Raw genomic sequence first — 57,671 nt, forward strand, 5'->3', positions numbered from 1 at the left:
ATTTGGAGGAATACTTTATGCCAAACCGTTTATCTTGGCAAGATTATTTTATGGCTAATGCAGAGCTGATTTCTAAGCGTTCTACGTGTGATCGTGCCTTTGTTGGAGCTGTTTTAGTCAAGGACAAGCGTATTATCGCTACAGGTTATAACGGCGGAGTTTCTGAGACTGATAACTGTAACGAAGTAGGCCACTATATGGAAGATGGTCATTGTATTCGTACGGTACACGCAGAGATGAATGCCCTTATCCAATGTGCCAAAGAGGGGATTTCTACCAAAAATACAGAGATTTATGTGACTCATTTTCCTTGTATCAACTGCACCAAAGCTCTCTTGCAAGCTGGTATTGTTAAGATTACATACAAGGCCAATTATAGGCCCCATCCCTTTGCGATTGAATTGATGGAACAAAAAGGCGTTTCTTATTTGCAACATGATGTTCCAGAGGTTCACTTAGGAATGGATGACTAGCTTGTTCTTTGAAAAAAGCCTGAGGATTGGGCTTGAATCTATAAAACATTTGAGCCATGCTATCATTTATGGTAAAATAAACTGATAATAATTTTTTACAAAGAGGTATTTAATAATGATTGAAGCAAGTAAACTCCGTGCGGGTATGACTTTCGTAACTAACGATGGCAAATTGATCAAAGTTCTTGAAGCTAGCCACCACAAACCTGGTAAAGGTAACACAATCATGCGTATGAAATTGCGTGATGTTCGTTCAGGTTCAACTTTTGATACTAGCTATCGTCCAGAAGAAAAATTTGAACAAGCAATCATCGAAACAGTACCAGCACAATACTTGTACCAAATGGATGATACTGCATACTTCATGAACACTGAAACATATGACCAATATGAAATCCCAGTAGCCAACGTTCAAGAAGAATTGAAATTTATCCTTGAAAACTCAGACGTAAAAATCCAATTCTACGGAACAGAAGTTATTGGTGTTCAAGTGCCAACAACTGTTGAATTGACTGTTACTGAAACACAACCATCAATCAAAGGTGCAACAGTTACAGGTTCAGGTAAACCTGCAACACTTGAAACTGGTCTTGTGGTTAACGTTCCAGACTTTATCGAAGCTGGTCAAAAATTGGTTATCAACACAGCTGAAGGTACTTACGTATCACGTGCCTAAGCCCAACTAAGTCTTTCAAACCACTGGTTTGAAGGCTTTATTTTCCAAACTAACGGAAAGGAAACATGCGATGACTACAGAAAATATCGGTGAAATTGTAATTGCCCCTCGCGTGCTCGAAGTGATTACAGGTATCGCTGCAACTAAAGTGGAAGGTGTTTACGCCCTTCAAAATAAAAATGTTACGGATAGTCTCAGCAAAACAAGCTTGGGACGTGGTGTTTACCTCCGAACAGAAGAAGATGGTACTGTAAATGCTGATATCTACGTCTCACTTCAGTATGGGGTTAACGTACCAGCGGTTTCAATTGAAATTCAAAAGGCTGTTAAAGCAGCTGTCTATGATATGGCAGAAGTGGCAATTTCAGAAGTCAATGTTCACGTTGAATCTATTGTTACTGAAAAGTCACAAAAACCAGACTTGGCTGAATTGTTTAACGAGGATTTTTTGAATGACTAATATCTTTAAAGATTCACGTCGTGACCTTCGTGAGCGTGCTTTTCAAACGCTTTTTGCCCTTGAATTTGGTGGAGAAGCTCTGGAACAAGCACATTTCGCTTACACTTATGACAAGCCAATTGACGAAGAAACTGAAGTTGATGTACCAGCCTTTCTTCTTAGCCTAGTAACAGGTGTCCGTGAAGAGTTGGCCCAACTTGATAGTCAAATTGAAGAAAAGTTGAAAGAGGGTTGGAGCCTCTCACGTTTGATTGTGACAGATCGTACTCTCCTTCGTTTGGGACTTTATGAAATCACGTCATTTGAAGAAACACCAGGACGTGTAGCTATTAACGAAATCATTGAAATCGCTAAAAAATATTCTGATGAAACATCTGCTAAGTTCATTAATGGTGTACTTAGTCAGTTTGTGACAGATGAAGCATAAGCAAAAGAAGTTGAACGTTGTTTCAACTTCTTTTTTTCTACAAATGTAACAAGAAAAAGTCGCAAGCGGAGATTTCTTGCGACTTTCATTTATATACTGCCACCAGCAATCAGACTCACTGGAAGTACATAATCACGATTAACTGTTTTGCCTTTAATTTTCTTGAGAAGAATTTCGACACAAAGCTTAGCAATTTCATCCAAAGGTTGTTGGATAGTTGCTAACTCTGGGTAGAAGTGACGGATAAAGGCGGTACCGTCATAACCGATGATTTTTAGGTCATCTGGGATAGAAAGCCCCAATTGTCTAGCTATCTTCATAACCAAGATAGCTGTTAAATCGTCCGAAACAAAGATGCCATCTGGTTTTTCACGAGAGATAATAGATTTGATGTCTAATTCTCGTCGCATGAGAGACAAATCGTTTGGAACAGGACAAATAATGCCTTCTTTGTCCAATTCATAATTAAAACCTAGTTGACGAAGTCCTGTTGGAGAATCCGAATTATCATAGCCTGTAATCATGACAATGCGTTGACAGCCAGCCTTGACCATAGCTCTTGCGGCTAACTTGCCACCTTCAAAGTTGTCAGACGAAACAATAGGAATCTTTGGGGCGAGATTACGGTCGAAGGCAACGATGGGAGCTTCAACCTTCTCATAATCCTCAATACCAAGATTGTGACTAGACGAGATGATGCCGTCACATTGGTTGGCGGCAAGCATCTCCAAATAGTCCCTCTCCTTGTTAGGATCATGTTCACTATTACAAATAATGGTTTTATAGCCTTGCTTAAAGAGTTCATCCTCAAGACGTTCAATAAGTTCGGCATAAAATATATTGGAAATATTTGGGAAAATCAAGCCAACGAGTTTGGCCGACTTTCCTTGAAGACCTCGAGCTAAATTATTAGGTTTATAGTTGAGTTCTTGCATAGCAGCGTGAACTTTGTCAATGGTCTTCTGTGAGAGGTAGCCCTTTTTGTTTATGACGCGAGAAACTGTGGTTGGGCTCACACCAGCCAGTTCGGCAACGTCAGTAAGCTTTGCGACCATAAATCACCTTAGTATTTCAAGTCGAAGTAGTGCCCAGAAACGTTTCCTGATGTTACTTTGATACCAGTTTGTTCTGCACTTGGGAAAACACGACTAGTGAAGACTTTCTCACCTTTGTTGAAGTAAATTTCAACGATTGAGTTATCTACAAAGATGTTTGCTGTTGCAGCTTGACCGGCATCAAGTGTACATTCACGACTTGTTCCAAAGTCAGTAGCATATTGTTCACCAGCTTTAGAACGGTCAAGGATAACTTTTCCGTTCTCAGTATCAACAGTAAGTGACAAGCCATTTCCTTCTTGGTCTGCGAAGAGGACAAGTTCTGTTTGAGTGTTAGCTTCAAAGTTAAGTTCAAGCTCGTAAGTGTTAGTTGTTGCCGTTTTTTCAGAGAAATCTTCTTGACTAGCACGTAAGCTTGTAATAGCTTCTACCGGGTATTGGTAAAGTTTACCATCTTTGATAGATAATTCTTTAACCAAGCTCATAGCACCTTGGTAGTCGTATTTGTCAGTTGGATAGTCCACGTCTGGGAGACCAATCCAGCTAACAATAAGGGCACGACCATCAGGAGTGTTAAATCCTTGAGTAGCATAAGCTTCGAACCCGTAGTCCAAGTTAATAATTGGTGTGCCATCAACAAGGGCAGATTTCTCAGGGTCGAAATCTTGGAAAATCTTATAAGTATTAGGATAAATATTGCCATAGTCAAGTTCAGCTTTATCAAGACCTTGTGGGCTATAAAGAAGAACAGGTTTGGTATCTACAAAGACAAGGTTAGGACACTCAATCATGTATTCTGAGCCAGTACCACCAAAGTCTAGGTCTCCAACTTCAACCCAGTTTTCTACATCATTATCAACAGCTTTGTAAAGTTTGATATAACCTTGTTTATCGTGGTTTTGAGCACCTACGATAGCGTAGAATTGTCCCTTGTAATCGAAGATTTGAGGGTCACGGAAGTGTTCAGTAGCATCAGCAGGTTGCTTGATAAGAACCTTGTCGAATTTTTCGATTTTGCCGTCTTTATCCATCCAGGCACCGATTTGACGTGGGTCACGAACCCAATTTTCATCACGAACGTTACCTGTGTAGAAGATAAAGAGTTTATCACCAATTTGATAAGCAGAACCTGAGTAGGCACCGTGGCTATCATTTTCATGGTCTGGCAAGAGTTTGACACCAGTTTCTGTAAAGTGAACCAAGTCTTCAGATTCAGTATGCACCCATTGTTTCAAACCATGAGCAGCTCCAAAGGGCCAACTTTGGTAGAAGAGTTGGAACTTACCATTAAAGTAAGAAAAACCGTTTGGGTCATTAAGTAGACCTGTTTCTGGTTCAATATGGTAGCTTGCACGCCAAGGTGATTTAGCAACATTTTCTTTAATTTTTGTTTTTTCTTCGTTTGTCCAATCTGCGTATGGACGGTAACGAACTTCTGTTGGTAGATTCATATAAAGTGATCTCCTAATCTATTTGTTAGTAATATAGTAAACGTTTTACCTAGAAAAATCAACGATTTATCATAAAAAAATAAAAAATTATGCTAAACGGTTGACATATGATATAAAGATGCTAAAATAGTTATCGTAAAGAAAAGCTAAACGCTTTCATACCAAATTTTATTAAGGAGATTTTTGCAAATGGATAACAAACAAATTGCAAAAGAAGTCATCGATGCCCTCGGTGGACGTGAAAACGTCAACAGTGTTGCTCACTGTGCGACTCGTCTACGTGTGATGGTTAAAGATGAAAACAAAATCAATAAAGAAAAGGCTGAGAACATTGAAAAAGTTCAAGGTGCTTTCTTCAACTCAGGTCAATACCAAATGATTTTTGGTACAGGTACTGTTAACAAGATTTACGACGAAGTCGTTGCTCAAGGTCTTCCAACAGCATCTAAAGACGAACAAAAAGCAGAAGCTGCTAAACAAGGGAACTGGTTCCAACGTGCTATCCGTTCATTCGGTGACGTTTTCGTTCCATTGCTTCCAGCAATCGTAGCGACTGGTCTTTTCATGGGTATCCGTGGAGCAATCAATAACGATACAGTTCTTGGTTTGTTCGGTACAACATCAAAAGCTTTTGCTGCTACAGATTTCTACACTTACACAGTTGTATTGACAGATACAGCCTTCGCCTTCTTCCCAGCCTTGATTTGTTGGTCAGCCTTTAACGTATTTGGTGGTTCACCACTTCTTGGTTTGGTTCTTGGTTTGATGATGGTTAACAACGCCCTTCCTAACGCTTGGGATGTTGCATCAGGTGCTGCTAAACCAATCTACTTCTTTGATTTTATTCCAGTAGTAGGTTACCAAAACTCAGTGCTTCCAGCCTTCTTCGTAGGTTTGCTTGGTGCTAAGTTCGAGCAATGGGTTCGTAAATGGGTTCCAGATGTTCTTGACCTTCTCTTACGTCCACTTATCGTCTTTGCAGTAATGTCAGCTTTGGCCCTCTTTATCATTGGTCCTGTCTTCCATACTGTTGAAAGCTATGTTCTTGCTGCTACAGAATGGATTCTTAACTTGCCATTTGGTCTTGCTGGTCTTGTTCTTGGTGGAGTTCACCAAGTTATCGTCGTTACAGGGGTTCACCACGTCTTTAACTTGCTTGAAGCTAACCTCATTGCTAATACTGGTAAAGATCCACTTAACGCTATCATCACAGCTGCTATGACTGCCCAAGCTGGTGCGACACTTGCAGTGGGTGTTAAAACTAAAGATGCTAAATTGAAAGCACTTGCTTTCCCTGCAACTCTTTCAGCGGTACTTGGTATCACTGAACCAGCTATCTTTGGGGTTAACCTTCGTTTCGGTAAGCCATTTATCATGGGTCTTATCGCTGGTGCTGCCGGTGGTTGGTTGGCATCAATCCTTAACCTTGCTGGTACAGGATTTGGTGTAACAATCGTTCCTGGTACTCTTCTATACCTTAACGGTCAAGTACTTAAGTATGTGATTATGGTACTTGTAACACTTGCTCTTGGTTTCGCTCTTACTTGGATCTTCGGTTACAAAGAGGAAGAAGTTGAAGCTCAAAAAGAAGTTGTTGCTGAAGATATTGCATCTGCAGAATCAGCTCCAGTTGCATTGCAAGCTGAAACAATCGCTGCACCACTTAAAGGTGAAGTTGTAGCTTTGGAAAATGTTAATGACCCAGTCTTCTCATCAGGAGCTATGGGTAAAGGTGCTGCTATCAAACCTTCAGGTAACCAAGTAGTTGCACCATTTGATGGTGAAGTGCAAATCGCCTTCCCAACAGGTCACGCTTACGGTCTTAAATCTGATAAAGGTGCTGAAGTGCTTATCCACATCGGTATCGACACTGTCTCACTTGAAGGTAAAGGATTTGATGCTAAAGTTCAAGCAAATCAACGTATTAAAAAAGGTGATGTCTTGGCTACCTTCGATAGCTCAGTAATCACTGAAGCAGGTCTTGACGATACAACTATGGTTATCGTTACAAACACTGCAGACTTCGAAGATGTTTCATCAGTAGCGACTGGTTCAGTTGCTGAAGGTGCAGACTTCATCGCAGTTAAATAATAAGCTAGAAAAGTCGAAGTCAATTCGGCTTTTTTAGTTAAAAGTCTCATAAAGAAAAGTATGAAGCAGAGTAGTCTGTACCTTGTCAAATAAGGCCTCATTTAGATTGTCTTTTATCCTGCTTTTATTTATAATAGTATAAATAGTTATTATTGATCATAAAAGGAGATAGCTTTACCTATGGCTAAACTTTACGGAAGCTTGGAAGCTGGTGGTACAAAATTTGTTTGTGCTGTCGGTGATGAGAAATTCCAAGTCGTTGAAAAAACTCAATTCCCAACAACTACACCTTACGAAACAATTGACCGTACTATTGAATTTTTCAAACGTTATGAAGATCAATTGGCTGGAATTGCAATTGGTTCATTTGGACCAATTGATGTTGATCCAAACTCTGAAACATATGGTTTTGTGACTTCAACACCAAAACCACATTGGTCAAATGTCGACCTTCTTGGTTTGATTGCTAAAGAGTTTAATATTCCTTTCTACTTTACGACTGATGTTAACTCATCTGCTTATGGTGAGACACTTGTTCGTAAAGGTGTTAAGAGCCTTGTTTACTACACTATCGGAACAGGTATCGGAGCTGGAGCTATTCAAAATGGTGAATTCATTGGTGGTATGGGTCATACTGAAGCTGGTCACGTATATGTACCGCTTCACCCAAATGATGTTTCCAATGAATTTAACGGAACTTGTCCATTCCACCGTGGCTGTTTGGAAGGTTTGGCTGCTGGACCATCGCTCGAAGCTCGTACAGGTATTCGTGGTGAATTGATTGATCAGCATTCTGAAGTTTGGGATGTCCAAGCTTACTATATTGCTCAAGCTGCTGTCCAAGCAACAGTCCTTTACCGTCCAGAAGTTATCGTCTTTGGTGGCGGTGTTATGGGGCAAGAACACATGCTTCGTCGTGTTCGTGAAAAATTCACAGCTCTTTTGAATGGTTACCTTCCAGTACCAGATGTAAATGAATATATTGTGACACCTGCTGTTTCAGGTAATGGTTCTGCGACGCTTGGTAACTTCGCACTTGCTAAAGACGTAGCTGACAAACACTCACGCAAATAAGCAAAATATGTAAAATCGCTTTAAGACATGATCTTAAGGCGTTTTGCTCTATACAGGAGGATGTAATGGAACCTTTATTTTTAGATTCGCCAATGCATGAAAAAATCTGGGGAGGTAATCGCCTTAAGACAGAGTTTGGTTATGATACTCCCAGTGAACACACTGGCGAATACTGGGCAATTTCTGCCCATCCTAATGGTGTATCCTATGTCAAAAACGGAAAGTATGCTGGTTTCCACCTGGCAGAGCTTTACAAGGATAAACCAGAACTTTTTGGAAATCCCAAGACTAGTGTTTTTCCTTTGTTGACAAAGATTTTGGACGCTAATGACTGGCTCTCAGTACAAGTACACCCTGATGATGCCTATGGGCTAGAGCACGAAGGTGAGCTAGGAAAGACAGAATGTTGGTATATTATTGATGCTGAAGAGGGTGCAGAAATTATTTATGGTCACAAGGCTAAGACAAAGGAAGAGCTGGCATCCTTGATTGAAGCAGGTGATTGGGATGGACTTTTATCGAAAACTCCTGTTAAGAAAGGTGACTTTTTCTTTGTACCAAGCGGTACCATGCATGCTATTGGTCCAGGTATCCTTATCTTAGAAACTCAACAATCTAGCGATACCACTTACCGTGTCTATGATTTTGATCGTAGGGATGATCAGGGCAATAAACGTGAGCTTCATATTCAACAGTCTCTTGATGTCTTGAATTTAGGGGACCCAGAAAATAGCGTCCCAGCAACTGTTAAGACCTTGCAATTAGAGTCGACTTGTTTGACATCAAACTCCTTCTTCGCCGTATATAAATGGAAACTCAATGGCTTGGTTGACTTCAAACAATCAGCTCCTTATTTGCTTTGTTCAGTACTTTCTGGCAATGGGACTATGACTATCGATTCACGCATTTATTGTCTAAAAAAAGGTGATCACTTCATTCTTCCAAATGATGTGACAGATTGGGAAATTGATGGACAATTGGAGATGATTGTCAGTCACCCTAACGAGGCTTAGGTATGAGTAATGAAAAAGTTTTAGCTGCACTATTTGAGCGTATTGAGATCGGCAAATCCTATTATTTTGAGGGAGCTTACTATCGTCTAAAAGACTATGGAGATCACATTTATGGCTTACAACGGGCCATTCCTGGGATGTGCGGTGAAAAAACGGCTTCCCCTAGCATCAAATTTTACTGGAAAAATGGTGTCTTGGACTATCAATTCTACGTTGATTTTGAAGCTAGCCCTATGATAATGAAGGCCTATAGTAGCACCGACCATGCCTTCTTTGAGCAGGCTTTTGAAAATCTCTTGCATGATTTTGAGGATATCCTAGAGAGCCAAGAGAACTCTAAGAAGTAGTTTTAAAGCATTATTGTCGATATTTTCAGTGAATCTAATAAAAAAGTTTTCGTTTATTTGCAAATCCATTGTGAAAGCCCTTAAACTAGGGCTTTTTTCTTTGTCAATCCTTGAGTGATTTCTTGTTTAAAGGGGGCTTTTGTGGTAAAATATGGAGATAAAGACTGTCGAAAGGAAAAAAGATGGCAAATATATTACGCAAAATCATTGAAAATGATAAAGGCGAAATTAAGAAACTAGAAAAAACTGCCAAGAAAGTCGAGAGCTATGCTGATGCAATGGCAGCTCTTTCAGATAAAGAACTTCAGGCAAAAACAGAAGAATTTAAAAAACGATATCAAAACGGAGAAAGCCTAGATCAACTCTTGCCAGAGGCATTTGCAGTTGTTCGTGAAGGGGCAAAACGTGTCCTTGGACTTTTCCCATATCGTGTGCAAATCATGGGTGGTATCGTTCTTCACCATGGTGACGTCCCAGAGATGCGTACAGGGGAAGGGAAAACCCTGACTGCGACAATGCCTGTTTACCTAAATGCTATTTCAGGTGAAGGTGTGCACGTTATCACCGTTAACGAATACCTTTCAGAGCGTGATGCGACTGAAATGGGTGAGCTTTATAGTTGGCTTGGTTTGTCAGTAGGGATTAACCTTTCAGCCAAATCGCCAGCTGAAAAACGTGAAGCTTATAACTGTGACATCACTTACTCAACCAACTCAGAGGTAGGTTTCGACTATCTTCGTGATAACATGGTTGTTCGTAAGGAAAACATGGTACAACGTCCATTGAACTATGCCTTGGTCGATGAGGTTGACTCGGTTCTTATTGATGAAGCCCGTACACCATTGATCGTATCAGGACCTGTAAGTTCAGAAACTAACCAATTGTATCATCGTGCAGATGCCTTTGTTAAAACATTAACAGAAGACGATTATGCCATTGATATTCCAACAAAAACAATTGGTTTGAATGACTCAGGTATTGACAAGGCTGAAGAATTCTTCAATTTGGACAACTTGTACGATATTGATAATGTTGCCTTGACTCACTATATTGACAATGCCCTTCGTGCCAACTACATCATGTTGCATGATATTGACTATGTGGTCAGTCCTGAGCAAGAAATTCTTATCGTTGACCAATTTACAGGTCGTACCATGGAAGGTCGTCGTTTCTCAGATGGACTCCACCAAGCCATTGAGGCAAAAGAAGGTGTGCCAGTTCAAGAAGAAACGAAGACATCTGCCTCAATCACTTACCAAAATATGTTCCGTATGTACAAGAAATTGTCAGGGATGACTGGTACTGGTAAGACTGAGGAAGATGAATTCCGTGAAATCTATAACATGCGAATCATTCCGATTCCAACTAACCGTCCAATTCAACGTATTGACCACGACGACCTTCTTTACCCAACCTTGGATGCTAAATTCCGTGCTGTGGTACAAGATGTTAAACGTCGTTATGAAAAGGGACAGCCAGTCCTTGTTGGTACGGTTGCCGTTGAAACATCTGACTTGATTTCTAAGATGTTGGTTGAAGCAGGCATTCCTCATGAAGTGCTTAATGCTAAAAACCACGAAAAAGAAGCGCATATTATCATGAATGCGGGTCAACGTGGTGCCGTTACGATTGCGACCAACATGGCCGGTCGTGGTACCGATATCAAACTTGGTGAAGGTGTTCTTGAACTTGGTGGACTTTGTGTTATTGGTACAGAACGTCACGAAAGCCGTCGTATTGATAACCAGTTGCGTGGTCGTGCGGGACGTCAAGGGGACCCAGGGGAATCTCAATTCTACCTTTCACTTGAAGACGAATTGATGCGTCGTTTCGGTTCTGATCGTATCAAGCAAGTCTTGGAACGTTTGAATGCTGATGATGAAGATATCGTTATCAAATCACGTATGTTGACACGCCAAGTGGAAGCGGCTCAAAAACGTGTCGAAGGAAATAACTACGATACTCGTAAACAAGTCCTTCAGTACGATGACGTTATGCGTGAACAACGTGAAATCATCTATGCTGAGCGTTATGATGTTATCACAGCAGAACGTGACCTTGAACCTGAGATTAAGGCTATGATTAAGCGTACGATTAACCGTACGGTAGATGGTCACAGCCGCAATGATCAAGAGGAAGCTCTTAAAGGTATCTTGAACTTTGCTCGTCAGGCCTTGGTTCCTGAGAATGCCATCTCACTTGAAGATTTACGAGAAGTGGGAGAGGTAACGAAACGTAGTGTTAATTATGACGCTATTAAAGTTTACTTGAATGAGTTAGCAGATGATGTTTATGATCGTCAAATCAAGAAATTGCGTTCAGAGGAAGCTATCCGTGAATTCCAAAAAGTCTTGATTTTGATGGTTGTTGATAACAAGTGGACGGACCACATCGATGCCCTTGATCAATTACGTAATGCCGTTGGTTTGCGTGGTTATGCCCAAAACAATCCAATCGTTGAGTATCAATCTGAAGGGTTCAAGATGTTCCAAGATATGATTGGGGCAATTGAATATGATGTGACACGTACAATGATGAAAGCACAAATTCATGAACAATCTCGTGAAAATGTGAATGAACGTGTTTCAACAACAGCAACAGGCAATATCCAGGCTCACCAAGCAGATGCTAATGGTCAAGAAATTGACTTTAGTAAGGTTGGTCGTAATGACTTCTGTCCATGTGGCTCTGGTAAGAAATTTAAAAATTGTCACGGTCGTAAACAATTTTAGGAAAAAAGAAATAGGTAATTATTATGGTTTTTAAAGCAGTAAGTGAAAAAATTGTTTTTGATGCAGTTAAAGAATCAACTACATTGACAGGTGAAGCCCTTGCCAAGAAACAAGCTCGTGATAAAGAGCTTGAAGCAATCATCAAGGGTGAAGATGACCGTACGCTATTGGTTATTGGTCCATGTTCATCTGACAATGAGGATGCAGTTCTTGATTATGCTCACCGTTTGGCTAAACTTCAAGAAGAAGTTAAAGATAAAGTCTTTATGGTTATGCGTGTCTATACAGCTAAACCTCGTACAAATGGTGATGGTTATAAAGGACTTGTACACCAACCTGATGCTGAAGGGAAACCAAACCTAATTAACGGTATCAAGGCTGTGCGTAACCTTCACTACCGTGTTATCACTGAAACTGGTATCACAACTGCTGATGAAATGCTTTACCCAGAAAATCTTCCTTTGGTAGATGACCTTGTGTCATACATTGCCGTTGGTGCACGTTCTGTAGAAGACCAACAACACCGTTTTGTTGCGTCAGGTATTGATGTTCCAACTGGTATGAAGAATCCAACATCAGGGAACCTTAACGTGATGTTTAATGGTATCTACGCCGCACAAAACAAACAAAACTTCCTCTTTAACGGTGAAGAAGTTGAAACTCCAGGGAACCCATTGGCACACGTTATTCTTCGTGGTTCAACGAATGAATATGGTAAAAACGTACCTAACTTCTACTATGATGATGTGCTTGAAACAATTGAACACTATGAACAAATGGGCCTTGAGAATCCATTCATCGTTATTGATACAAACCATGATAACTCAGGTAAACGTTACTTAGAACAAATCCGTATCGTTCGCCAAACCTTGATTAACCGTGACTGGAATGAAAAAATCAACAAAGTTGCACGTGGTTTCATGATTGAATCTTACCTTGAAGATGGTCGTCAAGATGCACCAGATGTCTATGGTAAATCAATCACTGACCCATGTCTTGGTTGGGATAAGACAGAAGAATTGATTCGTGAAATCCACGATACTTTGTCAAAATAATAAGGTAACAGAAACCATATATGGGGAGTGAACCGTTTGGATGACCAAGCGGTTCGCTCTCTTTTCACAAAGAGAGGGAAATAGATGGGAATTCATCAAAATAGTCCGCTGATTGATGTAGCGGAAGTAAGGAAATTGCATGCTCTTACGGGAGACGCACTAGTAACTAAACAGGCTAATGATGAGGCCTTGGCAAAAATTATCAAGGGTGAGGACAAACGTATTCTCTTGGTTATTGGTCCATGTTCATCTGATAATGAAGAAGCCGTTCTTGACTATGCTCACCGTTTGGCCAAACTTCAGGAAGAAGTGAAGGACAAAATCTTTATTGTTATGCGTGTTTATACAGCTAAACCACGTACTAATGGGGACGGTTATAAGGGGCTTATCCACCAGCCAGATGCAGAGGGTGATGTAGACCTTCTTGCTGGGGTTAAGGCGGTTCGCCACCTTCAGTCACGTATTATTACTGAAACAGGCCTTCCAATCGCTGACGAGATGCTTTATCCGTCAAATCTTTCCTTCTTTGATGATCTGCTTAGCTATCACGCTGTTGGAGCACGTTCTGTCGAGGACCAAGAACACCGCTTTGTAGCTTCAGGTATTGATGTGCCAATTGGCTTGAAGAACCCAACGTCAGGGAATTTGAATGTCATGTTTAATGGTATCTATGCTGCGCAGAACCAACAGCATTTCCTTTACAATGGTGCTGAAGTTAAAACAGATGGTAACCCACTCGCTCACGTTATCCTGCGTGGTGCCAACAATGAAAGTGGGCAAAATATTGTTAACTACCATTACGAGGACTTGGTTAAGGCATTGGACAAGTATAGTGCACTTAATCTGGAAAATCCATTTATCCTTGTTGATACTAACCATGACAACTCAGGTAAAAACTTCATGGAGCAAGTTCGTATTGTGCGTGAAGTCCTTCTTAACCGTGAGTGGAATGAGCGTATCGCGGATACCGTGCGTGGCTTTATGATTGAGTCTTACCTTGAGGATGGTCGTCAAGACACACCTGAAGTTTATGGTAAATCAATCACAGATCCTTGTCTTGGTTGGGATAAGACTGATAGCCTTATTCGTGAAATCCACAATCAACTTTCGTAACAATTATGATTTTTGGACATGGTATAGACTTGCAGGAAATTTCAGCTGTTAAAAAGGCTTATGACCGCAATCCACGCTTTGCAAAAAAGGTATTGACACCAAAAGAGTGGGAGCGTTTTGAATCCCTTTCTGGCAATCGTCAGATGTCCTATTTAGCAGGTCGCTGGGCTGGTAAGGAAGCATTTTCAAAGGCCTGGGGTACAGGTATTGGAGCAGTCGGGTTTAAGGATATTGAAATTTTGACCAATGACAAGGGAGCTCCAGTGGTGACCCAGTCGCCTTTTGAAGGCAATGTCTTCATCTCGATTTCCCATAGCGGTGATTTTGTTCAGGCAAGTGTCATTTTAGAAAAAAACTAAGAGATAGATGTTGGAAGAGGATAGCTTATGATTTCAAGTTTACATCGACCAACCTTGGCAAAGGTTGATCTATCAGCAATTTCAGAAAATATTGAACAAGTGGTTAGTCACATCCCTAAACAGGTGCAGACTTTTGCAGTTGTTAAGGCCAATGCTTATGGTCATGGCGCTGTCGAAGTGGCCAAGCATGTATCTAAGCAGGTGGATGGTTTTTGTGTTTCCAACCTAGACGAGGCGCTTGAACTTCGTCAAGCTGGCTTAGAACAACCGATACTTATTTTAGGAGTAGTCTTGCCAGACGAGGTTCCTTTGGCTATTCAAGAAAACATCACGCTGACGGTAGCTTCGCTAGAGTGGTTGGAAATGACTAAGAATCAAGGGCTTGATTTGACTGGTTTAACCTGTCATATTAAGGTTGATTCAGGTATGGGTCGTATTGGGGTGCGTAGCCAAGGGGATGCGGATAGCTTGATTGCTGGTCTGAAATCACTTGGTGCGAATGTCGAAGGTATTTTTACTCATTTTGCAACGGCTGATGAGGCAGATGATAGTAAATTCAAGCGTCAATTGGCCTTCTTCACGGATTTGGTTAATAACTTGGTGGACCGTCCTCGCTTGGTACACGCTAGCAACTCTGCGACAAGCATCTGGCATGCAGAAACAGTCTTTAATGCGGTACGTCTGGGTGTCGTCATCTATGGTCTCAATCCTAGTGGCAGTGTTTTAGACCTTCCATATAACATTCGTCCTGCTTTAAGTTTGGAGACAGCACTTGTTCATGTTAAGACCTTGCCAGCAGGTCAAGATGTGGGTTATGGTGCAACCTATACGACGACAGCTGATGAGGTTATTGGAACCATTCCGATTGGCTATGCGGATGGTTGGACCAGAGATTTACAAGGTTTCCACGTTATTGTGGATGGACAGCTTTGTCCTATTGTTGGGCGTGTGTCTATGGACCAAATCACTGTTCGCCTTCCTAAGGTTTATCCCCTAGGAACTCCTGTTACTCTTATGGGTGAAAATGGAGGAGCAAGCATCACTGCGACAGAGGTGGCTGAAAAACGTGGTACTATCAACTACGAAGTTCTTTGTTTGCTTAGTGATCGTGTACCTCGTAGCTATGATTAATATAAATAAAAAGAGAAATCCAGTTTGATACTGGATTTTTTGATTTTAGTGAAGACCATTTTCATGTGTTATAATAGCTGATAAGGCTTCCTCTTTCACGAGGAGAAGAACACGATAGAAATGATAGAGGATATGATTCGACTAGATTCACCAATTGCGGATTTGAAAGGTTTTGGTCCTAAGTCCGCTGAAAAATTTACCAAATTAGATTTGCACACGGTTGGGGACCTCTTGCTTTATTTTCCTTTCCGATATGAAGATTTTAAGAGTAAGTCTATCTTTGAACTGATGGATGGCGAAAAGGCTGTTATTACGGGAACGGTGGTGACACCTGCCAATGTGCAATATTATGGCTTTAAACGTAATCGTCTGAGTTTTAAAATCAAGCAAGGAGAAGCAGTGATTGCCATTAGTTTCTTCAACCAGCCTTATCTTGTGGACAAGATTGAGATGGGGGCAGAAGTGGCTATTTTTGGCAAATGGGACCAGAAGAAGTCTGCAGTGACTGGTATGAAAGTGTTGGCTCAAGTTGAGGACGATATGCAGCCAGTTTACCATGTGGCCCAAGGCGTTAGTCAGGCCCAGCTGATAAAGGCAATAAAGGCAGCTTTTGATAGTGGGGCCTTGAATTTATTGGAGGAGAGTCTCCCACAGGTGCTTATGGACAAGTATCGTCTTATGGGACGCCAAGAGGCTGTGCGTGCCATGCATTTTCCGAAAGATTTGGCTGAATATAAGCAGGCTCTACGTAGGACCAAGTTTGAGGAGCTCTTTTATTTCCAGATGAACTTACAGGTGCTGAAGGCTGAGAATAAGTCCGAAACCAATGGTATAGCAATTGCTTACGATGAGGCCAAAATCAAAGCCAAAATTGCAGAATTACCATTCCCCTTGACAGAAGCCCAACAGCGCAGTTTATCGGAAATCCTAGCTGATATGAAATCTGGAGCTCATATGAACCGTCTTTTGCAAGGAGATGTGGGCTCAGGGAAAACAGTTATCGCTAGCCTGGCTATGTATGGGGCCTATACGGCAAGATTGCAGTCTGCTCTCATGGTACCGACGGAAATCTTAGCAGAGCAGCATTATCAGAGTTTGCAGGGGCTTTTTCCTGAGCTAGAGGTAGTGCTCCTAACTTCTGGGATGAAGGCAGCGGACAAAAAAGTAGCTCTTTCCAAAATCGAATCTGGGGAGGCTCAGATGATCGTGGGGACTCACTCACTGATTCAGGATGCTGTGACTTATCACAGGCTTGGCCTAGTAATTACTGATGAGCAACACCGTTTTGGGGTTAATCAACGTCGTATTTTCCGTGAGAAAGGTGATAATCCTGATGTCCTCATGATGACAGCGACACCTATCCCTAGGACCTTGGCGATTACTGCCTTTGGAGAGATGGATGTGTCAATCATTGACCAGATGCCGGCTGGGCGTAAGCCCATTATTACCCGTTGGGTTAAACATGAGCAACTAGATACCGTACTGACTTGGATCAAGGGTGAGTTGGAAAAAGATGCTCAGGTCTATTTTATCTCACCTTTGATTGAAGAGTCCGAGGCTCTCGATTTGAAAAATGCGGTGGCCCTTCATCAGGAACTCACAGATTTTTTTGGGGATTTAGCTACAGTGGCTCTGATGCACGGTCGCATGAAAAATGATGAAAAAGACCAAATTATGCAGGACTTCAAGGAAAGAAAGTCTCAGATTTTAGTATCAACCACAGTTATCGAAGTAGGGGTTAACGTGCCAAATGCTACAGTCATGATCATTATGGATGCCGACCGCTTTGGACTTAGCCAGCTTCACCAACTTCGAGGACGTGTAGGTCGTGGCCATAAGCAGTCCTACTGTGTCTTGGTGGCCAATCCTAAAAATGATACTGGAAAAAAACGCATGCAGGCCATGTGTGAGACTACGGATGGTTTTGTTCTAGCAGAAGAGGACCTAAAAATGCGTGGTTCAGGAGAAATCTTTGGAACACGTCAGTCAGGAATTCCTGAATTTCAAGTGGCTGATATTGTGGAAGACTATAATATTTTAGAAGAAGCAAGGCGCGTGGCCAGCCAAATTGTATCTGACCCTAACTGGCGTGAGAATGCTGATTGGCAGGTGCTTGGAGCTCATTTGAGAAGCCAAGGCGAGTTTGATTGAGGAGGAAAGCCATGAAAAAGAAACGGTTAAAAATCGATTTTTTTGCTATCTTGCATCCCTTATTTCTTATGATGTTAGGTCTCCTGTTTTATTTTTTCGCCTTCATCTTGATTTGGTTTATTACCGAATTGGCAAAGCTGATAGAAGGAAAGACGGACTTTCATACCCTATATCTTTATTCACTTCTTATCTCTCTAGTTTGTTCGGTATTACTGATTATGTACGTCGCGGGTTTTATAGCTCAGCTGATTATCCATATACAGCATCAAAAGGAAAGGACGCTTTTACCGGTCTGGTGTATGCTTACGGCTGTACTGATGCTTGTGCCCCTATTCGAAGATTTTAGTATCTTAAGCTCGTCCTGGAATTTTAAAGGGTATTTTCTTTCCATAGTTGCCTACATTGCCTATCTCTTTACAAAGCTACCCAAGGTTATTGAAAGTTACCGCTATCATGCGACAATTCGCTATGCCGTTTGGGTGGCTCTGGTCTTGGGAATTATTTTATCTATGCTTTAGACAGAAAAACTCTCAGTAAACTCACTGAGAGTTTTAAGTCTCCTTCAAGCTTATTACAAGCTTTCTTTAAGTTAGGACACCTATAATAAAACCATCAAAACGAGATAGGTTTTGATAATAAAACGTTTTGGCTTAGCCAAACCATTCCTACGAAGGAGGACAAAACAATGACAGTAAAAATTAAAGTAACCTACAACCGAAATTTCCAGAAGAATCCTCAAGACTTTAAGGTTTATCAAAACTAATATTGATGCTAGGAAGAGGCTAAATTTACCCATATTCTACAACTTTCATCCCTCATTTTCCAAAATCCCTTTTTCCTTTTTTTCATAACGTAGAATCCCTCTTCTTAAACTCATAAAAAGTCTAGACGGAAGCATGACCAGTCTAGGCGATTAACATAAGTAAGCTAACCAGTTGAGATTTTCTTGACTGATTTTTTGAAATTTAGATAAAAAATATCGAAAAACGATAAAATGTGTTGACAAGGAGAAATAAAGAGTGTAATATATAATTATCGATAAACGATAATAAGTTTTCGATAAAGATAATCTTATTCGCGAAAAAGAGAAATTATATACTAAAAACTATTTAATAAAGGAAATACTTATCATGAAAACACTTAAATCAATCATCAACGCAGTTCTTATTCTTCTTATGGCAATCTACGGTCTTGCAATGCTTGCTTTACTTATCCTTCCTTTTGTGGATGTGACTAATCTTTTTCCAGGTGCTGAGGTTCATTACCTTTCTGGATGGGGTTACTGGCTTGTATCAGAGTTACAATTTGCCTTCTATCTTGCCTTGATTTGTCTCCTTCGTAAAGAGTTTAAAGACTTTACTTGGAAGGCATTTTGGACAGAAGATTTTTCTCTCTTCTTGAAAAAGGCTGCTCTTCTAACCTTTGTGCCATCAGCCTTGAATATCTTCTTACAGTTGGGAACGACTAATCACCTTGTAGTGGACTTCAGCACATCAGTCTGGCTCCTCTTGGTCTCTCTAGCTTGTGATGCTGTCTGTCTTCGTAAGGGACAAACAGCTGTCAAATAATTGAAGGAATCTTATTTGAAAAGTAGTAAAATCTTACCTATAAACTAGTATTTTATATTGATATTCGATATAATTGATACTGTTAATAGTTAGCTAATGATTTGTATGAGGTCAAGGGCTCCTAGAGGCACCTTGGCTTTTTCTAGTCTATGCTCAAAGAAATCAAATGAATTTACAATCGAGGTAACACATGACAACTATCTTATTTTATTTTTTAATCATCCTAGCCTTGGCTGGCTCTAGTTATTATGGTTGGAGATCAGCCAAAAGTGCTAAAAATCGTCAGGAAACGCAAGAACAGAAACGTCTACGTAGTATTCTCCTGTTTGTTAATGTCCTCCTTTTTGCGGGCTTTTTAAGTCTTGTTATTACCATTCTTAATGATGCCTTTATCCTGACGGGTCATGAAGGACTCTTACAACAAGGTTTGCGTATGCTTCTTGGTTCGGGGGTTACCGTGAAAAGTAGTAGCACTAGTCTGACGCTTTTTGCAGCAACCATTGATTTCCTTCGTATGGTAGTCAACATAGGATTCTTGTTGTGTCTACGTGCCTTTTTGATTAATCTTTATCGTTCTGATATTTTCATTGCTAAAAATGCTAAGTTGGTTCGTTGGTCAGCGCATTTGCTAGTTCTTGGGGCTTTTATCAATAATGGTATCTTTACATTTGGAACAGGCAGCCATAGTTATAGTTTCTTTAACATCAGTTATTTGCTAGTTAGCTTTGTCCTCTATGCTGTTGCTATGATTTTGACTAAGGCTAATGCCATTGCTGAGGAAAATGAGTACACGATTTAGGAGGGGCATATGATTATTGTCAATTTGGACGTTGAACTTGCCAAGAAGAAGATGCGCTCGGGTGAGTTGGCAGAACGTATTGGTATTACCCCAGCCAATCTCTCGGTTCTAAAGACCGGCAAGGCCAAGGCAATCCGTTTTACGACTCTGGATGCTATTTGTAAGGAGTTAGATTGCCAACCAGGAGATATTCTTGAATATAGATCAGATGAAGAAAATTAAAAGCCTGAAGCAGTAGTCACTTCTCTAGTGATCATGCTTCAAGCTTTTTATTTTTTCTTCAACCATGCGACCAGGGCTAGACTGACTAGCACGGTGCCACAGACCATGGCGATATGTGTTTTTGAGACTGTCAGCTCATAGTGGAAATCTTTATTTTCCAATTTATCGGTTGCTTCAATACTAAGTTTCATGTCTTATCCCTCGATATAGTCTTTCAATTCTTGGTCTTTGAGTCCCGCACTGAGTGCGATGAGGAGTTTGAGGCGAGCCTTTGGTGCGTTGAGTTCTTTAACAAACATAACGCCAGCTTCTTGGAGTTTGACTCCCCCGCCTTCATAGGCGTAGACAGGTTCGGCGATACCGTTGAAGCAGCGGGAAACGAGCACAACAGGGACTCCTTTTTCCATAAGATTTGTGATTTCTCTTGCAGCCAATGGTGGGAGGTTTCCAGCACCTAGTGCCTCGATAACCACGCCATCAATCTTTTCAGGGTCTAGGAGACTGATGATTCCATCTCCGATACCCATCCCAGCATAGGCCTTGATGATTGGTACTGTTCCTGTGATTTGTTCCAAGTCAAAACGAACCCGAGGCTCTGCAGTTTTGAACCAGAGGATGTCATGCTTCATGATGATTCCTAGTGGACCGTGGGTTGGTGTGTGGAAGGTTGCCACGTTTGTGGTATGGGTCTTAGTCACATACTTGGCTGCATGGATTTCATCATTCATAACGACCAGGATTCCTTTGTCAGCGGCCTTGTCGTCGCTAGCAACACGTAGGGCTGAGAGATAGTTATAGACTCCGTCGCTTCCTAGTTCGTTCGACGAACGCATGGCACCAGTTAGGACGATTGGAATCTCAGGGACGGCCATGGTGTCTAGGAAGTAGGCTGTCTCTTCCAGAGTATCTGTTCCGTGGGTGATGACCACACCATCATATTGCCCAGCTGTTTCCTTGATTTTTTTGTAAATATCCAGCATGTGGTAGGGTGTGATATGTGGGCTAGGGATATTAAGAAAATCGAGAACGGTTAGTTCTAAATTGTCTAAATCAAGCCCCACATGGTTCATGGGATTATCAGCGTTTTGACTGACCTTGCCATCATTATCCGCTGACATGGAAATTGTTCCTCCAGTGTGAAGGACTAGGATTTTTTTTGTCATTTATATTACTCACCATTATATTATATGTTATAATTTATTTTAGCATAATATGTTAGAAGGAGGGGAGCTCTGTGGCCATTAAAGCAGTCTTTTTTGATATTGATGGGACTTTTCTAAATGACCGAAAACGTGTGTCAAGTTCAACCAAAAAAGCTATCAGTCAAATGAAGGAAGATGGTATCTTGGTTGGTTTGGCAACAGGTCGTGGTCCAGGATTTGTTCAGCCTTTCATGGACAATCTGGGTCTGGATTTTGCAGTCACTTATAATGGTCAATATATTTTGACTCATGACAAGGTCCTGTATCAAAATCAGCTCCCTAAATCAACAGTCTACAACTTGATTCGCTATGCCACCAAGCACCGTAGAGAGATTTCTCTAGGGACTAGCACAGGTCTTGTTGGTTCCAATATTATTAGTATGGGAACGAGTAAGTTTGGACAAATCGTCAGCCGTATTGTCCCTAAGTCCTGGGCTAAGATGGTGGAACGTAGTTTCAAGTCTTTGATTCGTCGTTTCAAGCCACAAAGTATTGAGACTCTTAAGACTATCATGCGTGAGCCTATTTATCAGGTGGTTATGGTAGCGACGGTGGGGGAAACACAAGATATTGAAGAAAAGTTTCCTCATGTGAAGATTACCCGTTCAAGTCCTTATTCAGCCGATATTATTTCAGCGGACCAATCTAAGTTAAAAGGTATCGCTCATCTAGGTGAGGTTTTTGGTTTCGAACTCAGTGAGGTTATGGCCTTTGGGGATTCGGAAAATGACCTAGAAATGCTGTCTGGCGTCGGCATTGGTGTTGCCATGGGTAATGGTGAAGACGAGCTGAAAGACCAGGCTACCCATGTCACTGATACTAATAACCAGAATGGGATTGCCAAAGCCTTGTCACACTACGGTTTGATTCATTTTGAGACAGAAAATTCATTTACCAGTGATGATGACAACTTCAACAAGGTTAAGGATTTCCACCATTTGATGGATGGCTCAACTAACGACATGCCTCGTGTTTACGGTATTGAGGAAGCTAGTCACCGTGCGGACTTCAAGTTGGAAGAAATCGTCGAATTTCTTTATGCTTCATCAGGTGGGGACAAGCGTGTCTTTGGTCAGGCTGTTCTGGATTTGCATGCTGCTCTTGATAAGGCGGCCCTCAAAGTTAGTTCTAAAGAGCACTCAGAGTCAACGATGGTTGGTCAGGTGGATGCTTTGACTGACTTGCTTTACTTGACCTATGGTTCATTTGTCCTTATGGGGGTGGATCCTAAGCCTTTCTTTGATACGGTTCATGAGGCTAATATGGGGAAAATTTTCCCAGATGGAAAGGCTCACTTTGATCCTGTGACTCACAAAATTCTTAAACCAAGTGATTGGGAAGCGCGATTTGCACCAGAACCACACATTAAACGAGAGCTGGATCGTCAGATTCAAAAATCTCTACAAAGAAATAAGTAAGAAGATATAAAGGTTTGGACAGTTTGCTCCAAGCCTTTTTCTAATAAAAATGACATTTATTAATGTCTTTATTTGTGATAAAATAAAGACATTCTATGTATTTTTAAGGAGATTATTATGACTAAAGCAGATTGGTTAGACTTTTTTGAAGCCATCAATGGTCGTTCAGCGACTGAAGAAGAAATTGCAGCAGCACTTGCAGCTGGTGAGTTCCAAGATGACGCCCCAGCAGTAGAAACTGCTCCAGTACAAGAAGCACCAGTTCAACCAGCTTTCGCTAATGTTCAAGAAACACCAGCCCAAGAGGCGCAACCACAGCCAACTTTCGCTGGTGCCCAAGAAGCGCAACCACAGCCGACTTTTGCGAGTGCACAAGACGCACAAGCGCAAGCTCCTTTTACAAATGCTCAGGCAGCACAACCTCAACCAACCTTTGCAGGCGCTCAAACTGCTCCAGTACAAGGAGTGCCAAATCAAGCAGCGCAACCACAAGCTGGTTTTGCGAATGCTCAAGCTGGTCAACAAGCAGCTTTTGCTAACGGTCAACCTCTTCAACCAGGTCAAAACGTTCAATTTATCAATGGTCAAGCTGTAGTTGTTCCAGCCCAACCATCAGCATTTGCGATAACTTTCAAAAACTACTGGACATGGTTGCTTAATGCATGGCGTCGTCCAGCTGACATGACAGATTATGGTAAGCATAATGGTTGGCTTAACTATATTTTCTTGTCACTCTTTACTGGACTTGCCTTCTTTGCAATCTTGAGCGCTGTGGCACGTAAAGTGGTTAGTTCAATTGTATCAACAACAAACGCATTGAGTAACCTTTTTGGTTCTTATGGAACAGATGCTTACTCATCTTCAGTTTCAAGCCATACATCAAGCATTGGTTTTGGAGCTTTCTTTGCAAGTATCCTAGCTGCCTTCCTCTTTATCTTTGCCTTTATCTTGGCAGGATTTGTAACACGTAAGGCCATCTTCCGTGATCCTGAGACTACTTTCTTGAATAGCTTTGACCGTTTTGGTCGCTTGACATCATTGGCCTTGCCAATCTTGCTCGTAACAATCTTGTTCGGAGCTATTGGACTTGTTGGCTTCCCACTTTTCTTGTTCTATGTTGTTTACTTCTTATTTGCACTTGCAAACCTCTTTACAATTGTTCCTGTAACAACAGCGTGGAAGGCTGATAAGTTCTATCAAATGATCTTGGCAGCACTTTTGAATGGTGTAATTTTGTCAATCTTGTTTGCAATCGTATTTACTATTATGTCATCATTTATGGTGGGGCTTCTATTCTAATCTAAGTAAACCTCTAGAATTTTTTGAAAAAGTAAGTTTATAGGAGTCTTTATGGCAACAAAAGAAAAGTGGATTGATTTATTTGAAAAGGCAGTTGGTCGTCCGCCCCATGCTTTGGAGATTGAAGAAGGCCAGAAAGCAGACTTTGACTTAAAGGCTATTAAAGGCATTGCGGCAATGGGCTTGGACCAAGAAGCCACTCCTTCTGAATCAACAGAAGAAGTTGATGAGTATGACGTTGCCGAGGAAGTATTTGAAGATGTACCGCTTGGTGACGAAGAGGAAACGACTCCTTTAGAAACAGAGGAGCTTGCACCAGTATCTCAAGCTGATCAAGGTCAAGCTGAAGAAAATTCCGAAGCCGCTTCTAAAGAAGCACAAGCTATCTGGATGAAGGCTTTTAAAACCTATGTTGGGCGTCAACCTCTTCCTGAGGAATTCCTACTTGGTAAGTCTTCAGGTTATGATGTGTCAACCATCCATCAATTTATCTCAGATGGTAAGGCTGCGAAACCAGCCAAGCCAGCTATGACTAAAGGAAAGAAAATCCTGATTATTGTTGGTGTTGTTGCAGCAGTCTTAGCACTTGCTGGTTACGGCTTTGGTTCTTATTACTACTCACGTGGTCAAGTAGCAGAACGTTATGAAGCAGCAGCCAAGAAGAGCTTTAAAGATAGCTTGGAGTACCAAGTATGGTCTGATACTAAAAAAGAGATTAAAACATCCGAAGTCAAGTACACAGACACTAAAAGTACACAAGCCTATAGCAAGAGCCAACTCATGTCTGGCGAACGTATGCAAAAGGTTGGACGTCAGTTCCTTATTTTTCCTAAGTGGCGAATCGTGGTAGATCCTGGAACAGTTGATTTGACCGTTAATACAGCTGATTTGAATGTGACTATTAACGGGGTTTCTTACGCGACCACAGATGGCAATAACTACACGGCTAAATTGAATCATCTCTATCCAGGAACCTACAATTTTGTGGCTTCTGGTAAGGTCAATGATCAAGATATTACGGTCTCATCTGAGGAAAATGTGACCTCTAAAACAGAAGTCAATCTTTCTGTAGAGTATCTCAGCTTTACTGTTAAGTCTAATCTTAAGGATGGAGACCTCTACGTTGGTGGTACTAAGATTGGAACCCTTAACTCAGGGAAACTAGATGTTAACAAGGTAGCAGTAGCTGGATCATCAGCCGTTTATGTTAAGAAGAATTTCGAAGATGGCAGCTCTATCAAAACAGAGACATTGTCAATTAAGAAAATCTCCGAAGGTCAAACGGTTACTCTAGATGCTGATGGTGTTCTTGATCGTGATACGGCAGATCGTCTCTTGACTGCTGCCTACGGTAAATTTGGTAGCTACGCTTCTAATCACAACACGACACCAGATGGTGTATCCGACATATTCCTTAATGGTACTGATGATACCATGTACAAGGATGTAACGGCTGATATTGATAGAAATACTACGGGTGCTAAAAACCGTGCTGCTGATAGTATTTCTTTCTCAGACGTTGACGTCACAGAAGTCGTTCAGACTGGTGAGAAGACCTTCAAGGTGACCTTCACAGCAGTTTATGATTTCTATTATGGTTATGATTCGAAATTCAAGTCATCAGGAGATATCAAGGATAAAATCTCTTGGTCATGTAATGTGGAATATGTTGGTGACGATAGCGACTCTAGCAGTAGTGGTTCTAACTACAGCGACTACCGTATCAATGGTAAGGCTGGTGAATCACAAAAAGTGAGTCGTGAAAATACTGTGAAGTAGTAGTTGCTTGCCCAGTTAGTCAGCATTGAACAGATTACAAATGGGAGGGGAGTCCTCCACACTAAAAATGAGAACTTGGCAACAGCCAGGTTCTTTTGTTTGTCTGTTTTTACCTCTTAGGGGCTAAACTGTGCCACTTACCTAAAAGGCCTTGTTTTGTGTAAATCAGTTGTTATAATGGAACCATCAAAAGGACAGGAAAGGAGTCTTATGAAAGTTAGAATCGAATTAGACCCATCCATGGATGAGCCTGAAATCTTGATTCGAGCTCCTCGGTTAACACAGGAATTAGCCCAGCTCCAAGAGTCTATTCTAAAGCAAAAGTTAGTTCCTTTAGCCTTTTACAAGGATCGCAGTGAATATTTTCTGGATTTGGCAGATATTCTCTTTTTTGAAACAGACGGGGAGAAAATTTATGGTCATACTAAGGATGAGGCCTATGAGGTAAAGCAAAAGCTCTACGAATTGGAAGACTTGCTTCCGATTGCCTTTTGTCGGATTTCCAAATCGACGATTGTTAATGCTAAACAGATTTATTCTTTGGAGAAGTCTTTTTCAGGGACCAGTACGGTGAATTTCTATCAGACCCATAAGCAGGTCCATGTATCAAGACGTTACTATCAAGTTTTAAAAGAACGACTAAACGAAATGAGGTAAGATAATGAGAAAGAAATTAATTGGGGTCCTCTTGATCCTTTTGGCAGCTTTGGTAATTGTACAGGACTACTTTATAAAATGGGAAATTAGTATTTGGATGTTGGCCTGGGTGGTCTTACTGGCTATCTTATCCCTTTCTAGTCTTTTGAAGCGACATTTTGGTCTTGGTTTCGCCTATGGTATTGTGGCTCTTTTTTCACTCAATGGACAGTTCCATTTTCTTCCAGTATCTAATTCGGTCGTTATCCTTTCTTCCATTCTTGCAGTTATTGGCTTGAACATTCTCTTCCATTCTTCGAGTAAAACAAAGAATCGTTTTGGCTTGGGTGCTACTGGCTCAGACGCTAATAATGGTGGAAATGATATTGATGTCACTTTTTCAGCAGTGACCAAATATCTCAATGACAAGCAATTTACGCATGGGAGTGCAGATGTTAGTTTAGGACAGGCTTCCGTTTATTTTGATAATTGCCGTATTGAGGGGCCATCAGCCCAGTTTGATGTGGACGTTTCTCTTGGAAGTCTTAGCCTCTATGTGCCCAGTGATTGGCGAGTACATGTGAATGTGGATAATTCGCTTTCAGCTGTACAGCATGAGGAAAATCCTAGCAACTTGACTAGCAAGGACTTCTACATCAAAGGTGATGTCTCTTTGGGTAATTTAGAAATCATCTATGTTGGTGAGAATACGATTGATTGAGTTAGGAGAGAAGTTGCTATAAATATGACAATTAGGGAGATAATATCTTCTGTATCTATAAGTTCATCCAGTCTATCAAATTGATTGACACTCAAGGGAGTGGGACAAGGAACAATTTTTAAAAAGTTGTTCGGTCCTACTCCCTTTTTTCCTATTTTATAGTCTCTTTTTTTGTGATAATATAGTATAGTGAAAAAAACTAGACTGGAATAACTTTACTCTTTTGGAGTTTTATGTGACAGCGATGAATGGAGACAATCTAAGCAGATGCCTGCTTGGAGCGATAGTCAAGTAAACTCAAAATGAGGCTAGAAGGGAAATTGTTATGAGAAAAAAAGCGATTGGTATTGATTTAGGAACAACGAATTCCGTTATGGCTGTTGTTCGTGAAGATGTGCCAGAGATTATTCCGATGGGGACGAATGACGATCAGGTCTTACGTTCAGCGGTTTATTTCTCAAATATTAGTGGACAAAACCATGTGTCTTTTGGTAAGGAAGCCATTGAACGTGGAACAGAAATCGGAAGTACAGAAAACTTTAAATTTGATTTTAAACGTGATATTGGGCGTCCAATTGCTAGTGATACACCAGACCACACACGTGTCAATTCTATTATTCTTTCGGCCTTGGTTTTGAACGAATTCCGTAAGCGTGCCTATGTCGTTGGTCAGGAGATGGGTCAAGCAGATGGTATCAAGGATGCTGTTATCACAGTGCCTGCCTACTTTACGTCAGATCAACGTGCGGCAACTAAGAATGCTGGTCGTATTGCAGGATTTAATGTCTTGCGTATTATCAATGAGCCTACAGCTGCGGCCATTGCCTATGCCCACACTAAAAATGCTCAAGGAAATGTCTTGGTCTTCGACCTTGGTGGAGGAACTTTTGACGTTACCATCATGCGCGTGGCTGATCATGCCTATGATATTTTGGCAACTGATGGGAATTCACGTCTTGGTGGGATTGACTTTGATAAGCGTCTTGTGGGCTACATCATGCAGGAGTTGGAAAAACAAGGGGTCAATATGACTAACCTTTCCGAGAAGGAAAAAATTCAACTTCAATATAAGGCCGAGCAGATTAAGACTAGTCTATCTGTGAATGACCAAGCTCTCTATGAGCACTATGTCAATGGTCAAGGTTACGGTGTCTTGATTACTCAAGCGATTTTCAATGAAATTACCTTGGACCTTCTCAAAGATACTGAAATCAAGGTGCAATCTACTCTTCAAGCATCTGGCTTAAAATGGGAAGAGATTGACCATATTCTCCTTGTGGGTGGGTCAACACGTATGCCAATGATTCGTCAAATGATTCGTTTGATGAGTGGATTGGAGCCTAAGTTTGACCTTAATCCAGACACTATCGTGGCACAAGGGGCTTCTATTTTGGCTGACCTTATCGTCAATAATGAGGTTAGCTTCTCTGAACACCAGGATGGTAAGACAACTGAGACAGATAGAGTAGTTGTTAAGGATGTGACCTCTCAGGGAATCGGTCTGCTCTTCAAGAAAAATCCAAACAAAAACTACAGCTTTGTGGGTGACTACTATAATAGCGTTGTGGTTCCACGTAACTCGGTCTTGCCTTTGGCTGTTACCAAGGATCTCTTTGCGGTCGTGGATGGACAGAGTAAGTTTAAACTTCGTATCACAGAAGGAAATTATGAAAATCCATTTGCTGTGAAGATCTTGGGACAAGTGGAAGGGCAAGTGCCACAACCTCGTCAGAAAGGCGAGCTCTTGGCACAAGTCACCTATGCCTTTGACTCAGAACAAATTGTTACCGTGACAGTATCGGATCCTCGAAGCAATACTGTTGTGGCACGCTTTTCAGTCAATGCACAAGTCAACCAAACCCAAGAAGTGGTTAAGGAAGACTTGTCAGAACTTCAAGCTATTTTTGCTAAATTCATCTCATGATAGACTATTACAAAGCAATTGACACCGAGACAGGACAGGAAGTACCCTATTTAAGAGAGGTCAGTAACCGCATCTCTCCAGAGATGTCGGCTCAAGATTGTTTCGTGGCCCTTTCCTTTTTACGTGAGGAGCTGGAGGAGCTCTGGACAAATGGTACCTTGGATAAAGAAGGTGAGCGTTTGCGCAGTGAGCTCTACACGATTCGCTCAATCTTTTTCTCAGACCATGAGAAGTTACAATATGACCGAAAACTCAGACAGGCTCAGAGAAAGGCCTTGGAAGTTGAGAAGGGGACGACCACTGATACTAGCAATGTATCAGGTAAAAAGGAAATCCCTTTTGAACCTGTTGCGGTGACTCAGACTAAAGAGTCACCTCTTAAAAATTACCTCTTTGCAGCCTTCGCCTTTGTGGTTCTACTAAGCTTGATTCTCTTCTTCAATATCAATGTCATCGTTCTTATTATCGGGGCCATTCTAATTGTGGCTTTGATGTTACTTATGTCTTAGGAGATATTAATGGAAACCAATCAATTAACATTTGAACATATCTGTTTCAAATATAAGGGAAATGATAACCAGCTCTTTACAGATTTGGATGTTACTATGGAGACTGGCCAAGTTGTCGGTATCTTGGGTGCTTCTGGTTCAGGGAAAACAACTTTAACAGAGATTCTCCTAGGCCAGCTTAAACCGACTTGCCAACAATTTCGTATTTTAGAAAATGGCAAACCTGTGACTGCTGGCTCACGCTCTTGGTCCTATGTGCCCCAACAAAATCTCCTACGTGAGTACCTCAAGGTATCTGAGACCTTTGATTTTTATGCGGACCACCATCTGAAAGGGAGTGGTAAGCTGACTAAAAAGCATCGCATTGCAGGCATCATGGATGATTTAGGCTTGACGGAATTTGCTAATAAGAAGATCTCAGAGCTTTCTGGTGGGCAAAAACGCCGTGTCTCTATTGGTATTGAGCTTCTTAGCCCTAGTCCCTACTTTATCCTTGACGAGCCGTCTTCAGGTTTGGATGCCCTTAGTGATCGTAATCTCTTACGTACCTTGAAAATCTTGGCTAAATCAGCTAACAAGTCTATTGTGGTTATTACTCACAATACAGAAAATTTGGCTATTTTTGACAAGATCATCTTCTTGTCTAAGGGACGTCCGACATTTGCAGGAACCTATGAAGAGTTGCTTTTGGAATACAAGACTAGCGATCCTTATATGATTCGTAAATATATGGATATGAATATCGCAGATGTCTACCAAGAGCTCAATGCTTCAACACGTATTTACAAGATTTAGGGAGATTTATGAACGCAGCATTACGATTAAGTTGGTATAAATTTAAACACCACTACATGGATTTTGTGAAGGTTCTTCTGGGCATTGTCGCTTTTGAAGGCTTAATTCTCTATATCCAAGACAAGGGATTTTTGAAAGATTTCGAAACAACTCGAATGACCCTCTTTCTCTTGCTTTTCTCAACCAGTCTCTTGATTGTGGTTCAAAACAGTATTTATATTTCTAAGGAACGCTCGGTCCTCAACCGTGACTTTTTCTCAGGTTTGAGTCGTTCAGCCTTCGCCTTGGCTAGTATGGGGATTCACGCCTTCTTTGCCGTTTTGGAAACCATTGTCTTTATCCTATCTTACTCTGTCTTTAGTAAGTTCTTTGACAAGGAATTTCCAGATGCTGGTCATATTTTTGGTTCCTACCGTTGGGAAGTTGGGATTACAGTGCTCCTGGTTTTCTTGGCGTCGCATTTTATTGCCCTCTTTATCTCAGCCTTGGTTGGCAAATCTGAGATTACCTCTGTTATCCTAGCAGTCGTTGTGGGTATCATGCAATTTTCATTGTCGGGAACTATCCTGTCTTTGCCCAAAGCCATTGATTGGGTACAAAAATTTATCTATCTTGGTTATGGCCACAAGCTTTTTGGGATTTCTAGTGACTTGTCAGACTTGCCATCGAGCTTGGCTAAGTACGGAGTCCCAGTCCCTAAGAGCCAGTTGGAGGCCTTTCAAGGGTCTACAGGCGAATTCTGGGGACAATGGTGGGCCTTGGTGCTTCATTGCCTCGTTTATGCCCTACTCTTTTTCGTCACACTTCAGAAGAAGGAGAAATAAATGCAACAATATGATGAATGGCTGATTGACTTCCAAGTGCAGCATGGTCGCAAGCCAAGTGATAAGGAAGTCGCAGAAGCTGCTAAGACTGGTTTTGCTCTTTCTAGTGGCTTGAGCAGACAGAAAAATTCTAAATTCAGACAAGTTTTGTCTAAGGTTGGTTTGGGTGATCTCAAGTTTAGCTGGTTTTTAGTTTTGGAAATTTTGCTCTTGATTTGTATTGCTCTCTTTGGCTATGTTGTTGGCTATCTATTTATCTAGGAGGACCTCATGAAACAGTTTAAACATAAAAAGTTTATCGGTTTAGCCTTGATTGTCTTTTTGGTCTTCATGGTACTTGGAAAATACACTCAGAGCACGGCTTTTACATCGTCTTCAAGAGTTTATGCCACAACCGTTGTCGATAAGAATACCGGGAACAAGGTGCGTTTTGAAGTTCGTAAGATCAAGGGAGACAAATACGAAGTCAAAAATACGGAGACCGGGGATACTTATCAGGCTAATGCCCAAGCCGGCGAAGACCGTTCTTTGAGCTTTAAGTTGCCTGGAACTAACGGCAACTCAGACGGTACTATCCGTATCACACCAAGTATGGTACCTGGAGGAGATGCAAAGGTTGAAATGACTGAATCAGATACCTATACTCAGGTTGAGGGAGGCTCTGAAGTCATTGAGTCTAGCGAGGCTTCGTCTAGTTCTTCAAGTAGCCAAGTTAAAAGTATTATTAAGGATATTTTGGAATCAAGTAGTTCATCCTCTGGTAGCGATGCAAGCTCAGAATCGTCTTCTAACGATCCAAATAAGCCAAATGCAGATATCAAGACTAAGACCGATGTCAATGGTGATAAGGAAACCACTTATATTGCAGACTATTCAACAGAGGACATTAAGTCTATCACAGAAGCTTTTGGGAAATGGCTCTATCAGTCTGATTATGCCAAGGATGCTGTTTTAGTTCAAAGCAGCTTTGACAGTATCACCAAGGTCAATGATGGTAGTCCAACCTTCCTGTCATTTAAGGCACCTAAGGAAAAAGGTAGCAGCCAAACGATTACCATCCTTGCTAATCTCATCAATGCGGATGGCTATGAACATATTACTGGTGTTCCGAGTGGTATCATCAATGGCAAGGAAGTCTCAAACTATGATTTCAAGGATTATAAAAACACGGTTGATTCCTTTGCTTTAGGGATTAATGAGAATAGTGGCAAGACCGCAGACTATAGCCCAACATCATCCTTCCGTCTTTATACCTTGAAGGATAAGAAACATGCTATGTATGAAGACGATGCTGCTGAACAAAAAGCCCTCTTTAAGGACTTTTCAGCTGATGATAAAACTGGTGGCAATTATAATGGTTACAACAAGCTCTATAAGGATTTGGTTGACCAAGATAAGGATTCTTACCAAATCGTTCTAGGCTCCAACGGTACCGTTTATTATGTGACGAACTACTGGAAGGGCAATTACGATAAGAAGGCTGTTCAGACCTATAAGGTAGCACCAGATGACATGCAAGAGGCTTACCAAGAGTTGCTCAAGCATTACTCTAGTGCTAGCACATCTGAAAGCTCAGAATCTTCAAGTTCTTCACAATCATCAGAGTCAACATCAAGCTCATCAGAGGCTAAAACAGAATCAAAAACGGAAACCAAGACCGAACAAACAGGTATGGATGTTAATGCTATCAAGGATAATAACTTCCAAAGCCTAGAAGGGACTTGGAAGAATGGGAATGGCTTAAGTCTGAATTTTTCTAAGGACAATTTAACAGCTCCTGAGAATTATGTTGTTGAAAATACAAATGGAAAACTTGAGAATGGCTATCTCACATCAAGTTTAAGGATGGGAATTACCGGAGCAGGTATTCTCTTTATTCCTAAGGGAATCACGCTTCCGACAGTGCAGGGATTTGTGGACGGTTCGGATAATACTAAAGATCGTATTTTGATTACCCAGTCAGCATCACCACAATCTGACGCCAAACAATTCTACTACAAGGCTGACTAGACTTTAGGCTTAAAAGTAAGTCTCAAAAAAGTAGTTTTATAATCTAAAAGTTGAGATAAAATTGTCTCAACTTTTTATGTTACATTTGTAACTTTAATTTAATAGTAAGTCTATCTTCTATAAATAAATGGATTCTTAGAGGTATTGTAGACCTTAATAGAAAATTAATTATTGTGAAAACTTACAAAAAGCTATATAATGAGTAGTGTTGTAAAAAGGGCTTCCTAGGGGATTTTTGAGGAAGTTTCTTAAATCAGATTAAAGGGAGAGGGGGAAAAGAATGACTTCTATTATTGAATCACTACTTGCTGTTTTTAAAGATTTTCATTGGCTAGTATCTATAGACATGCTCTTGGTTTTCTTTGTCAATTATCTGATGTTTCATGCAGCTGGTAGGGTCAAGATTTCTTGGTGGCTACTTTTATTAGGTGGCCTTTTATCAGTTGTTTTGACTCCCCTTCTTCCTATGGGATTCAAATTTTTACTTAATCCTCTCATTTTATTTTGTTTTAGTTATTACAAACGTCCAGACTTGCCATGGATAGAGCCGGTATTTAATAGTTTTTATGCCTGGGGGACAACCAATATCATTATACGAGGCTTGTCATTAATCGTCTTTCCTTTACTTTTGGGAGCCGACTTGATGAGCCGTATTCCAGAATCTTTAACGGAGTTTATATGTGTGGTAGTTACCTATCCTCTTTACCTTTTGGTTCACCGTTTTATTGGTTATGAATATTTGCAGGTCGAGGAAAAGGAGCGCTTACGTATACACTTTACCCCTATTGTTATTGGGGTTAGCTTTGCCTTTCTTTCATACGGGCTTCTAAATGATTTCATGCCTTACTTTGCTAGCATCTGGTCTGTGGAAGTGGTTAACAATTATGCCAAGTTGATCGTCCTATTAGCAACAGGAGCCTTCTTCATCGTTGTTTCCTATGCTAACCAGTGGATTAAGGATGAACTTTTTCTGGAGTTGAAAGAGGAGCAGGAGCGTCATTTCCAGAGCTTACAGGAATCTAGTAGGCATATCCTCCATCTCTATCAGGATCTATACCGTGATGGAGTGCCTAAGGTAGTCGTACCTAAGAAGGCTAATACCGTTCTGGCTACTAGTCAAGAGGGAGACACTCAGAACCTATCTGATGAAGAGGTTCCCTTCAGCAAGGTTATGCCAGATATTTCCAACCTGCTTTCTCAATTGTTACGTTCCGTCATTGAGAGTAAGTATATGGAGTTTCATGCTGTTGGCATTGATTTTATCATGGAGGTTCCAGACCCTATATCCCCAGTTCATATCGATGTAGTGGATTTATCAGCTGTTCTAACGACCTTCTTGGACAATGCCTTGTTGAGAGCTCATGGTCAAGAAAATAGTTTAGTTCGTCTGTCTTATTACCAAAGAGGTGAGGTCCAGGTCCTCTCTGTAGAGACAACCCTTTCGCAAGATAGTGCCGAGGCGCCCCACGAGACGTATGAGAATCACTTATCAATCAATGAGCAGCTCGAAGATATTATGGAGCGTTACCCTCAGTCTAAACTTAGCTTTAAGAATGATAAGTTCATCTATAGACAGCAATTTGAATACTAAAGACTTGTAAAAAAATATATAGAAAGGAGATTCGATGTTTGAATCGTTTTTGGGAATAAATTTTTTAAATCTCTATGATACAGATGCCTTTCTAGCCATTCAGCTTATTTTAACTCTGACGATAAATTGTGCCATTTTCAAACGAATGACAGACATTCGTATCTCCTGGACGGTCTTCTTGACCTTAGCCCTGTTAGATGTAGTCATTCAGTATAATATTACTAACATGATTATGGTTTTTGATGTCTTTATCCTGATGATTTTGGCCTTTCTTGCTAAAGGGAAGACCTGGTCGGTGACCCAGTATGCTTTTCATACCTTGTTTCCAGTGGTGACGTCAGATTTACTTTATCGTTTATTGGGACTCTTCTTTATTCCCCTTCTCTTAAATCTCCCTGTCGCTGAGGTAGGTTCTAATGCCCTTTTCTATCTCTTATCTTACGGTTTGATTTTGCCACTTTATTTTGTATTTGACCGTTTCTTGGGCTTGGATTTGAAGCGTTGGAAGGTCTATAGCGATGACTCTTTCCAGAACCTCCAGATTTCTAGAAGAGTTGCTATAGCAATGGCCCTTTATTTATTGGGAATCTATCTCAGTGTGAGTTTAGACAGTTGGTTCCCTGGCTACTCTTCAGAGTTGGAGTTGAGACTTCGGATGCTTTGGGTTCTCTTGTCTGCAGTGGCTTTCATTTTTCTAATTGCCCATCTTAATCAACTATCTCGGCAGTATTTGGAAGAGAGTTTGGCCATGGAGGAAAAGAGGCATTTGAATAGTTTGACCAAGGCCAACCAAAAGATTGATCTTCTCTACAATGAGTTGTTACAATACAGACAGTCTTATCAGACGGTTGTGGAACAATTTTCAGAGGAAGTACGAGACCAGGAAGAGGCTCTTGCCGAACAGGTGTACCAGAATGTCCTTAGAGAGAGTGCCAAGGAGTTTGAACGTTTCCGTGTCATTGATAATCCTAAGCTGGAAAATATTCAGTCCTTACCCTTACGTAGCCTTCTTTCGGCTCGTATGATGGAGGCTAAACGTAGTAATATTCCAGTGACTTGTGATATTCCTGAGGAGATTTCAGGGTTTACCATGAACGTGGTTGACTTGACCTTGTTGGTATCCATTTTCTTTAGTAATGCGATTGATGAGAGTAAGCAGGTGCCTGCCAGTCAAATCAATTTTAGTTTTCATCGACATGATGAGGATGGAAGTTACCATTTCGTCATGGAAAATAGGACGCGAGAAGAAAAAGTTGACCTTGATGCCATTATGCAGGAAGAAAACCAGAAGAAGACCTCAGGTCTTAACCTTCACTCAGCCAAGGATATTCTTAGGAAGTATAGTGATGCCAATTTGATTACAAGCAGTGGTGATTACCTCTTCAAACAGGAATTGATTTTTAAATAAAGATGTAGAGCTAAATCAGAGGATTTGGCTCTTTTTTTACTTATAGGTCCATAAAGGAGGGGTCTTTGCTGTGGTGTTTGTGCTTATGTCTGAAACTTAGGACATTGGAGGAGATAGGAGCGGGGGAGGAGTCTGATTGTTGCTTCATTCTGTGTTATAATAGCAAGGATTAGTGGTTGTTAGCACTAAGTGAATGGCAATTCTTGCTTAGCCTAACGACTGGTGTAGAGACAAGAAAGGGACGTCTTATGAAATTACTTTATACGGATATGTCTCAGGATTTAACAGAAATTCTGACGGAGCAGGCAACCAGCTATGCTCAAAAGGGGAAAAGGGTCTTTTATATTGCCCCTAATGCCCTGTCATTTGAGAAGGAGCGTAAGGTCTTGGAATACCTGCCTCAGTCAGCATCCTTTGAGATTACGGTGACTCGTTTTACTCAGATGGCGAGATATTTTATTCTCAATACGAGCAACCCAAAGACTCAGCTGGATGATACTGGTCTGGCCATGATTTTTTACAAGGTGTTGTCACATATGGGCGATGATGAGCTCAAGGTTTATGGCCGTTTGCGCAAGGATAGTAACTTTATTAATCAATTGGTAGACCTTTACAAAGAGTTGCAACAGGCTAATATGACGGTTCTGGATTTGCAGCATTTGGATCAGGTTGAGAAACAAGAGGATTTGCTCAGGATTTTCAGTGCGGCTCAGGATCTCTTGTTGGCAGGAGATTTTGACAATCAATCAAAACTTAGTGCCTTCTTCAAGGAAATTACCTCAGGCCATCTGGATAAGGCCCTGGGTAACACGGTTTTGGTCATTGATGGCTTTACGCGTTTTTCTGCCGAGGAGGAGGCTCTGGTTGCCCTCTTGAATGATAAGTGTCACCAAATTGTCATTGGGACTTATGCCAGTCAAAAGGCTTATAAGGCTAACTTTGTTTACGGCAATGTTTATCAGGCCTCAGTGGATTTTTTGAGAACTTTGGCTCAGACCTATAAGGTGACACCCGACTACGTGACGACTGACAAAGAGGGCAATCCTTCTTTTGCGCGCATTAGTCGTCTTTTGGAGAGCCGTCATGATTTTAGTACGGTAGACGAGCAGTTGACCGACCAAGACAAGCAAGCCTTGCAGGTCTGGGAAGTGGTCAACCAAAAGGAAGAGGTGGCTCAGGTTGCCAAGAGTATTCGTCAGTTGCTGGCAGATGGCAAGCGCTATAAGGATATTCTGGTCTTACTTGGTGATGAGGAGAGTTATAAGCTTCAGGTGGGGCAGATTTTCCGAAAATTTGATATTCCCTATTATTTCGGTAAGGAAGAAACCATGTCTAGCCATCCTTTGGTGCAGTTTGTGGATTCGCTGGAACGTATCAAGCGCTATAATTATCGTGCTGAGGATTTGCTTAATCTCGTAAAATCCGGTCTCTATGGCGGTTTTGCTCAAGAGGACTTAGACCTTTTTGAGTATTATGTCAATTTTGCAGACATCAAGGGGCGTCACAAGTTCTTGTCTGATTTTACGGCCAATAGTCGTGATAAGTATGATTTAGACCAGCTTAATGCCTTGCGCTCACAACTGGTAGAGCCCTTGGACAAGTTGCTTAATAGTCGCAAACAAAAGGGTTCTAGTCTACTCAAGAAACTAGTGGTCTTTTTAGAGGCTGTGCAAGTGCCAAGTCAGATGGCTAGTTTGACTGCCAAGGCCAGTGAGGCCGAAAAAGAACAGAACGAACAGGTCTGGAAGGCTTTCACACAACTCTTGGAGCAGGTTGAGACTATTTTTGGGGAAGAAACTCTGTCAGTGGACGACTTTTTGTCCATTTTGCGTTCGGGAATGTTGGCCTGTGATTACCGTACGGTTCCAGCTACTGTCGATGTGGTCAATGTGAAGAAATACGATTTGATTCAACCACACTCTGCTCCTTATGTTTTTGCCTTGGGGATGACCCAGTCACATTTTCCTAAGGTAGGGCAAAATAAGAGTCTCCTGTCTGACGAGGAACGTAGTCGTATCAATGAGGCGACGGATGAAGACAGGAGTTTGGATATTGTTACGCAGAGCAATAGTCAGCGGGGGCATTTTGTGGCTATGTCACTTTTTAATGCGGCTAGTGAACAATTGGTGCTTAGTCAGCCACAAATTCTCAATGAGACGCAGGATGACATGTCGGTTTATTTGAAAGAGCTGCTTGACCTTGGTCTTTCTTTGGTTGAAAAGGGACGTAATCGTTTCGAGGCTAAGGGTGACCAGATTGGGAACTACAAGGACCTTCTATCAACTGTCATTGCCCTTAACAGTAGCCATCTAGATGCTGATTTGGATAAGGAAACGCAGACTTTCTGGTCCGTTGCTGTGCGTTATCTCCGTAAGCGACTTGATAAGGACCAAGTCTTGATTCCAAATGTGATTGACGATGTGACGACAACCAAGGTGGATGATCAAGTCATGCAGCTAGTCTTTCCGGGGGAAGAACCACTGAAATTATCAGCCTCGGCTCTGACGACCTTCTATAACAACCAATATCTTTATTTCTTGCGTTATGTTTTGGGGCTTGAAGAGTTGGAGTCCATTCATCCAGATGCTCGACACCATGGGACTTACTTGCACCGTGTCTTTGAGCGTGTCATGGGTGATTCTTCGTCAGAAAACTTCGATGATAAATTGGAAAAGGCTATTGCTCAGACCAATCAGGAACAGCCCTTTGAACTTCTCTATACAGAGGACCAAGAGAGTCGCTTGTCTCGTCAGATTTTAGAAGATATCGCCCGTTCAACTGCCAGTGTTTTGCGTGATAATGCGGCTGTTAAGGTTGAGCGTGAGGAAGCCAAGTTTGACTTGCTTTTAGCAAATAGCATCAAGATTACAGGGATTATTGACCGTGTGGACCGTTTAACGGATGGGGCTCTGGGTGTCGTTGACTACAAATCAGGTAAAAATGTCTTTGACATTCAAAAATTCTACAATGGCCTTAGTCCGCAATTGGTGACCTATCTAGAAGCCCTTCGCCAGACCTATAAGGTTGATGCTGACCAGCTTTTTGGTGCCATGTATCTTCACATGCAGGACCCACAACTTAACTTAGCTCAGTTTGGTCTGGATAAGCTAGCAGCTCAGGCTCATAAGGAATTAACCTATAAGGGACTTTTTGTGGCTTCAGAAACAGAGCATTTGACTGGTGGAAACTATGATTTGCAAAAGACTGTCACCTATGACAAGGAGGACCTAGAAACCTTGCTAGACTACAATATCAAGCTCTTTACAAGTGCTGCTGAGGTTATTCGAAGCGGGAATTTTGCGGTCAATCCTTATACTGAGGATGGCAAGTCTGTTCAAGGGGATCAAATCAAGTCTATTACTCATTTTGAGGCCGACCGCCACATGGGACAGGCGCGAAAACTCTTGCGTTTACCAAGCAAGGGCAAGAAGGAAGCCTATTTGGAGCTGATGGCAAAAGATGAGGAAGATAATCAAATGCAAGTTGCTGAAAAAGCTATCCCCTTTCTTGTCACCGATCAAGCTGTGACAGCAGACAAAAAAGACCAGGAGGACAACCATGTTGACTAAAGCTTTTTTAAGTCCAACAGAGATTAAGGAACGCATTGCCCAAGAAGCAGCTTCTGACAAGGAACGCAAGTTAACACCTGAGCAGATTGAGGCCATTTACAGTAATGGTAGTAATATTCTTGTGTCAGCTTCGGCGGGATCAGGAAAAACCTTTGTCATGGTTGAGCGTATCCTTGATATGATTGGACGTGGTGTTGGCATTGACCAACTCTTTATCTCAACCTTTACGGTAAAGGCCGCAGGTGAGTTAAAAGAGCGTCTGGAAAAACGTCTGACAGAGCAGCTGGGACAGGTAGAGACAGATGAAGAGCGTGCCTTTCTTTCAGATCAGATTGCCAAGATTGGAACGGCTGATATTGGAACTATGGATGCCTTTACCCAGAAATTGGTCAATCAGTATGGCTATCTCCTGGGGGTGTCACCTATTTTCCGCATTATGACAGATCCTGCCGAGCAGACACTTATGAAAAATGAGGTTTATGCCGATCTTTTCAACGATTACATGCAAGGAAAGGATGCCCAACTTTTCCAAAAATTGGTCCGCAACTTCGCAGGAAATGGCAAGACTAGTAAGGCTTTTCGTGATTTAGTTTACGATGTCTATAACTTTTCTCAGGCTACTGCAGGTCCTGAAAAATGGCTACGTCAAAATCTTTTAAAAGGGCAGGCAGAGGCCAATCCAGACAAAGCTAAAGCTGAGCTTTTAGAGGGGCTCAAAGATGGCTTGTTGGCTGATTTCTTAGCCTTCTTAAGAGACCATCTAGGTCTAGCTCAGCGTGAATTTGCCAAGGCCAAATATCTAAATAATGTGTCAGATGCCATTAGCCTTCTTGAAGGAGCCTTGGCCAATGACCAAACGGATATGGAGGACCTGCTCAAACAACTCTTAACTTTGTCAGGAGGGACTGGTTTGACCAATATGACCCGTCCTAAAGACGAGGAACTCAAGGCCTACAAGGAAGCTTACAACAAGACCAAAAATGAGTTTGTGGCCCAGTTGCGAGAGCTTGATACCCAGCTAACAGTCCTCGAGGTTTTGAACAAGCATAATGATGACATCCTACCTTTGTTGGAGTTGCTTCAGGCCTTTGTACTTGATTTTTCGGACCAGTATTTACAGGCCAAGATTCAGGAAAATGCTTTTGAATTCTCAGATATTGCCCATTTTGCCATCCGTATTTTGGAGGAAAATCCAGAGGTGGCAGCTTGCTACTGTGACCGTTACCATGAAGTAATGGTAGATGAGTATCAGGACAATAGCCATACCCAAGAACGCATGTTGGAACTCCTATCTAACGGCCACAATCGATTCATGGTGGGAGATATCAAGCAATCCATCTATCGTTTCCGTCAGGCAGACCCTCAGATTTTTAACGGCAAGTTCCAGCTCTTCCTTGAAAATCCAGATGTAGGTAAGCTGATTCTTCTTAAAGAGAACTTCCGTAGCCAATCTGAAGTTCTTGATGCGACTAATGGTGTTTTCAGCCACCTCATGGACCAGGAAATCGGGGACATTCTCTATGACAAGACTCATATGCTGGTAGCGGGTAGCGATAAGCAAAAAGAACCCCATCCTGAAAATGAAACAGAGGTTCTGATTTACAATAGTGATGAAGCTAGTGTGACTCCTGACGAAGAAGGTGCTGATCAACCTATTAGTAGCGGCGAGATTTCCTTGGTTATCAAAGAAATCATCAAACTTCACGAGCAGGGTGTACGTTTTGAGGACATTACCCTCCTAGCACCAACCCGTAACACCTATCTGGACTTGATGGCAAGCTTTGAGGAGCACGGAATTCCCTTGGTACCTGACGAGTACAAGTCAAGCTACCTAGAGTCACTAGAAGTTATGATTATGTTGGATACCCTTCGTGCCATCAATAATCCTCTTAATGACTATGCCCTCGTTGCCCTCCTTCGTTCACCGATGTTTAATTTCAACGAGGATGATTTGGCTCGTATTGCTGTCCAGGCTGACAAAGGACAATTCTATGACAAGCTTCTTGCAGCTCATACTAAATCAGGACTTCATCCAGAAATCGTGACGCAAGGACTTGAGGCAAAGTTGACTCTCTTCATTGAGACTCTGGCAGATTGGCGTGATTACAGTAAGTGGCACTCGCTCTATGACCTCATCTGGAAGATTTACGATGATCGTTTCTATTATGATTATGTTGGCAGTCTTCCACGAGCTGAGCAACGTCAGGCCAATCTCTACGCCCTTGCCTTGCGTGCCAATGCCTATGAAAAGACTGGTTTTAAGGGACTTTCTCGTTTTATTGGTATGATTGATAAGATTATTTCTAGTGGTAACGACCTAGAGGAAGTGACAGACTTGGTTCCTAAAAATGCCGTTAGCCTCATGACCATTCACAAGTCCAAGGGACTAGAGTTCAAGTATGTCTTTGTCTTGCAGATGAATCGCAAGTTCATTGGTCACAGCAAGGACGGACTGAGTGGTAAGTACATCATCAACCGTGAAAAAGGACTAGGTATTAAGTATCTAGCTGACCTCAAAGACCAGGTAAATACCAATTTGCCTAAGTTAAATGTTGTTCTCGAGACCTTAACCTTCCAGGAAAATCGTAGGGAAGAACGCCGAGCAAGTATCTCAGAAGAGATGCGTCTGCTCTATGTTGCAATGACCCGTGCAGAGAAAAAACTCTACCTAGTTGGTAAGGGCAGTAAGGAGAAATTGACCCAGCAATTTGGCACGGATGTTGAAAATAATCGCCTACCAGTAGCTCTACGTGACCAAATCGCTACTTATCAGGATTGGGTTATGGCTTTGGATACCGCCTTTATGAGAAAGGATCTCAAGTTTACTGTTCGCTTTGTTGAGGCTGAGGAGTTGACTCCAGAGGCTATTGGTCAGGTTGAAGTTAAAGCAGCAGTAGATGCTGATGATCTATCTAACAATCGTCAGACGGAAGACATTAAGCGTGCCCTAACGGTCTTAGAAAGTGTTGAAAAACTCAACCAGCTTTATGCACCAGCGATTGACCTGCCATCTGTGCGTACGCCGAGCCAGCTCAAAGCCTTCTACGAACCTGTCATGGATACCGAAGGGGTGGATATTATGGACAAGAAAGAGGAAGTGCAACCTCTTGAGACATCCACTAGCTTTGAGCTTCCAGATTTTGGGCAAAAAACGAAGGTCACTGGAGCTGCAGTTGGTTCAGCCACCCATGAACTCATGCAACGCTTGAGTCTTTCTGACAAGGTGACCCTCCAAGATTTGACACAGGCCTTGAGTCGAGTATCGGCAGATGATCAAGTCAAGGCGCGCGTGCAGTTAGAAAAGCTACTAGGCTTCTTTGACACCGAACTTGGGAAGCTCATTCTAGCTAACCGTGATAAGTTGCGTCGTGAAGCACCATTTGCTATGTTGGCAGAAGATCCCACTAGTAAAGAAGACTTTGTCGTCCGTGGTATCATTGATGGCTACCTTTTACTTGATGACCGTATTGTCCTCTTTGACTATAAGACGGACCGCTTCACTCAACATGGTGAGCTTAAGGAACGCTACAAAGGGCAAATGAGCCTCTATGCTAAAGCACTCAGCCAAGCCTATCAAATAGATAAGATTGATAAATACCTTATTCTCCTAGGTGGACAAGACTTGGAAGTCGTAGAAGTATAAGCTATAGCATAACCATTCTTTCATAGTGAAAGAGTGGTTTTTTTTGTGTCTCAATCCCACCAAAAAAGACCGGTGTGCACACACCAGTCTTTTCGATAGATTTCCATCAGTATTGTAAGTTCGCTAAAATATTAGAGGATGGAAATAGTTATGAAAAAAAGTATCTTGTAGGTTGCTTAAGCCTACAAGGGTTATTATAACAAACTCATCTTAGTCTAAACAAGGTTAGAAAAATTAGAATTAAACACCATAAACATTACTAGTTTTTAATAATCCAAGTCCATAACAGCTATAAAAACAGACAAAAACCGCCAGCATTAGACTGACGGTTTTTGTTTAGTTTAATCCTAATATTAACTAATTAAAGGGACTACCCAATTGACCCAGGCCCAGGAAATAGGCATAACCAGAATCATGGCTGGAATCATATCTGCTGTTGGGAATTGACGCAGTTTCATAATACGAAAACCGGTCGCAATCATGAGGAAGCCCCCGCAAGCCTTAAAGTCTCCAATCATGGCTTTTGTTGTTAGAGGAAGAATGAAACCAGCACTCACAAAGAGGAGGAAGAAAACGATAAATTGTGGAATGGCAATCATGGAGACGATGTAGCCTAGACTACAAGAGAAAATCATGGCCGTAAAGAAATCTAGGATAGATTTGGAAATCAAGATGGAAGCATCACCTGTCATCCCAGACTCAAGGCTCCCGTAAATTCCTGTACCACTTGCACAAAAAAGGACGATAACTGTCAAGAGCTGCGCATAAAACTCATCGTGAGCTAACCCTGTTTGTTTGCTTGGTGTAATCTTGGACAAGCCTTTTTCCATAAGCCCAGCTCCCTTGTTGATGAGGTTCCCAAACTTTAGGGCCAGCCCGATGATGGTACCGATAACTACTGCAAAGATAACCGCAGGCATATTAACCATATTCATAATAGCGCTAATCCCCATAACCATAGAGGCTAGGCCAAAGATAAGGTTAAGATTTTCCTTGAAATCGTCTCTGAGATAGTCCCCGAAGAGACCTCCAGCGATTCCTCCTAAAATAATAGATAGCGAGTTGATGATAATTCCAGTTGGCACCAGTGATTTTCCTCCTATTGTTCTAAATACTATAAGTTTAGCATTATCAAAGACCGAATGCAAAATTGTCCCGTTTTTACAAACGTTTTCTTGAAATTGTACCTTTGAAATGATACAATAAATGAGAAGGTAACGAAATAGCCTTATCTAAACTTATTGTCGGCATTATTAGAGTATTGTTCATGAAAAACATAGCAATAATTCTAATTTATAATTTAATATAAAGTGTAAAATGAGACTATTGTTAAATATGTTCTCAAGAAAGGATAAAAGATGATTCGTTTTGAACACGTAACGAAACGTTATGAAGATAAAGATGCTCTCTCAGATCTTAACCTCGAGATTCGTGATGGGGAAATTTTTGGTCTGATTGGACATAATGGAGCCGGTAAGACGACTACCATTTCCATTTTGACATCTATCATTGAAGCTAGCTACGGTGAAGTTTACGTTGATGATATGGCCCTCAGTCAACATCGTGATGCCATCAAGAAAAAAATCGCTTATGTGCCAGATTCACCAGACCTATTCCTAAATTTGACTGCCAATGACTATTGGTACTTCTTGACACGTATCTATGATTTGGAAGCTAGTCAAGTCGAGGAACGTTTGACTGATCTCATGGCTACCTTTGACTTGACGGAAAGTCGTTATAACCTCATTTCTTCCTTCTCTCACGGTATGCGTCAGAAGGTTGTTGTCATCGGTGCCCTTTTGGTTAATCCACAGATTTGGGTTTTGGATGAGCCTCTGACTGGTCTGGATCCACAGGCGTCTTATGATTTGAAAGAAGCCATGCGTCATCATGCCAAGGAAGGTAATAGTGTCCTTTTCTCAACCCACGTTTTAAGTGTAGCTGAGCAGCTCTGTGATCGGATTGCTATTTTGAAGAAAGGAAAACTTATCTTCCAAGGGTCTCTAGCTGAACTGAAGGCTCAGTACCCTGACAAGGATTTGGAAACCATTTATCTGGAAATGGCTGGACGTAAGATTGAGGAGGTATAGTCATGAACTGGAACCATGTTTGGGAGCTTTTTAAAATTAATCTCCTCTACGCTAATCCTCAAGCAGTAACTAACCTACAGAAACGTCAGGAGAAAAAGAAAAAAGCCAATTTCTCCATCGTTAATGCCATGCTTAGACAACAACTATTGATTCTAGTTGTTTTTACGGTTGTCTATAGCTATCTTTTTGTAGGCGTCGATTATAAGGCCAATCCTGGAGTCTTAACCCTATATCTTTTGACATTTTCAATCATGGGGCTTCTCCAGACTTTTACGGCTCTCTATAGTACCTTTTACGATAGTAAGGATAGCAAGGCTTATCTGCCTCTTCCCTTAAAGCCGTCAGAAGTCTTTTTGGCCAAGACCTTGTCAGGTTCTATGGTTGGGATGACCTTCATGGTACCTATCCTTAGTCTTCTCATTCTAGCTTACTGGCAATTTATTGGCCCACTGGGGATAGTCGTGGGGCTTCTATCCTTTATCGTTTCTCTCTTTATCAATCTCGTTTTTTCAGTGATTCTGTCTAATAGTATTGGAACGCTGATTGTTCGCAGTTCTCGTCAAAAGCTCTATTCGACTATTTTGATGACCCTGTCAACCCTATTGATTATGTTCCCTATCATGATGGTTGGTTTTCTTAATGGTTATATTAAGGGTGCTGGACATATTGATTTTCCTTTATTGCCTTATCTAAGAGGTTACTATGATGTGGTAGCTGCTCCTCTATCTCCAGAGGCTCTACTAAATTTTTATCTTCCTCTTATCTCAGTGCTTATCTTGGGTTTTTGGTTTTATAAAGTCAGAATGCCTCGTTATTTCCACGAAGCGATTTATAACAAAAAGGCTAGAAAGACTCAGGTAAAAGTTGTTACTCGAAGTCAAAGACAGGTCTTGGTTCGCCATCATTTATCTACTTTGGGAAACTCAACCCTCATTATCAATACCTATGTGGTACCAGTCTTATATATGATCATGCTGGGTGGAGGTGCGTTCTTTTTGAAAGATTTAGGCCCAGACTATTTCGGGCTCATGCTTTTAGTCGGAATTGCCTTTGGTTTCTTTTCAGCGCAACCAACAAGTTTTCTTGGTGTAGCAACTTCCTTAGAGGGCACAAACTTTGACTTTATTCGTAGCCTACCAATCAATACGGGTGACTATCTTCGTCAAAAGTTTTGGATTTTCTATGGCTTGCAAGTCGGTGTATCCCTCTTACTAGGAGGATTTGGTTTAATATTCCTTGCACATCTCCATCCTATTTTGGTGGCAAGTTTCGCTCTTGGTTTTCTGGTAACAACCTACCTTGTAGGTGGCTATTTCTTTGAACGTGACCTTAAATTATTGGAAGTGAATTGGCAGGAAGTCACTCAGCTCTTCAATCGGGGTGGCGGACAGTGGCTCTATATGGGTATCTTTATTCTTACAATTTTCATCGCTGCCTTGCTAGGAGGTATTGTCTTCTTTGCAAGTAAGTTCTGGATTGCCCTAGTAGTCAACGCTATAGTATCTGGGCTTATAGCTTTAATTGCCCTAATCGTTTATCTCTTTGTTGACCGCAGACGTTGGAAACGTATTAGAGCCATGTTTTTTGCCTAGAACAAACTGTTTAAAGAGTCTCTCCGATTGGAGGGATTCTTTTTTACTGAAAATCTTTAATATGTAAACTTATGCATTATATATGTTAAAGTACCTGAATTTAGTGTATAATCATAAACATGAAACGAAATTTTGACTCAGTAAAACGCCTGGTTATCAAAATCGGGACTAGCTCTCTGGTTTTACCATCAGGGAAAATTAATCTTGAAAAAATCGATCAATTAGCTTTTGTCATTTCTAGCCTACATAATAAAGGGATTGAGGTTGTTCTCGTATCCTCTGGTGCCATGGGCTTTGGTCTCAATGTGCTAGATCTTGAGAAACGCCCAGCAGAGGTTGGTAAGCAACAGGCTGTCTCAAGTGTAGGTCAGGTGGCCATGATGAGCCTTTATTCTCAGGTATTTTCACATTACCAAACGAAGGTATCTCAGTTGCTTTTGACCCGTGATGTGGTCGAGTATCCCGAGAGTTTGGCCAATGCCATCAATGCCTTTGAAAGCCTCTTTGAACTGGGAGTTGTTCCAGTCGTGAATGAAAATGACGCTGTCAGCGTAGATGAGATGGATCATGCGACTAAGTTTGGGGACAACGACCGCTTGTCAGCTATCGTAGCTAAGATTGTTGATGCTGACCTACTCATTATGTTGTCAGATATTGATGGGCTCTTCGATAAGAACCCAAATGTCTATGAGGATGCCACCCTCCGTAGCTATGTCCCAGAGATTACAGAGGAAATTATAGCCTCAGCTGGTGGTGCCGGTAGTAAATTTGGTACAGGTGGTATGATGAGTAAGATTAAGTCAGCTCAGATGGTTTTTGAAAATCAAAGCCAAATGGTTTTGATGAATGGTGAAAATCCACGTGACATTCTTCGTGTCCTAGAAGGAGCCAAGATTGGTACACTCTTTAAACAGGAGGACTAAGATGACATATATCGATACATTGGGCCAACAGGCCAAGGTGGCAGGTCGTCGGATTGCTAAATTGTCAACAGCAGCTAAAAACGACCTTTTAAATCAGGTAGCTAAAGCTCTAGTAGCTGAGAGTGCCTATATTATCACTGAAAATGCTAAGGATATGGCCAATGCCAAGGAAAATGGTATTTCAGAGATTATGCAAGACCGCTTGCTCTTGACGGAAGACCGTATCGCAGGGATTGCTGAGGGTGTCCGTCAGGTGGCAGATCTTCAGGACCCAATCGGTCAAGTAGTTCGTGGCTATACGAATCTGGATGGACTCAAAATCGTTCAAAAACGTGTTCCTATGGGTGTTATCGCTATGATTTTTGAGAGCCGTCCCAATGTTTCAATTGACGCCTTTAGCCTTGCCTTTAAGACTAATAATGCCATTATTCTTCGTGGAGGACGTGATGCTATCAATTCCAACAAGGCTTTGGTTACAGTGGCCCGTAAGGCTTTGGAAAATGCGGGTATCACAGCAGATGCTGTTCAGCTGGTTGAAGACACCTCTCATGAGGTGGCAGAAGAACTCATGACGGCGACCAAGTATGTTGACTTGCTCATCCCTCGTGGTGGAGCCCGTCTCATCCAAACAGTTAAAGAAAAAGCCAAGGTTCCTGTCATCGAAACGGGTGTTGGTAACTGTCATATTTATGTGGATAAATATGCTAATTTAGATATGGCGACACAGATTGTCATCAATGCCAAGACTCAGCGACCAAGTGTGTGTAATGCTGCAGAATCTCTCGTTGTTCATGCTGATATTGCGGAAGACTTCTTGCCTAACTTGGAAAAAGCTATTTCAAAAGTTCAGGCTGTTGAGTTCCGTGCGGATGAAACGGCTTTGAAACTTATGGAAAAAGCTGTACCAGCTTCACCAGAAGATTTTGCGACAGAGTTTCTTGATTATATTATGTCTGTTAAAGTGGCAGACAGCCTTGATGAGGCCATTGATTGGATTAATACCTACACGACATCGCATTCAGAGGCTATCGTAACTCAGGATATCAGTCGTGCGGAGCAATTCCAAGATGATGTTGACGCTGCAGCTGTCTATGTTAATGCCTCAACCCGCTTCACAGATGGATTCGTCTTTGGACTAGGTGCTGAAATCGGAATCTCAACCCAAAAAATGCACGCCCGCGGTCCAATGGGACTTGAGGCCCTTACCTCAACCAAGTTCTATATTAATGGCCAAGGTCAAATTAGAAAATAAACCATCAAGCTCCTCATGGGGCTTTTTTGGTCTATTTGCTAGAGTATAAAGCTTTTGCTATACTGGGGGTATCAAAAATGAGGAGCTTTTGTGATGTTTAGAGCTTATAAAAAGTATTGGATGGGCTATGTCGATTTCACGGGACGTTCAACTCGCTCAGACTATTGGTTGGCAGTTCTAGCAAATACTATAGTAACTATCATTTTATTTAGCATAGTTATAGTTGTAATTGTTTTTGATAGTCCGAATAGTCATTATCATGTTATTTTCAAATTACTGTATGGGTTTGCAATGCTATATTGTTTTGCTAACTATATTCCATCTATTGCCCTTCAGGTGCGTCGCTTACGTGATGCCGGTTTTCACTGGGCATTGATTTTCTTACGCTATGCGCCTGTTATAGGTGATATCGTACTGTTGGTTTTGTTTTGTCAACCCACAAAAGTAGAATTTCCTTTCAACAATTTTAATAATCTTCAGCAATGATAGTTACTTAACAGCCTCCTTAGGCTGTTTTTAAGTCAATTTGCCAGAAGACCGGTCTTTTGGTATAGTAGTATTATCAAAAAATGAGGAGATTTTATTATGATCGAAGCTTATAAGAAGTTTTGGAAGGGCTACGTAGATTTTGAGGGACGTTCAACACGTTCAGATTACTGGTTTGCATATTTGGCAAATATGTTAACTGTCGTTGCTTTTTATGTGTTGTTAGCAGTATTTGGAGGAATTGCAGGTGCAACTGATTCAAGCTTTTTAGCTGTTATTTCACTTATCCTACTACTTATCTTTTTTGCCTATGGTATTGCTGCGTGTTTACCTGGTATTGCTGTAACTGTTCGTCGTTTGCGTGATGCTGGCTACAATTGGCCGTATATTTTTGTTGCATTTATCCCATTTGTAGGTGGTATTATCTTAATTGTGTTGTTGTGTAAACCAACTAAGGTTGAGTATCCATTTAACAACTTCAATAATCCACAGCAATAATAATGACTTAACAGCCTCGCTAGGCTGTTTTTTAGTTGATTTGTCACTTGTTATACTGGAAGTATCATAAAAAAGGGGGATTTTATTATGATTGAAGCCTACAAAAAATTTTGGAAGGGCTATGTTGATTTTACGGGACGTTCAACACCTTCAGATTACTGGTTTGCATGTTCGGCACATGTATTGATTTTTTTTACTTGGTATTTGCTCCTAGCAGTGTTTGAAAGAATGGCAGCTGAAACAGGATCAAGCGATTTATTTACTATTGGTGTTATCCTACTACTTATCTTTTTTGCCTATGGTATTTCTGCGGTTTTACCTTGTATTGCTGTAGCTGTTCGTCGTTTGCGAGATGCTGGCTATCATTGGGCATATATTTTTATTCCTTTAATCCCATTTGTCGGTATTTTTATCCTTATTTTTCTACTATGTCAACCAACAAAAGTAGAAGTGCCATTGAACAACGTCGATAACCCAAAGCAATAATGACAATCACCCAACTCTTTGAGTTGGTTTTTCTAATGTCAAAAAAGTTTTATGTTAATGTTGCACATTTTAATATTTCTGATATAATCTTATCTGAGACTAATCAATACTAAAATATATTTAAGAAATGTGAATATTCTATGAAACTACTTCGTCATTTAAAAGAAAAACGTTACCTTATTTTGGCATTTACCCTACCGGCTATTCTTTTGGCATTGGCTATTGTCTTTTTGCAACCTGCGCAGAATCATGCTAAGGTCCAAGTTAAGGTGGGGACTAAGCAGTCATCATCAAGCAAACCCAAGGCTTCATCCAAGTCATCGAGCTCAAGTTCGTCGTCATCTTCTTCAACTTCAAGTGAGTCTTCAAGCGAATCATCGTCAGCAAGCTCAACGGTAGAAGCAGCTAGTCAGACAGAAGCAAGCTCAACTCCTGCGGTAGCATCGGCGCCAACGCCTTCTTCAGCACAAGAGACTTATCAAGCGCCTCAGTATAACTATGTGCCACCAACAACTTATACCGAGTCACATAGTGAGGCTTCAAGCTATACAGCCCCTGCCTACAGCGCAGATGTTAGCTCTGGAACAGCAGAATAAGAGTCAAAGAGAAGGAAAGTTAGACTAAAAATGAAAAGTAAAGTTTTAGTGTTAGTGACGGCTTTGTCTAGTTTAGTCCTCTTGACAGCTTGTTCAAACCTGCAGAATGGCTTAACAGCGACGACTTCATCTTCATCAGTAGAGCAGTCCCAATCAGATAGTAGCGAAAGTTCAAGTGAAGAGAAGAAAGTAGATACCTCTGCTTATGATGCCATCATCAGCAAGTATCAAACAGCTGTAGCTGACAATCAAACTGACGCTTCAATTAATCCTTTGGTGGTGACCTATGCTAATTCTCAAACAAGTCCTGCCTCAACGGTCTATACTTACCGTGATTTGGATGGTAATGGTGTTGATGAGTTGATTCTTGCTTTTAAGCCAGGTAAACTTTTTAAAGAACATGTGATTACGGATATTTACACTATCTCTAAGGATAGTGGTCAGGTTGTTCGTCTGACAGAAGGTTCACAACTGGGCATGTTGGGTGAGCGTATGACATTGGCCTACCTCATGGATAACACCTTCAGCTACTATGGTAGTGCTGGTGCTATGGCTGGTGGAGGTGCAGGCTACCGCTTTAGTAGTGATGGTCAGTCTCTTGTAAAAGAGGACAGTGATTCGGGTGCAGATGAGGTTGATCTTTCTAATTGGGATTGGAAGGATCTGAGCAGTGCCCCTACTAATAATAGCTCGAGCACATCGTCACAAACTCAAACAAGTTCATCAGCCCTCAAGCCTGATGAACTCAAAAATGGTAACTACAAGTCGGCTGTAGGAACATGGAAGTCTTCAAATGGAAAGACCATCACCATTACTTCGGATGGACAGTTGAATCTCTGGGGTTCTACTTACCCTATTGACAAAGTCTCACCAAATCAGTATGTGTCTGGGATATATAGTCTAACTTATGTTGATTCTAGTCCAGTAGGTAATACTCCAATTCAGCTTTGTCCTAAGGGGGTTAGTGATGCGGGAGATAATAGTAAGGATCGTATCCTAGCGACGAATGGGATGCCATCTGCGGAAAGTTATTTTTATCGAGTGGATTAATCTTATCAAATGATATAGAAACTAAAGAGTCAGGCCTTGGATCTGGCTCTTTTACTATCCTGTCAACTTACAGAACGAGACAATTTCTCTATTCTTGTGCTATAATAAAAGTTATGACTAATGAATTTCACCATGTAACCGTTCTTTTACACGAAACTGTTGATATGCTTGATATCAAGCCCGATGGCATCTATGTAGATGCGACCTTGGGTGGCGCAGGACATTCGTCTTATCTTTTGTCGCAATTATCTGAAAAGGGTCATTTGTACTGCTTTGATCAGGACCAAAAGGCTATTGATAATGCTCAAGTGCGTCTTAAGGACTATATTGATAAGGGTATGGTGACTTTCATCAAGGATAATTTCCGTAATCTCAAGTCCAACCTTGAAGCCTTGGGAGTGTCTGAAATTGATGGCATTCTCTATGACTTAGGTGTCTCTAGCCCACAGTTGGATGAGCGTGAGCGTGGTTTCTCCTATAAACAGGATGCTAAGCTAGATATGCGCATGAATGAGGAAGCGAGTCTTACCGCTTATGATGTGGTCAATACCTATCCTTACAACGATTTGGTGCGTATTTTCTTCAAGTATGGTGAGGACAAGTTCTCTAAACAGATTGCACGTAAGATTGAACAGGCTCGTCAGGTTAAACCAATTGAGACCACGACGGAACTGGCGGAAATCATTAAATCAGCTAAGCCTGCTAAGGAATTGAAGAAGAAGGGCCATCCAGCCAAGCAAATTTTCCAGGCTATTCGTATCGAAGTGAACGATGAGCTTGGTGCTGCGGATGAGTCTATTCAAGAGGCCTTGGATTTACTTGCTGTGGATGGTCGTATTTCGGTCATTACTTTCCATTCCTTGGAGGATCGATTGACTAAACAGCTTTTCAAGGAAGCCAGTACGGTAGATGTGCCTAAAGGTCTACCTTTTATTCCTGAAGACCTCCAACCTAAGGTAGCCTTAGTTAATCGCAAGCCAATCCTACCTAGTCAGGAAGAATTAGAAGCTAATAACCGCTCGCATTCTGCTAAATTGCGTGTGGCTAAAAAAATCAGGAAATAATTATGGAAAATAAGGAACATCAGATTGTCAATAGAGCCATTAGAAACCATATTCGTTTTATGACGCGTATGGAAAAGGCTTTCTATTCGGCAATTGTTTTGACAGCTATTGTGATGAGTATCGCAGTTGTATTTTTACAAGGGCGTAATCAGGCTATCAAGCAACAAATCACAGACCTTAATAGCAAGATTAGTGATGAAAAAACAGAGCTTAACAATGCTAAGCAGGCGGTTAATGAGTTGACTAACTCTGACCGTATTAAAGAGATTGCTAATAAGGCAGGCCTGTCTATTAATAACGATAGTATTAAGAGTGTGAGGTAACCAATGAACAGATTAAGAAAACTTAAACATTTATTTCTAAACTATGTCGTTAGGGATAGGCGAAAGCCAGCCCAGAATCGACAGCACGTTGGTCAGAACCTTATGGTTCTCAGCATCTTTATCTTTTTCGTCTTTATTATCAACTTTGTGGTGATTATCGGGGCAGACAGTAAGTTTGGTGTCGATTTGTCGACCCAGGCTGCTAAATCTTATAACACTAAGACCACAGTGGCTGCCAAGCGTGGGACGATTTACGACCGAAATGGAAATGTTTTGGCTGAGGATTCAACCAGTTATGCCATTTACGCTATCGTGTCGACCAGCTATGTGTCAGCGACTCAAGAAAAACTCTATGTCCAAGATAGTCAGTTTGACAAAGTTGCTGATATTTTAAAGGATAAGCTAGGAATTGAAAAGAGTGATTCCTTGGCCCAATTGCGTACTAAGGGTGCCTACCAGGTTTCCTTTGGACTAAAGGGGAAGGGAATTACCTACTCTGTTAAAGAAGAACTAGAAAAAGCCTTTAAAGATGCGGGAATTAAGGGGATGGCCTTTGAAGCAACAACGTCACGAATGTATCCTAATGGAACCTTCGCGTCAGAGTTTCTTGGTCGTGCCGAAGCTGTTGAAAATAAAAAAGACGGCTCATATTCTTTGATTGGTCAAACTGGTTTGGAGCGCTCGCTCAATAGCCTCTTGACTGGAACAGATGGAGAGGCCATTTATGAGAAGGATAAAAACGGTAATACGCTTCTAGGTACGGAAACCATTACCAAGGAAGCTATCGATGGTAAGAACATCTATACAACCTTGTCAGCGCCTCTCCAAACCTTCTTAGAAACGCAGATGGATACCTTTATGGAGCAGACGCAAGGGGTAAATGCTTCAGCGACAGTTGTTAATGCTAAGACAGGTGAGATTCTTGCAACGACACAACGTCCGACCTATAATTCTGATACTCTTGAGGGACAGGCTAAGAAAAACTATGACTGGGTTAACCGTCTTTACGAAGCTCAGTATGAGCCTGGATCAACCATGAAGGTCATGCTCTTGTCAGCTGCTATTAACAATGGAAGTTTCAACCCGAATGCGACCTACAGTAATGCTAATGGTATTAAGGTTGACGACGTTGAAACTAATGACTGGTCAATCAATGAGGGTATCTCAACAGGTGGTACCATGACATTTGCTCAAGGCTTCTCTTATTCAAGTAACGTTGCTATGACCATGCTAGAACAAGAGATGGGAGACAAGGTTTGGTCTAACTACTTATCTCTTTACAAATTTGGTCTTCCTACCCGTTTTGGGATGGTCGGTGAGTCCTCAGGGGTTGTCTCTCGAAACTCTGTTAATATAGCTCAATCATCATTCGGACAAGGGATTTCAGTGACTCAGGTTCAGATGCTTCGTGCTTTTTCAGCCATCTCTAACAATGGTGTTATGTTGGAACCTCAATTTATCAAACAAGTTGCGGATGTCAACCAAGGCACTGTTCGTACGGCTAAGAAAGAAGTTATTGGTAAGCCAGTTTCCAAGCAGGCTGCTTCTGAGACCCGTAATTATATGATTTCTGTTGGTACAGACCCAGAGTTTGGTACCATGTACAACAAGTCCGAAGGTTCGCCAATCATTAAGGTTGGTAACTATGATGTTGCGGTTAAGTCAGGAACAGCCGAAGTGGCCGATGAAAAGACAGGAACCTATAAAGTTGGGACCAACGAAACGCTCAACTCAATTGTAGCTATGGTTCCTTCAGATGATCCAGAATATATCATGTATGTGACTGTTCTGGAGCCTAAGACTTGGGATAATAATTTTTATGCGACTGTGGTTAACCCGATTTTGGAAGAAGCCATGTCTATGGGAGACACCCTAGATACTTCTGTGTCTGAAGGTAGTGAAAAGACCGAGGAAACGAGCTATCAAACCGGCGATATTATCGGTAAGAGTCCGGACGAGACAGCTAACACCCTTCGTCAAAACTTGATTCATCCGATTGTTCTGGGTGTTGGTGATAAGATTGAGAAGGTTTCTGTAGATGCCAAAGCCAATATCAAGGCTAATGAACAGATTCTTATCATGACCAATGACTTCACAGAACTTCCAGACATGTATGGTTGGACCAAGAAGAACGTTGAAACCTTTGCCAAATGGAAAGGCATTAAAGTTACTTATAAGGGTGGCAAGTCAGGGACTGTTACCAAACAAAGTGTTGCGGCAGGAAAAGCCCTGTCTAAAACCAAGAAGATTACCATTACTTTAGGAGACTAAGATGACTATGAGTCTGATAGCAGGTGTGGCCGCCTTTGTGTTGACGGTGCTCGCCATGCCTCACTTTATTACTTACTACAAAATCAAGAAAATCGGTGGCCAACAAATGCATGAAGATGTGAAGCAGCATTTGGCTAAGGCTGGAACACCAACTATGGGAGGGACAGTCTTCCTAGTGGTTGCCATCTTGGTTAGCTTGATTTTCAACTTCCACGTCTTTAGCGAGGGGCACCAAGCCTATGGTGCTACAGTAGGGATTCTCTTTGTAATTTTGATTTATGGAATTATAGGCTTCCTTGATGATTTCCTTAAGATTTTCCGTCAAATCAATGAGGGACTTAAACCTTGGCAAAAGATGGCCTTGCAGATTATTGCGGGTTTGCTTTTCTACTTTATCCACGTACTCCCTAGTGGGACAGATAGCCTAGCTATTGGTGGATTAACCATTCATCTCGGTGTCTTTTATGTTCTATTTGTTTTATTCTGGATTGTCGGTTTCTCAAATGCTGTGAACTTGACAGACGGTATTGATGGTTTAGCTTCTATCTCTGTGGTTATCAGCTTGATTGCCTATGGGATTATCGCTTTTGTCAAGGGTGAGTTCGCTATCTTGACTATCATTATCACTATGATTGGGGCACTTCTTGGCTTCTTCGTCTTTAACCACAAGCCAGCCAAGGTCTTTATGGGAGATGTTGGTTCCTTGTCACTTGGAGCTATGCTTGCAGTTATCTCTATTGCCCTACGTGTAGAGTGGACGCTACTCTTGATTGGTGTGGTTTATGTCTTTGAGACAGCTTCTGTCATGCTACAGGTCAGCTATTTCAAATACACTAAGCGTAAGTATGGAGAAGGCCGTCGTATCTTCCGTATGACACCATTTCACCATCACCTCGAATTGGGAGGTCTTTCAGGTAAGGGCGACAAATGGTCAGAGTGGAAGGTTGATGCTTTCCTTTGGACCGTTGGAGCACTTGCAAGTGCCATTACCCTTTGGATGGTTCTTGGAAACGTTATGAAATAAATGAAAAGAGCAGAAATGCTCTTTTTTTGTTATAATGATAAGGATAGACTAGATAGAAAAGAAGTAAGTAAACATGTCATTTAAAGATTTTAATTTTAAAACATTTATTCAGGAGGCTCTTGATGAGATTAAGTTTAAAGAGCCAACACCTGTTCAACAGAAATTGATTCCTGTAGTCCGTTCAGGTCGTGATTTGGTTGGTGAATCAAAGACGGGTTCAGGGAAGACACATACCTTCCTCTTGCCAATTTTTGAGAAACTAAATCCAAAGAGTGGTGATGTTCAGGTTGTTATTACAGCACCATCACGTGAATTGGCGACACAAATTTACCAAGCGACAAAACAGATTGCCAAACACTCTGAGACTGAAATTCGTGTGGTCAACTATGTGGGTGGTACAGACAAGCAACGTCAGATTGAGAAACTCAAGGTAGCACAACCTCATATTGTTATCGGGACACCAGGTCGTATTTATGACCTAGTTAAGTCTG

52 protein-coding genes (1 of these 52 only partly in view) are annotated in these 57,671 nt (G+C 41.4%); 47 read left to right on the forward strand and 5 right to left on the reverse strand.

The features are described from left to right. Window positions 1–17 precede the first annotated feature (17 nt). The 4 genes from ACT170_RS09385 to nusB all read left to right on the forward strand — a co-directional run bounded on the left by ACT170_RS09385 (window position 18) and on the right by nusB (window position 2,036). Window positions 18–473, forward strand: a complete 456-nt coding sequence (locus ACT170_RS09385; RefSeq protein ID WP_002884736.1) for a deoxycytidylate deaminase — start codon at window positions 18–20, stop codon at window positions 471–473. A gap of 115 nt (window positions 474–588) precedes the next feature. Continuing rightward, complete coding sequence (gene efp, locus ACT170_RS09390) at window positions 589–1,149, forward strand: elongation factor P (protein ID WP_002891830.1); 561 nt, start codon at window positions 589–591, stop codon at window positions 1,147–1,149. A 70-nt stretch (window positions 1,150–1,219) separates the two neighbouring features. Beyond that, window positions 1,220–1,609 carry an Asp23/Gls24 family envelope stress response protein gene (locus ACT170_RS09395; protein ID WP_002884704.1) on the forward strand — a complete coding sequence of 130 codons (390 nt, stop codon included), beginning with the start codon at window positions 1,220–1,222 and terminating at the stop codon, window positions 1,607–1,609. Continuing rightward, window positions 1,602–2,036, forward strand: coding sequence for a transcription antitermination factor NusB (gene nusB, locus ACT170_RS09400; RefSeq protein WP_002884506.1), 435 nt, complete (start codon window positions 1,602–1,604; stop codon window positions 2,034–2,036). The genes ACT170_RS09395 and nusB overlap by 8 nt, the downstream gene beginning before the upstream one ends. A gap of 89 nt (window positions 2,037–2,125) precedes the next feature. On the opposite strand, the gene ACT170_RS09405 is transcribed toward nusB, so the two are convergent. Next, a complete protein-coding gene (locus ACT170_RS09405; RefSeq protein WP_245085344.1) occupies window positions 2,126–3,091 on the reverse strand; it encodes a LacI family DNA-binding transcriptional regulator in 966 nt (321 codons plus the stop codon). An 8-nt stretch (window positions 3,092–3,099) separates the two neighbouring features. After that, window positions 3,100–4,542, reverse strand: coding sequence for a sucrose-6-phosphate hydrolase (locus tag ACT170_RS09410; RefSeq protein WP_444818246.1), 1,443 nt, complete (start codon window positions 4,540–4,542; stop codon window positions 3,100–3,102). 189 nt (window positions 4,543–4,731) lie between these two features. Between ACT170_RS09410 and ACT170_RS09415 the strand changes: the two genes are divergently transcribed. The 14 genes from ACT170_RS09415 to ACT170_RS09480 all read left to right on the forward strand — a co-directional run bounded on the left by ACT170_RS09415 (window position 4,732) and on the right by ACT170_RS09480 (window position 20,197). After that, window positions 4,732–6,633: a sucrose-specific PTS transporter subunit IIBC gene (locus ACT170_RS09415; RefSeq protein WP_038676753.1), complete on the forward strand. Its 1,902-nt coding sequence runs from the start codon at window positions 4,732–4,734 to the stop codon at window positions 6,631–6,633. A 180-nt stretch (window positions 6,634–6,813) separates the two neighbouring features. Further along, window positions 6,814–7,707, forward strand: a complete 894-nt coding sequence (scrK, locus tag ACT170_RS09420; protein WP_084915301.1) for a fructokinase ScrK — start codon at window positions 6,814–6,816, stop codon at window positions 7,705–7,707. 65 nt (window positions 7,708–7,772) lie between these two features. Further along, the gene (gene manA / locus ACT170_RS09425) at window positions 7,773–8,720 is read left to right on the forward strand and encodes a mannose-6-phosphate isomerase, class I (protein WP_175061516.1); all 948 of its coding nucleotides are present in this window, start codon (window positions 7,773–7,775) and stop codon (window positions 8,718–8,720) included. A gap of 2 nt (window positions 8,721–8,722) precedes the next feature. Then, window positions 8,723–9,067 (forward strand): hypothetical protein, encoded by a 345-nt coding sequence (locus ACT170_RS09430; RefSeq protein ID WP_002884428.1) that lies wholly within the window; start codon window positions 8,723–8,725, stop codon window positions 9,065–9,067. A 182-nt stretch (window positions 9,068–9,249) separates the two neighbouring features. Continuing rightward, complete coding sequence (gene secA, locus ACT170_RS09435) at window positions 9,250–11,799, forward strand: preprotein translocase subunit SecA (protein WP_002884211.1); 2,550 nt, start codon at window positions 9,250–9,252, stop codon at window positions 11,797–11,799. Window positions 11,800–11,822: 23 nt separating this feature from the next. Beyond that, complete coding sequence (locus ACT170_RS09440) at window positions 11,823–12,854, forward strand: 3-deoxy-7-phosphoheptulonate synthase (RefSeq protein ID WP_444818247.1); 1,032 nt, start codon at window positions 11,823–11,825, stop codon at window positions 12,852–12,854. Window positions 12,855–12,938: 84 nt separating this feature from the next. Continuing rightward, window positions 12,939–13,967, forward strand: coding sequence for a 3-deoxy-7-phosphoheptulonate synthase (locus tag ACT170_RS09445; protein ID WP_444818248.1), 1,029 nt, complete (start codon window positions 12,939–12,941; stop codon window positions 13,965–13,967). A 5-nt stretch (window positions 13,968–13,972) separates the two neighbouring features. Further along, window positions 13,973–14,326: a holo-ACP synthase gene (acpS, locus tag ACT170_RS09450; RefSeq protein ID WP_014632616.1), complete on the forward strand. Its 354-nt coding sequence runs from the start codon at window positions 13,973–13,975 to the stop codon at window positions 14,324–14,326. Window positions 14,327–14,353: 27 nt separating this feature from the next. Beyond that, a complete protein-coding gene (alr, locus tag ACT170_RS09455; RefSeq protein ID WP_048790094.1) occupies window positions 14,354–15,457 on the forward strand; it encodes an alanine racemase in 1,104 nt (367 codons plus the stop codon). 120 nt (window positions 15,458–15,577) lie between these two features. Beyond that, on the forward strand, window positions 15,578–17,608 hold the full coding sequence (gene recG, locus ACT170_RS09460; RefSeq protein ID WP_275043116.1) for an ATP-dependent DNA helicase RecG: 2,031 nt from the start codon (window positions 15,578–15,580) through the stop codon (window positions 17,606–17,608). Between the two features lie 11 nt (window positions 17,609–17,619). Then, window positions 17,620–18,126, forward strand: coding sequence for a hypothetical protein (locus ACT170_RS09465; protein ID WP_014635029.1), 507 nt, complete (start codon window positions 17,620–17,622; stop codon window positions 18,124–18,126). 612 nt (window positions 18,127–18,738) lie between these two features. After that, complete coding sequence (locus tag ACT170_RS09470) at window positions 18,739–19,176, forward strand: hypothetical protein (RefSeq protein ID WP_014635028.1); 438 nt, start codon at window positions 18,739–18,741, stop codon at window positions 19,174–19,176. Window positions 19,177–19,366: 190 nt separating this feature from the next. Then, window positions 19,367–19,975, forward strand: coding sequence for a DUF2975 domain-containing protein (locus ACT170_RS09475; RefSeq protein WP_048790092.1), 609 nt, complete (start codon window positions 19,367–19,369; stop codon window positions 19,973–19,975). A gap of 9 nt (window positions 19,976–19,984) precedes the next feature. Continuing rightward, window positions 19,985–20,197: a helix-turn-helix domain-containing protein gene (locus tag ACT170_RS09480; protein WP_022496194.1), complete on the forward strand. Its 213-nt coding sequence runs from the start codon at window positions 19,985–19,987 to the stop codon at window positions 20,195–20,197. 47 nt (window positions 20,198–20,244) lie between these two features. Here ACT170_RS09480 and ACT170_RS09485 read toward each other — a convergent pair whose 3' ends face one another. Then, window positions 20,245–20,388: a hypothetical protein gene (locus ACT170_RS09485; protein ID WP_002884712.1), complete on the reverse strand. Its 144-nt coding sequence runs from the start codon at window positions 20,386–20,388 to the stop codon at window positions 20,245–20,247. Window positions 20,389–20,391: 3 nt separating this feature from the next. Then, window positions 20,392–21,360 carry an asparaginase gene (locus ACT170_RS09490; RefSeq protein ID WP_037602584.1) on the reverse strand — a complete coding sequence of 323 codons (969 nt, stop codon included), beginning with the start codon at window positions 21,358–21,360 and terminating at the stop codon, window positions 20,392–20,394. A gap of 71 nt (window positions 21,361–21,431) precedes the next feature. Here ACT170_RS09490 and ACT170_RS09495 point away from each other — a divergent pair, with 71 nt between their 5' ends. From ACT170_RS09495 to addA, 15 genes are all read left to right on the forward strand, one after another. Next, window positions 21,432–22,817, forward strand: coding sequence for a Cof-type HAD-IIB family hydrolase (locus ACT170_RS09495; protein WP_048790091.1), 1,386 nt, complete (start codon window positions 21,432–21,434; stop codon window positions 22,815–22,817). A gap of 117 nt (window positions 22,818–22,934) precedes the next feature. Continuing rightward, window positions 22,935–24,116: a DUF6574 domain-containing protein gene (locus tag ACT170_RS09500; protein ID WP_444818249.1), complete on the forward strand. Its 1,182-nt coding sequence runs from the start codon at window positions 22,935–22,937 to the stop codon at window positions 24,114–24,116. A gap of 51 nt (window positions 24,117–24,167) precedes the next feature. Then, window positions 24,168–25,895, forward strand: a complete 1,728-nt coding sequence (locus ACT170_RS09505) for a zinc ribbon domain-containing protein (RefSeq protein WP_444818250.1) — start codon at window positions 24,168–24,170, stop codon at window positions 25,893–25,895. Between the two features lie 210 nt (window positions 25,896–26,105). Then, a complete protein-coding gene (locus tag ACT170_RS09510; RefSeq protein WP_060971681.1) occupies window positions 26,106–26,552 on the forward strand; it encodes a LytTR family DNA-binding domain-containing protein in 447 nt (148 codons plus the stop codon). Between the two features lie 4 nt (window positions 26,553–26,556). Further along, window positions 26,557–27,252 carry a hypothetical protein gene (locus ACT170_RS09515; protein ID WP_444818251.1) on the forward strand — a complete coding sequence of 232 codons (696 nt, stop codon included), beginning with the start codon at window positions 26,557–26,559 and terminating at the stop codon, window positions 27,250–27,252. 325 nt (window positions 27,253–27,577) lie between these two features. Further along, the gene (locus ACT170_RS09520; protein ID WP_022495864.1) at window positions 27,578–29,176 is read left to right on the forward strand and encodes an Hsp70 family protein; all 1,599 of its coding nucleotides are present in this window, start codon (window positions 27,578–27,580) and stop codon (window positions 29,174–29,176) included. Next, window positions 29,173–29,685, forward strand: coding sequence for a hypothetical protein (locus tag ACT170_RS09525; protein WP_201059647.1), 513 nt, complete (start codon window positions 29,173–29,175; stop codon window positions 29,683–29,685). The genes ACT170_RS09520 and ACT170_RS09525 overlap by 4 nt, the downstream gene beginning before the upstream one ends. Window positions 29,686–29,694: 9 nt before the next feature. Beyond that, entirely contained in the window at window positions 29,695–30,480 is a 786-nt protein-coding gene (locus ACT170_RS09530; RefSeq protein WP_002891779.1) for an ATP-binding cassette domain-containing protein, read from the forward strand. Between the two features lie 8 nt (window positions 30,481–30,488). Then, complete coding sequence (locus tag ACT170_RS09535; protein ID WP_004183421.1) at window positions 30,489–31,304, forward strand: ABC transporter permease; 816 nt, start codon at window positions 30,489–30,491, stop codon at window positions 31,302–31,304. Then, a complete protein-coding gene (locus ACT170_RS09540) occupies window positions 31,305–31,565 on the forward strand; it encodes a hypothetical protein (protein WP_002884593.1) in 261 nt (86 codons plus the stop codon). It begins immediately after the preceding gene. A 9-nt stretch (window positions 31,566–31,574) separates the two neighbouring features. After that, a complete protein-coding gene (locus tag ACT170_RS09545; protein ID WP_444818252.1) occupies window positions 31,575–33,314 on the forward strand; it encodes a DUF6287 domain-containing protein in 1,740 nt (579 codons plus the stop codon). A 280-nt stretch (window positions 33,315–33,594) separates the two neighbouring features. Continuing rightward, window positions 33,595–34,905, forward strand: a complete 1,311-nt coding sequence (locus tag ACT170_RS09550; RefSeq protein WP_129852062.1) for a sensor histidine kinase — start codon at window positions 33,595–33,597, stop codon at window positions 34,903–34,905. 34 nt (window positions 34,906–34,939) lie between these two features. After that, the gene (locus ACT170_RS09555) at window positions 34,940–36,313 is read left to right on the forward strand and encodes a GHKL domain-containing protein (RefSeq protein WP_444818253.1); all 1,374 of its coding nucleotides are present in this window, start codon (window positions 34,940–34,942) and stop codon (window positions 36,311–36,313) included. 248 nt (window positions 36,314–36,561) lie between these two features. Further along, complete coding sequence (gene rexB, locus ACT170_RS09560; protein WP_444818254.1) at window positions 36,562–39,882, forward strand: ATP-dependent nuclease subunit B; 3,321 nt, start codon at window positions 36,562–36,564, stop codon at window positions 39,880–39,882. Further along, on the forward strand, window positions 39,872–43,525 hold the full coding sequence (addA, locus tag ACT170_RS09565; RefSeq protein ID WP_444818255.1) for a helicase-exonuclease AddAB subunit AddA: 3,654 nt from the start codon (window positions 39,872–39,874) through the stop codon (window positions 43,523–43,525). Before rexB ends, addA begins: the two co-directional genes overlap by 11 nt. Before the next feature lie 353 nt (window positions 43,526–43,878). On the opposite strand, the gene ACT170_RS09570 is transcribed toward addA, so the two are convergent. After that, entirely contained in the window at window positions 43,879–44,610 is a 732-nt protein-coding gene (locus tag ACT170_RS09570) for a DUF554 domain-containing protein (RefSeq protein ID WP_002891763.1), read from the reverse strand. Window positions 44,611–44,883: 273 nt separating this feature from the next. Between ACT170_RS09570 and ACT170_RS09575 the strand changes: the two genes are divergently transcribed. The 14 genes from ACT170_RS09575 to ACT170_RS09640 all read left to right on the forward strand — a co-directional run. Then, entirely contained in the window at window positions 44,884–45,615 is a 732-nt protein-coding gene (locus ACT170_RS09575) for an ABC transporter ATP-binding protein (RefSeq protein ID WP_214256934.1), read from the forward strand. 2 nt (window positions 45,616–45,617) lie between these two features. Next, a complete protein-coding gene (locus tag ACT170_RS09580) occupies window positions 45,618–47,207 on the forward strand; it encodes an ABC transporter permease (protein WP_444818256.1) in 1,590 nt (529 codons plus the stop codon). 119 nt (window positions 47,208–47,326) lie between these two features. Further along, on the forward strand, window positions 47,327–48,130 hold the full coding sequence (gene proB, locus ACT170_RS09585) for a glutamate 5-kinase (RefSeq protein WP_155213150.1): 804 nt from the start codon (window positions 47,327–47,329) through the stop codon (window positions 48,128–48,130). Between the two features lies 1 nt (window position 48,131). Then, on the forward strand, window positions 48,132–49,382 hold the full coding sequence (locus ACT170_RS09590; RefSeq protein ID WP_444818257.1) for a glutamate-5-semialdehyde dehydrogenase: 1,251 nt from the start codon (window positions 48,132–48,134) through the stop codon (window positions 49,380–49,382). Between the two features lie 93 nt (window positions 49,383–49,475). Continuing rightward, a complete protein-coding gene (locus ACT170_RS09595; RefSeq protein ID WP_048790195.1) occupies window positions 49,476–49,868 on the forward strand; it encodes a DUF805 domain-containing protein in 393 nt (130 codons plus the stop codon). A gap of 99 nt (window positions 49,869–49,967) precedes the next feature. Then, a complete protein-coding gene (locus ACT170_RS09600) occupies window positions 49,968–50,366 on the forward strand; it encodes a DUF805 domain-containing protein (RefSeq protein ID WP_002884632.1) in 399 nt (132 codons plus the stop codon). An 87-nt stretch (window positions 50,367–50,453) separates the two neighbouring features. Continuing rightward, entirely contained in the window at window positions 50,454–50,852 is a 399-nt protein-coding gene (locus tag ACT170_RS09605) for a DUF805 domain-containing protein (protein ID WP_048790196.1), read from the forward strand. 140 nt (window positions 50,853–50,992) lie between these two features. Then, window positions 50,993–51,448: a Wzz/FepE/Etk N-terminal domain-containing protein gene (locus ACT170_RS09610; protein WP_444818258.1), complete on the forward strand. Its 456-nt coding sequence runs from the start codon at window positions 50,993–50,995 to the stop codon at window positions 51,446–51,448. Window positions 51,449–51,478: 30 nt separating this feature from the next. After that, complete coding sequence (locus tag ACT170_RS09615) at window positions 51,479–52,498, forward strand: hypothetical protein (protein WP_444818259.1); 1,020 nt, start codon at window positions 51,479–51,481, stop codon at window positions 52,496–52,498. 113 nt (window positions 52,499–52,611) lie between these two features. Then, complete coding sequence (gene rsmH / locus ACT170_RS09620; protein WP_002888254.1) at window positions 52,612–53,562, forward strand: 16S rRNA (cytosine(1402)-N(4))-methyltransferase RsmH; 951 nt, start codon at window positions 52,612–52,614, stop codon at window positions 53,560–53,562. A 2-nt stretch (window positions 53,563–53,564) separates the two neighbouring features. Continuing rightward, window positions 53,565–53,885: a cell division protein FtsL gene (gene ftsL / locus ACT170_RS09625; RefSeq protein WP_002884540.1), complete on the forward strand. Its 321-nt coding sequence runs from the start codon at window positions 53,565–53,567 to the stop codon at window positions 53,883–53,885. Between the two features lie 3 nt (window positions 53,886–53,888). Then, window positions 53,889–56,156 carry a penicillin-binding protein PBP2X gene (pbp2x, locus tag ACT170_RS09630; RefSeq protein ID WP_444818260.1) on the forward strand — a complete coding sequence of 756 codons (2,268 nt, stop codon included), beginning with the start codon at window positions 53,889–53,891 and terminating at the stop codon, window positions 56,154–56,156. Between the two features lies 1 nt (window position 56,157). Continuing rightward, a complete protein-coding gene (gene mraY, locus ACT170_RS09635; RefSeq protein ID WP_002891748.1) occupies window positions 56,158–57,180 on the forward strand; it encodes a phospho-N-acetylmuramoyl-pentapeptide-transferase in 1,023 nt (340 codons plus the stop codon). Between the two features lie 73 nt (window positions 57,181–57,253). Beyond that, window positions 57,254–57,671: the 5' portion of a DEAD/DEAH box helicase gene (locus tag ACT170_RS09640; RefSeq protein ID WP_060971666.1), read on the forward strand. 926 nt of this gene lie beyond the right edge of the window; the window shows 418 of its 1,344 coding nt (coding positions 1–418); its start codon is at window positions 57,254–57,256; the stop codon falls past the right edge of the window.

Origin of the sequence: Streptococcus sp. cx1, assembly GCF_052384325.1 — a bacterium.
GTDB classification, from domain to species: Bacteria; Bacillota; Bacilli; order Lactobacillales; family Streptococcaceae; genus Streptococcus; species Streptococcus salivarius_G.

Coding starts and splice junctions, on each gene's coding strand:
- ACT170_RS09470 (WP_014635028.1), top strand. CDS start 18,739: ATGAAAACACTTAAATCAATCATCAACGCAGTTCTTATTCTTCTTATG.
- mraY (WP_002891748.1), top strand. CDS start 56,158: ATGACTATGAGTCTGATAGCAGGTGTGGCCGCCTTTGTGTTGACGGTG.
- ACT170_RS09535 (WP_004183421.1), top strand. CDS start 30,489: ATGAACGCAGCATTACGATTAAGTTGGTATAAATTTAAACACCACTAC.
- ACT170_RS09445 (WP_444818248.1), top strand. CDS start 12,939: ATGGGAATTCATCAAAATAGTCCGCTGATTGATGTAGCGGAAGTAAGG.
- ACT170_RS09610 (WP_444818258.1), top strand. CDS start 50,993: ATGAAACTACTTCGTCATTTAAAAGAAAAACGTTACCTTATTTTGGCA.
- addA (WP_444818255.1), top strand. CDS start 39,872: ATGTTGACTAAAGCTTTTTTAAGTCCAACAGAGATTAAGGAACGCATT.
- ACT170_RS09490 (WP_037602584.1), bottom strand. CDS start 21,360: ATGACAAAAAAAATCCTAGTCCTTCACACTGGAGGAACAATTTCCATG.
- ACT170_RS09500 (WP_444818249.1), top strand. CDS start 22,935: ATGACTAAAGCAGATTGGTTAGACTTTTTTGAAGCCATCAATGGTCGT.
- ACT170_RS09485 (WP_002884712.1), bottom strand. CDS start 20,388: ATGAAACTTAGTATTGAAGCAACCGATAAATTGGAAAATAAAGATTTC.
- ACT170_RS09475 (WP_048790092.1), top strand. CDS start 19,367: ATGACAACTATCTTATTTTATTTTTTAATCATCCTAGCCTTGGCTGGC.
- ACT170_RS09615 (WP_444818259.1), top strand. CDS start 51,479: ATGAAAAGTAAAGTTTTAGTGTTAGTGACGGCTTTGTCTAGTTTAGTC.
- manA (WP_175061516.1), top strand. CDS start 7,773: ATGGAACCTTTATTTTTAGATTCGCCAATGCATGAAAAAATCTGGGGA.
- ACT170_RS09525 (WP_201059647.1), top strand. CDS start 29,173: ATGATAGACTATTACAAAGCAATTGACACCGAGACAGGACAGGAAGTA.
- ACT170_RS09540 (WP_002884593.1), top strand. CDS start 31,305: ATGCAACAATATGATGAATGGCTGATTGACTTCCAAGTGCAGCATGGT.
- nusB (WP_002884506.1), top strand. CDS start 1,602: ATGACTAATATCTTTAAAGATTCACGTCGTGACCTTCGTGAGCGTGCT.
- secA (WP_002884211.1), top strand. CDS start 9,250: ATGGCAAATATATTACGCAAAATCATTGAAAATGATAAAGGCGAAATT.
- scrK (WP_084915301.1), top strand. CDS start 6,814: ATGGCTAAACTTTACGGAAGCTTGGAAGCTGGTGGTACAAAATTTGTT.
- ACT170_RS09465 (WP_014635029.1), top strand. CDS start 17,620: ATGAAAAAGAAACGGTTAAAAATCGATTTTTTTGCTATCTTGCATCCC.
- ACT170_RS09440 (WP_444818247.1), top strand. CDS start 11,823: ATGGTTTTTAAAGCAGTAAGTGAAAAAATTGTTTTTGATGCAGTTAAA.
- ACT170_RS09530 (WP_002891779.1), top strand. CDS start 29,695: ATGGAAACCAATCAATTAACATTTGAACATATCTGTTTCAAATATAAG.
- recG (WP_275043116.1), top strand. CDS start 15,578: ATGATAGAGGATATGATTCGACTAGATTCACCAATTGCGGATTTGAAA.
- ACT170_RS09590 (WP_444818257.1), top strand. CDS start 48,132: ATGACATATATCGATACATTGGGCCAACAGGCCAAGGTGGCAGGTCGT.
- pbp2x (WP_444818260.1), top strand. CDS start 53,889: ATGAACAGATTAAGAAAACTTAAACATTTATTTCTAAACTATGTCGTT.
- ACT170_RS09550 (WP_129852062.1), top strand. CDS start 33,595: ATGACTTCTATTATTGAATCACTACTTGCTGTTTTTAAAGATTTTCAT.
- ftsL (WP_002884540.1), top strand. CDS start 53,565: ATGGAAAATAAGGAACATCAGATTGTCAATAGAGCCATTAGAAACCAT.
- rexB (WP_444818254.1), top strand. CDS start 36,562: ATGAAATTACTTTATACGGATATGTCTCAGGATTTAACAGAAATTCTG.
- ACT170_RS09595 (WP_048790195.1), top strand. CDS start 49,476: ATGTTTAGAGCTTATAAAAAGTATTGGATGGGCTATGTCGATTTCACG.
- ACT170_RS09575 (WP_214256934.1), top strand. CDS start 44,884: ATGATTCGTTTTGAACACGTAACGAAACGTTATGAAGATAAAGATGCT.
- rsmH (WP_002888254.1), top strand. CDS start 52,612: ATGACTAATGAATTTCACCATGTAACCGTTCTTTTACACGAAACTGTT.
- ACT170_RS09480 (WP_022496194.1), top strand. CDS start 19,985: ATGATTATTGTCAATTTGGACGTTGAACTTGCCAAGAAGAAGATGCGC.
- ACT170_RS09505 (WP_444818250.1), top strand. CDS start 24,168: ATGGCAACAAAAGAAAAGTGGATTGATTTATTTGAAAAGGCAGTTGGT.
- ACT170_RS09605 (WP_048790196.1), top strand. CDS start 50,454: ATGATTGAAGCCTACAAAAAATTTTGGAAGGGCTATGTTGATTTTACG.
- ACT170_RS09515 (WP_444818251.1), top strand. CDS start 26,557: ATGAGAAAGAAATTAATTGGGGTCCTCTTGATCCTTTTGGCAGCTTTG.
- proB (WP_155213150.1), top strand. CDS start 47,327: ATGAAACGAAATTTTGACTCAGTAAAACGCCTGGTTATCAAAATCGGG.
- acpS (WP_014632616.1), top strand. CDS start 13,973: ATGATTTTTGGACATGGTATAGACTTGCAGGAAATTTCAGCTGTTAAA.
- ACT170_RS09430 (WP_002884428.1), top strand. CDS start 8,723: ATGAGTAATGAAAAAGTTTTAGCTGCACTATTTGAGCGTATTGAGATC.
- ACT170_RS09555 (WP_444818253.1), top strand. CDS start 34,940: ATGTTTGAATCGTTTTTGGGAATAAATTTTTTAAATCTCTATGATACA.
- ACT170_RS09410 (WP_444818246.1), bottom strand. CDS start 4,542: ATGAATCTACCAACAGAAGTTCGTTACCGTCCATACGCAGATTGGACA.
- ACT170_RS09580 (WP_444818256.1), top strand. CDS start 45,618: ATGAACTGGAACCATGTTTGGGAGCTTTTTAAAATTAATCTCCTCTAC.
- ACT170_RS09405 (WP_245085344.1), bottom strand. CDS start 3,091: ATGGTCGCAAAGCTTACTGACGTTGCCGAACTGGCTGGTGTGAGCCCA.
- ACT170_RS09415 (WP_038676753.1), top strand. CDS start 4,732: ATGGATAACAAACAAATTGCAAAAGAAGTCATCGATGCCCTCGGTGGA.
- ACT170_RS09520 (WP_022495864.1), top strand. CDS start 27,578: ATGAGAAAAAAAGCGATTGGTATTGATTTAGGAACAACGAATTCCGTT.
- ACT170_RS09510 (WP_060971681.1), top strand. CDS start 26,106: ATGAAAGTTAGAATCGAATTAGACCCATCCATGGATGAGCCTGAAATC.
- alr (WP_048790094.1), top strand. CDS start 14,354: ATGATTTCAAGTTTACATCGACCAACCTTGGCAAAGGTTGATCTATCA.
- ACT170_RS09600 (WP_002884632.1), top strand. CDS start 49,968: ATGATCGAAGCTTATAAGAAGTTTTGGAAGGGCTACGTAGATTTTGAG.
- ACT170_RS09395 (WP_002884704.1), top strand. CDS start 1,220: ATGACTACAGAAAATATCGGTGAAATTGTAATTGCCCCTCGCGTGCTC.
- ACT170_RS09385 (WP_002884736.1), top strand. CDS start 18: ATGCCAAACCGTTTATCTTGGCAAGATTATTTTATGGCTAATGCAGAG.
- efp (WP_002891830.1), top strand. CDS start 589: ATGATTGAAGCAAGTAAACTCCGTGCGGGTATGACTTTCGTAACTAAC.
- ACT170_RS09545 (WP_444818252.1), top strand. CDS start 31,575: ATGAAACAGTTTAAACATAAAAAGTTTATCGGTTTAGCCTTGATTGTC.